This is a genomic window from Flavobacterium sp. CF136, assembly GCF_000282055.1.
In the GTDB taxonomy this organism is placed as follows: domain Bacteria; phylum Bacteroidota; class Bacteroidia; order Flavobacteriales; family Flavobacteriaceae; genus Flavobacterium.
The window spans coordinates 1-44,548 of the sequence record NZ_AKJZ01000111.1; the positions used below are offsets into that span (position 1 = coordinate 1).

The 44,548-nt window shown below is 32.8% G+C and carries 36 protein-coding genes; 8 read left to right on the forward strand and 28 right to left on the reverse strand.

Annotated features, from left to right (window positions below; translation table 11 throughout):
- Window positions 1–40: 40 nt before the first annotated feature.
- The 7 genes from PMI10_RS21300 to PMI10_RS21330 form a co-directional block, all read right to left on the reverse strand.
- Window positions 41–2,761: a DNA gyrase/topoisomerase IV subunit A gene (locus PMI10_RS21300; RefSeq protein ID WP_007811753.1), complete on the reverse strand. Its 2,721-nt coding sequence runs from the start codon at window positions 2,759–2,761 to the stop codon at window positions 41–43.
- A gap of 224 nt (window positions 2,762–2,985) precedes the next feature.
- A complete protein-coding gene (locus PMI10_RS21305; protein WP_162129573.1) occupies window positions 2,986–4,194 on the reverse strand; it encodes an IPT/TIG domain-containing protein in 1,209 nt (402 codons plus the stop codon).
- Window positions 4,195–4,274: 80 nt separating this feature from the next.
- Window positions 4,275–6,143 carry a DNA topoisomerase IV subunit B gene (locus tag PMI10_RS21310; protein ID WP_007811758.1) on the reverse strand — a complete coding sequence of 623 codons (1,869 nt, stop codon included), beginning with the start codon at window positions 6,141–6,143 and terminating at the stop codon, window positions 4,275–4,277.
- A gap of 164 nt (window positions 6,144–6,307) precedes the next feature.
- On the reverse strand, window positions 6,308–7,483 hold the full coding sequence (gene pncB, locus PMI10_RS21315) for a nicotinate phosphoribosyltransferase (protein ID WP_007811762.1): 1,176 nt from the start codon (window positions 7,481–7,483) through the stop codon (window positions 6,308–6,310).
- A gap of 96 nt (window positions 7,484–7,579) precedes the next feature.
- Window positions 7,580–8,476: a transglutaminase domain-containing protein gene (locus tag PMI10_RS21320; RefSeq protein ID WP_238539494.1), complete on the reverse strand. Its 897-nt coding sequence runs from the start codon at window positions 8,474–8,476 to the stop codon at window positions 7,580–7,582.
- A gap of 88 nt (window positions 8,477–8,564) precedes the next feature.
- Complete coding sequence (locus PMI10_RS21325) at window positions 8,565–9,089, reverse strand: NADPH-dependent FMN reductase (RefSeq protein WP_007811768.1); 525 nt, start codon at window positions 9,087–9,089, stop codon at window positions 8,565–8,567.
- A 144-nt stretch (window positions 9,090–9,233) separates the two neighbouring features.
- A complete protein-coding gene (locus tag PMI10_RS21330) occupies window positions 9,234–10,691 on the reverse strand; it encodes a TonB-dependent receptor (protein WP_007811770.1) in 1,458 nt (485 codons plus the stop codon).
- Window positions 10,692–10,782: 91 nt separating this feature from the next.
- Between PMI10_RS21330 and PMI10_RS21335 the strand changes: the two genes are divergently transcribed.
- Together PMI10_RS21335 and PMI10_RS21340 are read left to right on the forward strand one after the other, a co-directional pair.
- On the forward strand, window positions 10,783–11,547 hold the full coding sequence (locus tag PMI10_RS21335; protein WP_007811772.1) for an MBL fold metallo-hydrolase: 765 nt from the start codon (window positions 10,783–10,785) through the stop codon (window positions 11,545–11,547).
- Window positions 11,548–11,559: 12 nt separating this feature from the next.
- Window positions 11,560–12,063, forward strand: a complete 504-nt coding sequence (locus PMI10_RS21340; protein WP_007811773.1) for a hypothetical protein — start codon at window positions 11,560–11,562, stop codon at window positions 12,061–12,063.
- A 63-nt stretch (window positions 12,064–12,126) separates the two neighbouring features.
- Here the strand turns inward: PMI10_RS21340 and PMI10_RS21345 are convergent, their stop codons facing one another.
- From PMI10_RS21345 to PMI10_RS21360, 4 genes are all read right to left on the reverse strand, one after another.
- Entirely contained in the window at window positions 12,127–12,771 is a 645-nt protein-coding gene (locus tag PMI10_RS21345) for an alpha/beta hydrolase (RefSeq protein ID WP_035632583.1), read from the reverse strand.
- Between the two features lie 72 nt (window positions 12,772–12,843).
- Entirely contained in the window at window positions 12,844–13,170 is a 327-nt protein-coding gene (locus tag PMI10_RS21350; protein WP_007811777.1) for a hypothetical protein, read from the reverse strand.
- Between the two features lie 5 nt (window positions 13,171–13,175).
- The gene (locus tag PMI10_RS21355) at window positions 13,176–14,432 is read right to left on the reverse strand and encodes a dihydroorotase (protein ID WP_007811779.1); all 1,257 of its coding nucleotides are present in this window, start codon (window positions 14,430–14,432) and stop codon (window positions 13,176–13,178) included.
- A 198-nt stretch (window positions 14,433–14,630) separates the two neighbouring features.
- The gene (locus tag PMI10_RS21360; RefSeq protein ID WP_007811781.1) at window positions 14,631–16,559 is read right to left on the reverse strand and encodes a vWA domain-containing protein; all 1,929 of its coding nucleotides are present in this window, start codon (window positions 16,557–16,559) and stop codon (window positions 14,631–14,633) included.
- 258 nt (window positions 16,560–16,817) lie between these two features.
- Between PMI10_RS21360 and PMI10_RS21365 the strand changes: the two genes are divergently transcribed.
- Window positions 16,818–17,930, forward strand: a complete 1,113-nt coding sequence (locus PMI10_RS21365; RefSeq protein WP_007811783.1) for a lactonase family protein — start codon at window positions 16,818–16,820, stop codon at window positions 17,928–17,930.
- 69 nt (window positions 17,931–17,999) lie between these two features.
- Here the strand turns inward: PMI10_RS21365 and PMI10_RS21370 are convergent, their stop codons facing one another.
- The 9 genes from PMI10_RS21370 to PMI10_RS21410 form a co-directional block, all read right to left on the reverse strand.
- Window positions 18,000–19,352 (reverse strand): DEAD/DEAH box helicase, encoded by a 1,353-nt coding sequence (locus PMI10_RS21370; protein WP_007811785.1) that lies wholly within the window; start codon window positions 19,350–19,352, stop codon window positions 18,000–18,002.
- Between the two features lie 89 nt (window positions 19,353–19,441).
- Window positions 19,442–19,816: a response regulator transcription factor gene (locus tag PMI10_RS21375; protein ID WP_007811786.1), complete on the reverse strand. Its 375-nt coding sequence runs from the start codon at window positions 19,814–19,816 to the stop codon at window positions 19,442–19,444.
- A gap of 24 nt (window positions 19,817–19,840) precedes the next feature.
- Window positions 19,841–22,033 (reverse strand): DUF4838 domain-containing protein, encoded by a 2,193-nt coding sequence (locus PMI10_RS21380; protein ID WP_007811788.1) that lies wholly within the window; start codon window positions 22,031–22,033, stop codon window positions 19,841–19,843.
- A gap of 3 nt (window positions 22,034–22,036) precedes the next feature.
- The gene (locus PMI10_RS21385) at window positions 22,037–23,296 is read right to left on the reverse strand and encodes a YaiO family outer membrane beta-barrel protein (protein WP_007811790.1); all 1,260 of its coding nucleotides are present in this window, start codon (window positions 23,294–23,296) and stop codon (window positions 22,037–22,039) included.
- 5 nt (window positions 23,297–23,301) lie between these two features.
- Window positions 23,302–24,738 (reverse strand): glycosyltransferase family 2 protein, encoded by a 1,437-nt coding sequence (locus PMI10_RS21390; RefSeq protein ID WP_007811792.1) that lies wholly within the window; start codon window positions 24,736–24,738, stop codon window positions 23,302–23,304.
- Window positions 24,735–25,700 (reverse strand): HEAT repeat domain-containing protein, encoded by a 966-nt coding sequence (locus PMI10_RS21395; protein ID WP_035632589.1) that lies wholly within the window; start codon window positions 25,698–25,700, stop codon window positions 24,735–24,737. The genes PMI10_RS21390 and PMI10_RS21395 overlap by 4 nt, the downstream gene beginning before the upstream one ends.
- 147 nt (window positions 25,701–25,847) lie before the next feature.
- Window positions 25,848–26,612 carry a TIGR02757 family protein gene (locus PMI10_RS21400; protein ID WP_007811797.1) on the reverse strand — a complete coding sequence of 255 codons (765 nt, stop codon included), beginning with the start codon at window positions 26,610–26,612 and terminating at the stop codon, window positions 25,848–25,850.
- Complete coding sequence (locus PMI10_RS21405; RefSeq protein ID WP_007811799.1) at window positions 26,599–28,299, reverse strand: LIC_10190 family membrane protein; 1,701 nt, start codon at window positions 28,297–28,299, stop codon at window positions 26,599–26,601. Before PMI10_RS21405 ends, PMI10_RS21400 begins: the two co-directional genes overlap by 14 nt.
- Window positions 28,299–28,964, reverse strand: a complete 666-nt coding sequence (locus PMI10_RS21410; protein ID WP_007811801.1) for an ABC transporter ATP-binding protein — start codon at window positions 28,962–28,964, stop codon at window positions 28,299–28,301. The genes PMI10_RS21405 and PMI10_RS21410 overlap by 1 nt, the downstream gene beginning before the upstream one ends.
- A 132-nt stretch (window positions 28,965–29,096) precedes the next feature.
- Here PMI10_RS21410 and PMI10_RS21415 point away from each other — a divergent pair, with 132 nt between their 5' ends.
- Together PMI10_RS21415 and PMI10_RS21420 are read left to right on the forward strand one after the other, a co-directional pair.
- Complete coding sequence (locus PMI10_RS21415; protein WP_007811802.1) at window positions 29,097–29,813, forward strand: phosphodiester glycosidase family protein; 717 nt, start codon at window positions 29,097–29,099, stop codon at window positions 29,811–29,813.
- 13 nt (window positions 29,814–29,826) lie between these two features.
- Window positions 29,827–30,129, forward strand: a complete 303-nt coding sequence (locus tag PMI10_RS21420; RefSeq protein ID WP_007811804.1) for a hypothetical protein — start codon at window positions 29,827–29,829, stop codon at window positions 30,127–30,129.
- A gap of 127 nt (window positions 30,130–30,256) precedes the next feature.
- Here PMI10_RS21420 and PMI10_RS21425 read toward each other — a convergent pair whose 3' ends face one another.
- The 7 genes from PMI10_RS21425 to PMI10_RS21455 form a co-directional block, all read right to left on the reverse strand.
- A complete protein-coding gene (locus PMI10_RS21425) occupies window positions 30,257–33,001 on the reverse strand; it encodes a T9SS type A sorting domain-containing protein (RefSeq protein ID WP_238539495.1) in 2,745 nt (914 codons plus the stop codon).
- Between the two features lie 373 nt (window positions 33,002–33,374).
- Entirely contained in the window at window positions 33,375–33,677 is a 303-nt protein-coding gene (locus PMI10_RS21430; protein WP_007811808.1) for a DUF6787 family protein, read from the reverse strand.
- Between the two features lie 32 nt (window positions 33,678–33,709).
- Window positions 33,710–34,144 carry a DUF6146 family protein gene (locus PMI10_RS21435; RefSeq protein ID WP_007811811.1) on the reverse strand — a complete coding sequence of 145 codons (435 nt, stop codon included), beginning with the start codon at window positions 34,142–34,144 and terminating at the stop codon, window positions 33,710–33,712.
- 156 nt (window positions 34,145–34,300) lie between these two features.
- Entirely contained in the window at window positions 34,301–34,861 is a 561-nt protein-coding gene (locus PMI10_RS21440; protein WP_007811813.1) for a DUF937 domain-containing protein, read from the reverse strand.
- Window positions 34,862–34,963: 102 nt separating this feature from the next.
- Window positions 34,964–35,914 (reverse strand): D-2-hydroxyacid dehydrogenase, encoded by a 951-nt coding sequence (locus PMI10_RS21445; protein WP_007811815.1) that lies wholly within the window; start codon window positions 35,912–35,914, stop codon window positions 34,964–34,966.
- A gap of 220 nt (window positions 35,915–36,134) precedes the next feature.
- On the reverse strand, window positions 36,135–37,205 hold the full coding sequence (serC, locus tag PMI10_RS21450) for a 3-phosphoserine/phosphohydroxythreonine transaminase (RefSeq protein ID WP_007811817.1): 1,071 nt from the start codon (window positions 37,203–37,205) through the stop codon (window positions 36,135–36,137).
- 97 nt (window positions 37,206–37,302) lie between these two features.
- Window positions 37,303–38,373 carry an acyl-CoA reductase gene (locus PMI10_RS21455; RefSeq protein WP_007811819.1) on the reverse strand — a complete coding sequence of 357 codons (1,071 nt, stop codon included), beginning with the start codon at window positions 38,371–38,373 and terminating at the stop codon, window positions 37,303–37,305.
- Window positions 38,374–38,500: 127 nt separating this feature from the next.
- Between PMI10_RS21455 and PMI10_RS21460 the strand changes: the two genes are divergently transcribed.
- Window positions 38,501–38,851, forward strand: coding sequence for a 4Fe-4S dicluster domain-containing protein (locus PMI10_RS21460; RefSeq protein ID WP_007811821.1), 351 nt, complete (start codon window positions 38,501–38,503; stop codon window positions 38,849–38,851).
- A 170-nt stretch (window positions 38,852–39,021) separates the two neighbouring features.
- The gene (locus PMI10_RS21465; RefSeq protein WP_007811822.1) at window positions 39,022–40,188 is read left to right on the forward strand and encodes a hypothetical protein; all 1,167 of its coding nucleotides are present in this window, start codon (window positions 39,022–39,024) and stop codon (window positions 40,186–40,188) included.
- Window positions 40,189–40,335: 147 nt separating this feature from the next.
- Here PMI10_RS21465 and PMI10_RS21470 read toward each other — a convergent pair whose 3' ends face one another.
- Complete coding sequence (locus PMI10_RS21470; RefSeq protein WP_007811824.1) at window positions 40,336–42,972, reverse strand: TonB-dependent receptor; 2,637 nt, start codon at window positions 42,970–42,972, stop codon at window positions 40,336–40,338.
- A gap of 321 nt (window positions 42,973–43,293) precedes the next feature.
- Between PMI10_RS21470 and ychF the strand changes: the two genes are divergently transcribed.
- Complete coding sequence (gene ychF / locus PMI10_RS21475) at window positions 43,294–44,388, forward strand: redox-regulated ATPase YchF (protein ID WP_007811826.1); 1,095 nt, start codon at window positions 43,294–43,296, stop codon at window positions 44,386–44,388.
- Window positions 44,389–44,548 lie beyond the last annotated feature (160 nt).

The following is a 44,548-nucleotide window of genomic DNA, read 5'->3' on the forward strand; positions in this document are numbered from 1 at the left end:
CCGAATGGACTCAGATGACATTGATTTGCAAGAGATCATCTTATTCTAAAACCAAACCTATTTGTCCATCATCGTCCAGTTCCGTTTCAACAGATTCATCATCTGATAATTCTGGTTTTTCCGGTATTTCTTCAACAGGCTCCTCATAAGGTAAAGGATCTAACAAATTAACTTGTTTTAATTTATCCGTTGTGAGCTGGTTTCCGATAGCTTTAAAGCCTTTTACGGCAATAAAATCTTCGACATCAATATGTAAATCTTCTTTCTGAACTCCTTTTACTTTTGCAAAAACCAATTGAGCAACCGGACGATAATCCGTCGATACAATTTCTAATTGCGAATTAGGGTGCTCGGTAATAAAACTTTCCTCTTTATTTTCATTTTCAACAAGGAAACGCTTTAAGAAATAACGTTCCTTTTCTCCATCATAGTAAATAGCCGAAATTGGTTTTTTAGGATTCCATTTTTCCAGAACAATCATGTCTTCATCAAAATGAGTCGATAATTCAGGAATAATAACTTTTAATTTACCGCTTTGATTAATGATTAGGATTTTATCACTTGGCTTAAATTCACCCAGTAATTCTCCTCTGGCATCTACATTTAAACGTTTTACCGTATCATCAAACCAAACTTTTCTTGGCAATAAAGTAGAAATTCCTTTTTCTTTTAATTCAATTTTCTTGATTGGATATTTCGTTACCAGATTTCCTTTTGAAGCACGTCCTTTAATGGCTAAATTGGCAAAATCAATATCGAATTTCAATTTCTTTATAGTTCCAACCTGACGTAATAAAATAGTAATAACTTCCGCTTCTCCGTTTGGATTATGCGAAAAATAAACTACTTGTGAGCCAGCCGTTTCATTGGTCAAATCATAAGGTTTGTCACGCGTTACACCTGTAACATTGAAACGTTTAATGTATGAAGGCCCTGATTTTCCGTCGCGGTAAATCATATTGTAAATCGTTCGTTTATCGCTCTTGTCAAAAATAGCAACGTGAATAATATCTTTACCCACAAATGTTTTGGCATCAACTTTTGTAATTATCATTTTACCATCGCGTAAAAACACAATTACATCGTCAATATCAGAGCAATCCGTAAGATATTCGTCTTTTTTCAGACTGGTTCCAACGAAACCTTCTTCACGATTTACGTATAGTTTTGTATTTCTTAAAACTACTTTTGTAGCCTCAACATTGTCAAAAACACGAAGTTCTGTCTGACGCTCGCGGCCTTTTCCGTATTTCTCCTTTAACTTGGTGAAATATGCAATTGCAAAATCTGTCAGATTCGCTAAGTTAAACTCGACTTCTTTCATTTCATCTTCTAACTTGGCGATAAAATCATCGGCTTTATCAGAGTCAAAACGGGTAATACGAATCATCGGAATTTGAGTCAATCGCTGTAAATCATCATCAGTAATATCTCTGACAAATGATTTTTTGAAAGGCTCAAAACGATCATATAAATATTTGTAAAGAGATTCCCTGTCAGAATACAACTTGAAATCAATATACATTTCTTCACGAATGAAGATTTTCTCTAAAGTAGAAAAATGCCACTTATTTTTTAGTTCCTCTAAATGAATTTCTAATTCCTGACGAAGTAAATCAACTGTTCTGTTAGTCGAAATTTTCAACATTTCAGAAACTCCTATAAACAATGGTTTGTTGTCTTCAATAACACATCCCAAAGGTGCTACAGAAGTCTCACAAGCAGTGAAAGCAAACAAAGCATCAATTGTTTTGTCTGGTGAAACGCCCGGAAAAAGATGAATTAAAATCTCGACTTCAGCGGCAGTATTGTCTTCAATTTTCTTGATTTTGATTTTGCCTTTCTCATTGGCCTTCAAAATACTGTCGATCAAAGTCGTTGTATTTGTCGAAAACGGAATCTGCGTAATCACCAAAGTATTTTTGTCTAATTGGGCAATCTTCGCACGTACACGAACACGTCCGCCACGTAATCCGTCATTATAATTGGATACATCGGCAATACCCTGTGTCATGAAATCAGGATATAAGGTAAATGCTTTTCCTTTTAAAATCTTGATAGAAGCATCAATTAACTCATTGAAGTTGTGAGGAAGAACTTTGGTAGAAAGACCAACTGCAATACCTTCAGCTCCCTGTGCCAAAAGTAACGGAAACTTTACCGGAAGATTATTTGGTTCAGCACGACGGCCATCATACGAAACACCCCAATCGGTAATTTTTGGAGAATATAAAACCTCCAAAGCAAATTTAGACAAACGCGCCTCAATATAACGAGAGGCTGCAGCTCCATCGCCTGTTAAAATATTTCCCCAGTTTCCCTGACAGTCAATCAATAAATCTTTCTGGCCAATTTGCACCATCGCATCCCCAATACTTGCATCTCCGTGAGGGTGATACTGCATCGTGTGACCAACAACATTCGCAACTTTATTATAACGACCGTCATCAAGTTCTTTCAAAGAGTGCATAATACGACGCTGAACGGGTTTAAAACCATCCTCAATAGCCGGAACTGCACGTTCCAGAATTACGTATGAAGCATAATCCAGAAACCAGTCTTTGTACATACCGGTTACTTTCGTAATTACATCTTCGCCTTCTTCTTCCTGATTTTCGTAAAAATGCTGCCCTTCAAAATGCTTGGCATCTACATCGATAATTTCATCATCATTTCCTTCTTGATTATCATCAAATTGGCTTTCGTCAGAATTATTTTCTTCGTCGTTTGGAATTATGTTGTCGTCTTCTTCGTCTTTCATTTATTGATTCCGAAATTATTGATTCTGTATTAATATTTTCAAATGTTTTGTGATTCTTAGAATAAAATCATTTTTTGATGTAAATTCCTTATTGAAATTTTATTCTTAATTATTCTCCTTTCTGAAATTATACTTTTTTGTCTTTCTTATTTTTTACAATTCAGTCAATCACAAGAATGATTAAATCAAATAATTAATTTTAGTTTTAATTATTCTTTAAAAAATTATTCTAAAATCATTTTTCTCAAGTCTCCTTCTATCCAATCACTGACAAAAAGAGTTCTTCCATCTATATTCATAGCGATACTTCCTGGCTTATAAAATTCATTAAAATTTATAGTTATAACATTACCTTTAGATGTGATCATTCTTATTCTATTATTATCCGGTTCTACTATATATAGATTATTATATTTATCAATTGTTATTTCTTGTGGAAAGTTAAAAGTTGCCTCAGAAGTTATTCCATCCTTATTTCCACGTATACCTGACCCTGCAACTGTACTAACAGTACCATCTACAGCTATTTTTCTAATTCTGTTATTATAGCGATCTACTACATATAAATTGTCCATTTTATCAAAAACAATCCCACTTGGTTTACTAAATTTTGCTTCTTTAATATTTCCGTTTTGAAACCCAGTTCCATTAGCACCTGCAAATATAGTTAGTATTCCTGTTGGTGTTAGTTTCATAATTTTACTAGTAGCATCCTCAGAAATATATAAATTATTCTTACTATCAAGACACATTCCTGAAGCAGCACCAACTCTTATCAAAGCTCCTTCATTGTTACGAGGTCTGGTTAATACTCCTGAAGGTGTAAATTTATATATATATCCATTGACATCAATTACATAAATATTATTGTTGCTGTCTGTTGCAATTGCATTTGCAGTGTCAAGAACACCATTTAAAAATTCAGGATAATATTTTCCACCTGAATCAATTTTATCAATTCCACCTGTAAAATATATATTTCCTAATTTATCAATGGTGATCATACCTGGAAATAATTGAGTATTAGCATATATCTTTTCATCTTTACGGACATAACTAAAGGTCACTGTTGGAATATAATCAAAATTAGTTAATTTAAATTCGTTATTATTCTTAACAATTCTTATGGTTGGATCTGTAACTTTATTGGGTACAAGAACTGTGATCTCATTTTCCTTAACCGATTGGACAGAAGCCTTTATTTCTCCAAAAAAAATACTAATATCTGATACATTTGTTCCAAAATTAGTGCCCGTTATAGTAATAAGTGAGTTTCTTTTTGCAATAACTGGACTTACAGAAGCAACGGTTGTTTCCTTATTCTCAATATTAGTTGGATCATCCGTCTTAATATCTTCGTCACTACTATCATTGGAAGAGCAAGATACTAATATTGTGCAAAATAAAAATAAAAGCAGTATTTTTTTTACCATTGTAATTTTTTGAATATTTATATTAATTATTTTTAAATCAGAACACATTTAATTAAAATCATCTATTTTTTTAATTTTTATCAAGCATCCTCAATCGTATCCAATTCCACCTTCAAATTCTTGATAATAAATTCTTGTCGGTCAGGAGTATTTTTTCCCATATAAAAAGACAATAATTGCTCAATCGAAGTATGTTTGTCCATCATAATTGGGTCAAGTCGAATTGTATCTCCAATGAAATTTTTGAACTCATCAGGCGAAATCTCTCCCAAACCTTTAAATCGTGTGATTTCGGGTTTTGGTTTTAATTTTTCTATGGCATCTTTTCTTTCTTCTTCAGAATAACAATAAATAGTTTCTTTTTTGTTTCGAACCCTGAAAAGCGGTGTCTGTAAAATGTACAAATGTCCTTCTTTGATTAATTCAGGAAAAAATTGCAGGAAAAAAGTAATCAAAAGCAAGCGAATGTGCATTCCGTCGACATCGGCATCGGTGGCGATTACGATATTGTTGTAACGCAATTTTTCCAGACCGTCTTCAATATCCAAAGCAGCCTGCAGTAAATTGAATTCTTCATTTTCATACACAATTTTTTTGCTCATTCCGTAGGAGTTCAGAGGCTTACCACGTAAACTGAAAACTGCTTGTGTATTTACATCACGTGATTTGGTAATCGATCCGGAAGCTGAATCTCCCTCAGTAATGAAAAGAGTGCTTTCTAAATTTCTTGGGTTTTTTGTGTCCGGAAGATGTGCACGGCAGTCCCTTAATTTTTTATTGTGAAGATTGGCTTTCTTAGCACGATCTGTGGCCAATTTTCTAATTCCGGATAATTCTTTACGCTCACGTTCCGCTTGCAGAATTTTACGTAATAAAGCTTCTGCTGTCGGAGTATTTTTATGTAAATAATTGTCTAATTTGTTCTTTATAAAATCATTTATAAAAGTACGAACCGATACTGCAGGTGTTCCGTCATCAGAACCCATATCCATTGAACCTAATTTGGTTTTGGTCTGAGATTCAAAAACAGGTTCCATTACCTTGATACTAATAGCACTCACAATCGATTTACGAACATCAGATGCTTCGAAGTTTTTGTTGTAAAACTCACGAATGGTTTTTACAATTGCTTCTCTGTAAGCTGCTAAGTGCGTTCCTCCCTGTGTAGTATTCTGACCATTGACAAAAGAGTGGTATTCTTCGCTGTATTGTGTTTTACTGTGCGTTAAGGCGATTTCGATATCATGATCTTTCAAATGGATGATTGGATATTCTAAATCTTCTTCGCTGATGGTTTCTTCTAATAAATCTCTAAGACCATTCTCAGAAATATATTTTTCTCCATTAAAAATAATCGTCAAACCATTGTTTAGATAACAATAGTTTTTGACCATTTTGATCACATATTCTAAACGGAATTTGTAGTTTTTGAAAATCGTTTCGTCTGGCGTAAAAGTTACTTTTGTTCCTTTTCGTTTTGTAGTATCAATTATATCTTCTTCTTGAACCAGGTTTCCTCCTGAAAATTCCGCTGCTTTTTGTTTATCATCACGAACAGATTCTACACGAAAATAGTCCGACAAAGCATTCACGGCTTTTGTTCCGACACCGTTTAAACCAACTGATTTCTGGAAAGCTTTAGAATCGTACTTTCCACCTGTGTTCATTTTCGAAACAACATCGACAACTTTTCCTAACGGAATTCCGCGTCCGTAATCACGAACTGAAACTGTTTTGTCTTTGATCGTCACCTCAATAGTTTTTCCGGCACCCATAACGAACTCATCGATACAGTTGTCTAAAACCTCTTTTAAAAGAATATAAATACCATCATCCGGTGAAGATCCATCACCTAATTTTCCGATATACATTCCGGGACGCATACGAATATGTTCTTTCCAATCGAGTGAACGAATATTATCTTCGTTATATTGATTTTGCTCTGGCATAAATGAATTAGGATTTTTGGCTAATGTACCATTTCTCTGCAAAAAATGAAAGGGTATTATTTTAAAGTTATCAATAAAAATAGCTTTTCAAATCTATTTAAATTAGTTTTAAAATAATACAAAGGCTAAAAATATAAAAAATCAGTATTCTAACAAAAAAAATACTATTTGATTCCAAGTACTTGTTTTGCCAAAGCAATCATTTCGGGTGTTCCCGTACTTTTGTTTTTTTCATCTGAAAGTTTCACAACGCCTTGCCAATGTATATTATCAGGTTTGGTTTCGACTAATTTTATGACCATATTCATAGATGGAAGACCCACATCATTGGTGAAATTAGTTCCGATTCCGAAAGACATCCTGATTTTATCTTTACAAAAATCAGCAATGGTTTTTACTTTATCAAAATTAAGTGAATCCGAAAAAACAATGCTTTTCGATTTTGGATCGATTCCCATTTTAGTGTAATGCGAAATTACTTTTTGGGCAAATTCTACAGGATCACCGCTATCATGCCGAACACCATCAAAAAGTTTGGAATATTTTTTATCAAACTGATTGAAAAATATATCTGTTGTATAGGTATCTGTGAGTGCAATTCCGAGATCTCCTTCGTAAACTTGTGTCCAATGTTCAAGACTCATTAAATTGGCCATTTTAAAACCATATTGTGCAGCATGAAACATAAACCATTCGTGTGCATGTGTGCCTAACGGGCGTTTATTATTGACCATTGCAAAATGTACATTACTTGTCCCAATGAAACTTTGATTACCAAAACTGTTTAATGTTTCATTTACTAAAACATGTACATCGTAAGAATGTCGGCGCCTTGTTCCAAATTCCAAAACAGAAGCACCCAGTTTATTATAATTATCTATCTTGTTTTTGGTAAGGGTTTTAATAGCTTCATCATTTAATCGGATCAAATGATTTGTTTTATAAAAAAGTTCGGAAATCAAAGCCATCAAAGGAACCTCCCATAAAATGGTACGATACCAAAAACCTTCAATAATTATTTTTATTTCCGATCCTTCCTGTGTGATTTCAACTTCTGCGGGATCAAAACTATATCCTTGTAAAAAATCTAAATAGGTGGGATCGAGATAATGACAGTGATGAGATAAGTAACGTTTTTCTTCTTTTGTTAATCGTAAATCTGCCATAGCATCAACCGATCTTCGAAGCAAATCAGCAAAACCCGGTGGAAAAACATGTTTACCACGATTGATAAAAGCATATCGAACTTTTGCCTTTGGAAAAAGCTTTATTACGGCATGCTGCATCGTAAATTTATAGAAATCGTTATCTAAAATTGATTTTGGAAATGTTGTTTCCATGACTATTTGTGGTATTATTTTTTTTTCGAATTCCTGATATGCTAAGATACGCCAATTCAATAGAATAAGAAAATTACAAGCAGTCTGATACTATATTTATTTCTGAATAACTTTAAAAGAAACGATGCTGTTAGTGTATAAATAAAAAGTGATAAACTGACCGATATTTCTGTTGAAGGTTACCTGGAATTCTAAGCCGCCTTTCTTTTCTTTTGGATTTTCAATTTTTACAGGCTGGTTCCTTTTATTCAAATAATAAACCTGATCTGATTTTGAGATATTTTTAATTCTAAAAGTAACCTTGTCGCCATTTTTAACTTCAATAATACCAGAGTCCGGTGCTGTAATTTCAGAATCGTTTTCGATTAGTTTATTGTAAATTAAAGGTCCGTTCAGAAAATCATCCTTACTTAATTTTTCACCAAGAAAAGTTCCTGAATCAGGGAAATGTTTAGCAAAGAAATAGGCCGGAGGAGTATCGAAATAAATAGATGAAAACTCTTTGATCATTGCTCCTTTGTTTTCATTATAATATCCCTGTCCCCAGGTCACATCTATTAATCTCCATTTTCCATCAATTAAAACGATATTCCAGGCATGATTTGATTCAGTATTTTTTCTCCCAATATCACTCAGTCTGGTTTTAGAATCTCCACGGATGATCTGGGATTTTAAACCAACCAAAGATGCTAAATGACTATAAAGAAGTGTAAAACCTTCACAAACCGCTTTTTGAGATTTGAATGTCTTTTGAAGTATTTCATTATTAAACTCTTGTATTTTTCTTTGCTTTTCAGCCTCACTGCGATAAGAAAAACGCTGTGTTTTTGGCGGATTTAAAAAAGCGTCAAAATCATATTTTATATTAAAAGCAATCCAACAGTAAATGGCCCTTGCTTTGTCATAATCGGTATTGAAATCTGTATCGATTCTCTTTGCTAATTCTTCAGTACTGCTAAAATTTTTCGGGTATTTTAAAACAATATTATCCACAGCACTATTTTTTTGTGCAAGGGTATATTGTAGAAAAATTACATTTAAAAAAAGGAACAGAAGAAAGAGTTTTTTTATTTTCATGAAATTAAAAACTATCTTTAATAATATCTCTGAGTTCTTTATCTAACTCAATATTTGAGATTTTATTTTGTTCTAAATCAAAATTCGCATTGAAAGCAGGCAATGAAAAGGTGGCTTTTATTTGCGCACCATATCTGGGCAAAGCATTACGTCCAATTTCTAAAACTGAAGCACCGCCTCTTGAGCCGGGTGAAGTCGCTAGTAACAACATTGGTTTTTGCTGAAAAACTTCCTTGGTAATTCGGGAACACCAATCGAATACATTTTTAAATGCTGTCGAATAGTTATTGTTATTTTCAGCTAAAGAAACTACTAAAATATCTGCGCTTGCAAGTTTAGCAAGAAATGCTTTTGCAAGTTCGTGCTGTCCAACTTCTTTTTCAAGATCAACACTGAACAAAGGCATTGCAAAATCATTTAAATCTAAAACTTCAACTTCTGCATTTTTGAATAAACTTGCTGCGTAAGTTGCTAAATGTTTATTGATAGATTGTTGGCTGTTGCTTCCTGCAAAGGCTATAATTTTCATGGTATTAATTTTTATTAAAAGTAATGAAATTAAATTATAATTAAAAGCGTCTTCAATTAAATGAGGTAATTAAGTAAAATAAAAGTCCAAAAAAGAATCATTCCTTTTTGGACTTTTTATGATTTTAAACTAATAAAATTTGGGTTAATTCTGTTCTAATTCCTTTTGTGGATGATAACCAAAAAGGTGATGTTCTTTTATAATTTCCGGAATACCTGCCGGTAACATATGTTCCCAGCCAGATTTTCCCTGACCAATCATTTTTAAAACTTCGCGGGAGAAGACTTCTAAATTATGCGGATCATAATCAGCAATATCAACTACTTTTCCATTGAATTTAAAGAATTTATACAACTCTTTCATTCTAGGATGTACTTTTAAGTTGCCAGAATTCATTAAAACTCCATTTTCATCCAACATTGGATATAAGAAAACTTTCATGTCACGGTAGAATAATTTTCCAAACGCTTCAAGAATCCCACCACTTAAATGACGGTAGTATTTCTCATCAAAAATATCAACCAAATTGTTTACACCCATTGCTAATCCCATTCTGGCTTTGGTATAATTAGCAAAATATTCAACTACTTTATAATATTCCTGAAAATTCGAAATCATTACGGTTTGTCCCAAAGAACAAAGCAATTCGGCCCTGTCCATAAAATCACGTTCATCGATTTCACCATCTGAGCGTAAATTTGAAAGTGTAATTTCGAAAACGACCAAGGTATTATCTTTTTCAACTTTGTTTTCTTCGAGAAACATTTTTAATGACTTCTCATACATATCCATGTTTACCTTCGTAACCGGACGAAAACTTCCTCTTAAAGCAAGAAGGTTCTTTTTATATAAAATGGCTGCCGGCAAAATGTTTTTTCCTTCAGGATTAAACATTACGGCATCAGTCATTCCGTTTTTAACCAATTGTAAACTCATTAATCGATTATCAACATCTGCAAAACGTGGGCCTGAAAAGTTGATAGTGTCAATTTCGAGTTGGTCTTTATCTAAGTGATCATATAAGTAACGAAGTAATCGTTTTGGATCATTGTATTTGTAAAAAGCACCGTAAATCAGGTTTACCCCTAAAATTCCCAGCGTTTCCTGCTGTAATCGGGCATCAGTTTCTTTAAAACGAATGTGCAGGATGATTTCGTTATAAGCCTCATCAGGCTCTATCTGGTATCGGATTCCAACCCAGCCATGACCTTTAAATTGTTTTGCAAAATCTATAGTTGCAACAGTATTGGCATAACTGAAAAAAAGTTTATTTGGGTGTTTTTCTCTGCTTAAACGTTCCTCAATAAGTTCCCCTTCAAAGGTTAGCATTTTTTTGAGTCGGTTTTCAGTAACATAACGTCCATCGCCTTCAATTCCGTAAACAGCATCACTAAAATCTTTGTCATAAGCAGACATCGCTTTTGCAATTGTTCCCGATGAACCTCCGGATCTGAAAAAATGTCTGACAGTTTCTTGTCCGGCACCGATTTCGGCAAAAGTTCCGTAAATATTCTCGTTTAAATTAATGCGTAGGGCTTTGTCTTTTATAGAAGGAATCTGAGCGATGACCTTGTCACCTTTGAGTTTTATTTCTGTACCCATTTTATTTTAAATAGATTTGTTACAAAGTTAGCAAATTAGGTTTCTAATGAAAGAGAAATAATCCCTATTTTTGTAAAAAAATCAAGTTCAATTGAAGATCTATTTTTTAGGTACCGGTACTTCTCAAGGCATCCCGATTATAGGGGTTGACCATCCTGTTTGTAAAAGCACTGATGTTAAGGATAAAAGGCTTCGTGTATCCATCTGGATTACGTGGGACGAGCATTCGTATGTCATAGATTGCGGTCCTGATTTCAGGCAGCAAATGCTGTCTTGCGGGTGCAGAAAGCTCGATGCGATTTTGTTTACACATGAACATGCCGATCACACAGCCGGTTTAGATGATATTCGTCCGTTTAATTTCAGACAGGGCGAAATACCTGTTTATGCACATCAGCGTGTGATTGATAATCTCAAAAGCCGCTTTGATTATGTTTTTGAAACGGTTAATAAATATCCGGGTGCACCAAGCGTAAAAACTATTGAAGTAATCAATAACAAACCTTTTGCAATTGGAGACAAAACAGCAATTCCTGTCAATGTAATGCATGGTGATTTGCAGGTTTTTGGTTATCGTATAGATGATTTCGCCTATCTGACCGATGTAAAAACTATTGAAAATACAGAAATTGAAAAACTAAAAAACCTAAAGGTTTTGGTTGTGAATGCTTTACGTGTTGAACCTCATGATACACATTTTAATTTGCAGGAAGCGCTGGATTTTATAAATTTGATTCAGCCGGAAGTAGCCTATTTAACACATATCAGCCACGTTTTAGGATTTCATGAAGAAGTACAAAAACAGCTTCCGAAAAACGTTTTTCTGGCTTACGATAATTTAGAAATTACCATTTAATTATATTACAAAATGAAAAAATCCTTAATGCTTTATCTTTTTATCCTTGCGATATTAATGAATATTTTTACCTATATGTTTTACAGCAGGGAAGTAAAATTCGGAGAGGAGCGATATGATAAAACAACTAAAAAACTGAGAGACAGCATAAGTTTAGTTTCAACAAAATTGGCAGAATCAAATTATTTTTCTTTGGAAAATAATGAAAATGCACAAAACTATTTTGATAACAGTGCTTCCGGAGGAAAATTTATTCAATACGAAAAACTGATTCCGGTTGTGACCGAAAAATTACTTGACTTAAATTCAAATCCCAATGGGAATCCTTATACAGGACAAGATAAAATTGGAGATAAAAAATTTATAATAAATAAAATAAAAATCCTTAACCACAGATGGATTATTGCAGATTATAGCAATGGTGAATTATGGGGAGAAGTATTATTGAAATACTTTGTTAACGATGACGAATCGATTGATTTTGAAGTGAATCAGTCGTTGTTGTATCAGAAGTAATTTAGTTTCAGCCTCGGTTTTTCAGTCGCTAAAAAAAACTGAAAACTGAGACTGAACCGAATACTAATTAAGTAACCAATTCTTAAAATCAAAGAAATTCTGAGGAGCCACACCATGACCAACAGGATATTCTTTATAGACTGCAGGAATATTAAGTTTTTCTAAAATTTCCGGCGTTTTTCTAGCCCAGTCAATCGGAATAACCTGATCTACAGTTCCGTGTGATGCGAATATTTTAAGGTTTTTAAAATCGTTTTTTTCGTAACCTTCTTTGATGATTTCTTTATTAAAATAGCCACTCATCGCAACCACTCTCTGAATTTTTTCAGGATAAGAAAGTGCTGCAGCATAACTCAAAATAGAACCTTGGCTAAAACCTATTAAAGTAACATTGTTTGCATCAATCGGGTAATTTACAACCAATTCATCAATAAATTTAGCAATTAAATCACGTGAAGTTTTAGCTTGTTCGTTATCTGAAAATTTGTTTTGGTCAGCATCAAAATTAATAGCGTACCAGGCATATGCGCCGTATTGCAAATCGTAAGGAGCTCTTGCTGAAATGATATAATAGTTATCAGGAAGTTCAGTTGCAAACGAAAACAAATCGGCTTCGTTACTGCCATAACCGTGTAATAAAAGTAAAACAGGATTCTTGTCTAAGATAATTTTAGGTTCTCTTATGTTATATTCTAATGATAAATTCATTTTTTGTTGTAAGTTATTTAAGTCTTCGTTCAGTATCAATTGAATTTTGACATTGCTATTACTATTGAAATTTTATCCTATAGATTTAAACCATTTTTGAAATAATTCTCCAACTAAAGGAATTGGTCTTGTATGACCTTGTATGGCGCTAAAAATTCCATAAGCCCATAAAACAGAAATACAAATCCACATGGGGAAAGTGATAAAAAAGCTGTCAAAGTTGCTTATAATAGCCCCAAATGAAATGAAAGCCAGCGATAATCCCAAAGCCTGACGAATATGGAAAGAAGCAAAACTATTTTTGTTTTCAGAGTTCATAGACATGGCAATTAATACACCAACGATTAAAATATAGCTCGTAATTGCGGCAGTTTTTCCCTCTTCGATCGAATTATTCATTGTAATTATTTTGTGTTAACAAGTTGATTTTGATTTAAAATTCCATAGACAGAACCTTTAATTTCGGTTCCTAAAAATGCAGAATTTTTAGATTTTGAAAGAATGTTTTCTTTTGTAAAAGTTGATTTTCCTTCTGGTGTAAAAAGAGTAAAATTAGCCTTAGAACCTTCAGCGATTGAGTTATTTTTAATTCCGAAAACTGCTTTTCCAAGTGTTAGCTTTTCAATTATGGTTTCTAAAGGTAAAACAGTCAATAAAGCTCCAAAAGCACTTTCAAGTCCAATTGTGCCGTTTTTAGCGGTATCAAATTCCATTTTTTTGAATTCAATGTCAATCGGATTATGATCAGAAGTAATCATGTCGATTGTTCCGTCAAGAACAGCTTTTACAAGAGCAATTCTGTCGGTTTCAGTTCTTAATGGTGGTGTTACTTTATAGCGGGTATCAAAACCTTCCAGCTTTTCATCATTTAAAACTAAGTGATGAACAGCAACACTGCAAGTCACATTCAGGCCTTTAGCTTTTGCTTCCTTAATCATAGCAGCAGACTTTGCCGTAGAAATTGTCGGAATATGAAGTTTACCTCCTGTATATTCTAGTAAAAACAGATTTCTTGAAATTTGCAATTCTTCGGCTAAGTTTGGAATTCCTTTCAGGCCTAATCTGGTAGAAACAATTCCTTCGTTTACAACACCATTTCCTTTTATATTGGCATCTTGCGAATAAGAAATAACCAAGCCATCAAAATCCTGTACATATTGCAAAGCAATTTTAAGCAGATTGGCATTGTCAAGGCTTTTATTATAATCTCCAAAAGCTACAGCACCGGATTTTTTCATGTCAAATAATTCTGCCATATCCTTTCCTTCGCTTGATTTAGTCAAAGCTCCGATAGGGAAAAGTTCTGTTGCAAAACCATTTGCTTTGTTTTTTACAAAATTGATTTGCGATTGATTGTCAATAACAGGGAAGGAGTTTGGTTGTAAAGCAACACCTGTAAAACCACTTTTTGCAGCGACATTCAATCCGTTTGCGATGGTTTCCCTGTCTTCGTAACCCGGCTCTCCAAAAGAAACACTGCTGTCAAACCAACCTTGTGAAAGATGAAGATTATCAAACTTTACTTCGATTGTATCATCGATATCGAGAATTGAAGTTCCTATTTTTTCTATAATACCATCTGCAATTAAAAGATCAGCAGTCTTGTTATGAAACGGACTTTTTGAATCGATAATTTTGGCGCTTCTGATGATTATTTTCATATGTAGATAAATTTATTTTAAATTGGAATCGTAATTTTTAAACATATAGAAACATAGATTTTTCTTTTTTGTGTTAAGGCAAAAAATAAATGATATATCATTTACACATAGCTATGTGAATTTCAAAAAAGTGAAACGCCTTTTTTAAGCTTTAAATATCTATGTTTCTATGTGTTTAATTTATATAGAACTTTGATTTTACTTCACAAATTTGATGATTGCCATTTCTAAAGCTAAAAATAACAGTGCAAAGATAACAAACCATTTCCAAATTTGACTGTCAGTTCGCTCTGTTTGTAACGTGTTAAAAATAGTTGAAATAGTATCGGCGGTTTTAAAACCTGAAACTACATTTGTATTTATCTGACTTAAATCACTTTCGCTTCGTTTGTAATTGAAGCTCAGGTTTTCTACCCAATTTTTTTTATCGAAAACACTATAATTTCCGGCTGTTTCAGGAAAATCATTAAAGACTAATTTTACTTTATTATTCAGGATTTGCTGAATTGGAATAAAAGAATCGTCATTTCCTTTTACTTCTAAAATTGCATCTTTCGTTAACAAAACATCTGTGAAATAAGGCTGATTATTGCCAATCGTCAATGCATTAACTCCAGTTTTCTGATTGTTCTGACCCATTTTATAAAAAAGAGGAACAATTAACGGCGATTGCTGAAAGTTTGAATTCACAGTGTTAATAGGTGCTGAAAAAACAGAAACCCCAGAAACCGGATTTTGAACCATTGTCAAAAATACACTTTGATCTTCATAGGATAAAACGGCTGGATATGGACTCGTTATATCAAATGATTTGGCTGTTTTTGGATATTGGAAATTACTTATTTTATTTTCAAAAACGCCGGAAAACAAAGGATGATCAAAGTTGATTTTGGTAATTAGTTTGCTTGTATTCTGAAGATTTTTAAACTGAATTTTTCCAAAATTATTTAAAAACGAATTTAGGTTTGTAACTGAAGTTTTTTCAGAAGGAATGATTACTAAATTTCCTCCTTTTGATACAAACATTTTTAAAGTAGTCTGCAAAGCCTGTGGAATTTCCTCTAATTCATTTAAAATAATAGTATTTTGTTTTTCTAAACTATTATAATCTAAACTGCTGATAGAATAATTGTTGAAATTGAATTCTGCCGGAGTGTAAATTCTTGATAAGAAATTACTTTTTTCAGGATCACCAATACTGATTACATTCGTTTTTTTAGTTTTCGAAATGCTGAAATAAAGCTTGTTGTCATAAGTCAAACCGTTGTCTTCAATAGTTACATATCCGTGAAAAATTTCTTTTGGGATCGTAAAATTGATTTTCTTTTTCTTGTTATCAAAATTGATAATCGTTTTGGCAATCAGCTTATTCTGATTATAAAGCGCCATCGAAATTGGTTTAAAATCTTCACCATAAGCAGATAAATTTACACTGATTTCGTAAAAATTCTCTAAAGTCTGATTGATGAAAACGCTGTCAATAGAAACATTGTTTTTTTGCTCAGCTTCAGGAATTATAAAATAAGGTTTCTCTTCAGAATCAATGTTTTTTACATCTTTCTCAGTCAACCCAACGGCATCGGTAATAATTACAATATCTTTTTTATGTGCGGATTTATGTGCTTTTATTTTTGCTATTATTGATGAAAGTTCCAGCGGAGTTGCGCTGTAGCTTAAATTTTGTAAAGCACTTTTAGATGATTTAATATCTGTATTCCAGTAGTTTTCGGTATTGGTAAGTAATGAAAATTGAGCACTTTCGGGTGTGTTTTCCAATAATTCCTGAACGGCACGTTTTAGTAATTCGCCTTTTTTACCTTTTGCCTGCATACTAAATGAATTATCCAGAACGATATACATTTCATTTGCAGCATTTTTACTGTCTTTTGCTTCGAAAAAAGGCTGGGCAAAAGCCAAAATAATACAGGTAAGCAGTAATAAACGTGTTGCTAATAATAATCTCTTTTTAATTTTTGAGCTTTTACGAGTCTGAACAGCAAGTTCTTTTAAGAAGCGGACATTCGTGAAATAAGAGGTTTTAAAACGTCGTAATTGAAATAAATGAACCAAAATTGGAACAATCAATAAAAACAGAAAGTATAGAATTTCGGGTTGTTTAAAATGCATTCTGGCTTTGATTTACTTCACTACGTTTTATTTTTCGTGAAGACGCTGTCAAAAATACAAATTTGTTTTCAATTTTTTTTTGTTTAACCATATAAGTAACATAAGTTCATTTAAATTAGTTTTGCTAAAGCTGTGCTTATAATTACTTACATGACTTATATGGTAAATAATCCTAAAAATGTAAGTTTTCTAATTTTATTTGTAATGATGAAAAAGATATTAATGTGTATTTTAGCTAATTAAATAAAACAAAAAAATATGAAAAGAATATATCTGGTACTATTTTCAGCTTTGGTAATTACAACTTCAAAAGCCCAGAATAAATTTAACTTATTGGTTGGAACATATACCAATACTTGTCAGAGTAACGGAATTTATGTTTACGAATTTGATGCCGCTTCCGGAGATTTTAAATTAAAAAATTCTTCAGAAAATGCTGTGAGTCCAAGTTATTTGTCAGTTTCTGCAGATAATAAGTTTATTTATGCCGTGAACGAAAACGGAACCCAAAGTACAGTAAGCGCTTTTGGTTTCGATTCTAAAACAGGAAAAATAAATTTTATAAATAAAAATGCTGCTTTAGGAGCTGATCCCTGTCATTTGATTAATGATGATAAAAATGTTATCGTTGCTAATTATTCGGGTGGAAATATTGTAGTTTTTAAGAAAAAAACTGACGGAAGTATTTCTGAAGTACAACAGGTAATTCAGCATGAAGGTAAAGGACCAAATGAAGCACGTCAGGAAAAAGCCCATGTGCACATGGTAGCTTTTTCTCCCGATAAAAAGTTTGTTTTAGCTAATGATTTAGGCTTGGATAAAGTTTTTATTTATAAATATAATCCAGGTGCAGCACATGAAGTTTTATCATTAAAAGGAAGTGTTGATGTTAAAAAAGGAAGCGGACCAAGACATTTAACTTTTAGCAAAGATGGAAAATTTGTGTATTTGCTGCAGGAATTAGACGGAACACTGACTACTTTCGCTTACGATAAAACTGGAAGTCTAAAACTTTTGAATGAAATCAATATTATTCCCAAAGGATTTAAAGGAGCAAATAGTTCAGCAGCTATAAAAATTTCGCCTGATGGTAAATTTTTATATGTTTCTGACCGGGGTGATGTAAACTCGATTTCAGTGTATAAAATTCTTAAAAACGGAAGCCTGGAATTGGTGGAACAAGTAAATACTTCAGGAAAAGGACCAAGGGATTTTGCTATAGATCCGTCAGGAAATTACCTTTTAACGGGACATCAATATACGAATGATATCGTTGTTTTTAAAAGAGATAAAACTACAGGAAAGCTTACAGATACTGGAAAAAGAATCAAATTGTGTTCGCCTGTTGGATTGGTTTTTACGAAGATTTAGAAAGTTTTTAGTCTCAGTCACAGTTTTCAGTTTCTAACAGACACTGAAAACTGTGACTGAAAACAGAGACTATTTATTACTGTCTTTTCTTTTCTTATCCCTGGTCTTCAGCATATTTCTATTAACAGAACCATGAGTTTTCTTTTTGGTTTTTGAAGGTCCTCCAAGATTGACTTTTTTATTCTTTTTATCTTTTTCGTGAAAAGCACCATCACCCGAGAGCTTTGGTTTTTTGGTTAAAAATTTAATTGGCTGACGATCTTTTTCAGGTTCAATCAGTTTTAGTGAAATTTCAACTTCTTCAGGGAAATCAGCAATTTTAAGTTCCTGATTCATTAATACTTCCACTTCAATTTTAAATTCTTCTTCACGAGGCGTGATGAAGCTAATTGCAGTTCCGGTTGCATCGGCACGACCTGTACGGCCAATTCTGTGCATATACAATTCCGGGAATTCCGGAAGCTCAAAGTTGATAACATGTGAGATATTAGAAATATCCAAACCTCTCGCCATAATATCTGTCGTAATCAGTCCGCGCAGATTTCCTTCCTGAAATTCTGCCATCGTACTTAAACGGTAATTTTGAGATTTATTAGAGTGAATTACTCCAAACTGACCTTCAAAATCTTCTTCGATACGTGTATGAAGCATATCTGAAATCTTCTTATTATTCACAAAAACCAAGACACGTTCCATGCTTTCGTTTGTTTCTAATAAGTGTTTCAGCAAGTTTACTTTTGTATTAAAGTTCGGAACATTATACGTAATCTGAGTAATATTTTCAAGTGGAGTTCCTGAAGCAGCAAGTGTAACTTCTTCCGGAAAATCAAAAAAGTCATTTAAAACAGCATCAACTTCATCGGTCATTGTTGCCGAGAATAAAATATTCTGACGTTTGGTTTTCATCATTGCCAAAAGTGCTGTCAATTGTGTACGGAAACCTAAATTCAGCATTTCATCAAACTCATCAATAACTAATTTTTGAGTTTCATCAAAACGAATAACGGCATCCAAAGCCAAATCCATAGTTCTTCCGGGTGTTCCAACTAAAATGTCAACACCTTCATAAACAGCTTTTTTTTGTGTATTAATGTTTACTCCACCAAAAATTCCGAGTGTACTAACCGACATATATTTGGTTAGTTTCTCGACTTCTTCCACAACCTGAACCACTAATTCGCGAGTTGGTACAAGAATTACAATTTTAGGTGTATTGGTTGGTGTAAATTTATATAATTTTAAAAGAGGCAATAAATAAGCAAATGTTTTTCCGGTACCGGTTTGCGCAATCCCCATCATATCACGGCCTGACATAATCACAGAAAAGGATTTTTCCTGAATAGGAGTTGGGGTAACAAATCCTAATTCGTCGATTGCTTTTTGTAGGGATTTTGGAAGATTGAATTTTTCGAACGTGCTCATTTGCCTTAATTTTTTTGCAAAGATAGCATTAAATCCCCTTATAACAGATAAATACTGAAGACATCGTTAATCGATTACTGGTTTATTTACTAAGATCTTATTTTTAAATATCTTTTGGCACGTAATAATAATTCGTTCGGAGTAAATGGTTTAGCGATAAAATCATCAACTCCTAATTTAAAAGCATCAGAAACGGTTCTTTCTTCTTCACTTAACGCAGACAAGGCGATAACCGGGATATCAGGATGATTATCTTTAATGAATTTTATGACTTCAAGTCCTGATTTCATTGGAAGCATAATATCTGTTATAACTAAGTCGGGCAGTTCTTTTGGAATTCTTTCAATAGCATCTAATCCGTCTTTTGAAATTAAAAGTTCATAACCCTCTTTAGTAAATATGAATTTTAATATTTCAATAGTCATGTTGTCGTCTTCAATAATGAATATCCTTTTTTTATCCATTGTTTTTTCTTTTTTGAGTATTTTTTATTTTTGCAGCAGTACTATTTCATCTATCATCAGCATGGGCTTTTTATTTTTTCTTTCTCGCCAGGCCGGAATTTTTTGTTCAGGTATAAGAATAATCTTTATTTTATCAAAAATACGAAAACTAATCTTGCTAAAATTATAATTTTCTATATTTAAATTATAATCCTCTGTTAATTCTTTGCTTTTTTGTTCTTTAATGATTTTCCACTTTTGATTTCGTAATCCTTTTAAAATAATTTTAGAAGGCAAAAATATCCAATGCCTCTGATCTTCTAAACATTGAAATTCTAACGTATTAAAATCAGTATTATTACAATCAATAATAAGCTCTGCATTCTTTTCATACCAGCCTGTCCAGTTAATATTAAAATCTTTGTAGCCTTTTATTCCATCTTTCAGCCCGTTTTCTTTTTTAGCATTATAATCAGATGATGGCCGGGTTACAAATTCATATTTCATATTTTCACCTAAATGGTCTATTACATTATTTTTTGCTATGTATTTCCATTGCGTAAGATATTCTTGTGGGCTGAGACCACCCTCGCTAAGTTCATAAATTCCAAATTCGGTACAATTTTTTGTAAAGTCCTGAACACGATTTTCCAAATTGTCCTTCACTGAAAAAGTCCCGTCTTTTTTTTGATACATTCCGTGAGGTTCTTTTCCGTAAAATTTTGCCTGCTCAAAAAATACATATTCCAGGTCCAGACGTAATTTTTTGATTCTTTTTTTAATTAGAATATCTTCATCGGCATTCTCTGCTTTAGAAAGTAAATTATCATAAAGCGCCATGTTTTCAGAAGATAAAAAACTATTTCGCTGCTCGACAGGATTGGAATAAATATCCAGATAGGTGTTTTTTTCTTTTTGATTTTTGGTCAGGTTTTCTAAATATTCCTGAATAAAGGGAGCCGCTTTTCCATAATAACCCCTTAAAAAATCAGATGTTGTTTTTTTTACATCAATAGTCGAATTCCATAGTAATTTTGCTAAAAGATATTCTCTCAATTCGCTAAAACTTCCGGGAACATCAGCATATCCCTGAGTAAAAACACCTTTTATTCCTATAGTATTTAAAAAGGCATAATTGGAAGAAAATGTGTGAAGGTTGGGGAAAGGCGATACATAATTTGAAAACTCAACAGTATAATCCCAGAACATTACATTTTTGGAAAGTTTAACCCATTTTTGAAGAACATTTTTAATACCATTATTTTTGCCTTCATTTAAAGCTTCATCACGATTTGCTTCAATTGGACAAACCATTGGATACAAATTTGGAGCTAATATTAAGTTCTGTGGAGGCTGATAACTATGTAAATAAGCTAATGTTACAATTTTAGTTTTTGGAAATTGTTTGGCTATTTTGTTTAAAAAATAATAATGTGCTCCCTGAGGCGAACCGTATTTTTGATTTAATTTTTGACAATCACTACATTCACAATATACAACATCATCATTGTGGCTAATCGAAAAATAGGAGGCATTTGGTTTTTCCTGAATAGTTTTTGATATATTGTTTTGCATTATTTTAAAAACCGTATCATTTGAATAGCAAATAGATTCGCCACGCCGTTTATGATCGTAAAGTGCAAACATTTTTGGATTTTCCTTAAAATGTTCTTTGATAGGTACAAGTTGTTCAAAAGTATGGCCCCAAAGACCAAAATCATCCAAATACCAATCTATTTTGTGCCATTTTCTAAAAGCCTCATCATAAACCCCGGGATATAATAATCCTCTGAAATCAAATGAAGGCTGTTCTTTTATTTGTTTATTTTTTGGGTATTTTAAGACTTCAAATTTTGGATAATAAGTATACTCAGCTGTGAATTTCCGTATTCCCCAATATTCCAGTAAACTATAAACACCATATTCTAAAAATAATGCAGATGTTGCTCTTAAAGTTATTTTTTTTGTGTCTGAATTAATTTCAAAAAAATCTTTTTCTTTAGATTGAAAAATTTCCAAAACAATTCCGTTTTCTGCTTTATCTGCAGCAATTTCAAAAGAAGCCGGGCTAATTTTACCTAAATTTTCCTTAAGAATTTTTGCAGCTGTCAAACATTGGGCATCCGTATAATTGATATGGGTATTTGATGCGGATTGTTGAAATATAATCTCGTTTTGCGACATCATTTTTGGGTTTAAAATGAAAAGTAATCCAAGTATAAAAATCCACTTTTGCATGGTTTAAAATTTATATTGCAGGGAAAGCGATATTTCATATTCATTTTGTCGTTTGTCCGGTGAATACTCCTGATTATTATACAGAAACTGCAAGCCTGCAATATAATTACTGTAGAGTGTTTTGCTTATTCCGGCCCCCATCCGATAAGAGCTTAGATTTATTCTTTCACTATATAATCCGGCAGTATTATTGTCATCAGGAGAAGTTCCGTAGCCTAAAATTGCAAATAAATAATCGTACCTGGTGTCCAGATAATAACGGGAAGTAAAAGTAAATGCAGGATTTATTTTATCATCAGAACTTTGAAGAAAAGAACTCAGATTAAACCAAAATGATTTATAATATGTCCCAAATCCTAAAACCAATGCAGGAAAATCTTCAGTATTGGTTTTGGTATATCGGAATCCTAAATTGGCTTCCCATTTTTTTAAAAAACTAATAAAGTAGGTAGCTCCTAGTCGATATTTGGGATAAACCCTGTCATTGCTAAAAGCGGCATTTAAAAACAAATAGTTTCTTTTTGTAGTAAAAAGATAGGAGGAAAGCTCATATTGTATTCCGTTTACATCATCTGCCGAATCAGATTTTCTGTTCATGGCATTTATATTTGCTATTAATGATCCCCAATTCCGGGTTCGGATATATTGTGCCATATACTGATTCCATGGTCCATAACCTTCACGATTAAAGGAAGTGTGCGTATATTGTACTCCAATCCTGTCTTCTTTTATTTTGCCGGAAAGTAAAATATACCGGTCTTTAAACGGAATGTTTTTAGGATTTTGCTTAATCAATTGGATCATTAATTCTAATTCAGCTTCTTCATTACCTTGTAATTCATAGATGTTTAATTTTTTTGTATCGTAGTAAAGTTGGTTTTGAGGATAAAGCAATTTTGCTTTTTCGATATTTTCTAATGCCGAATTATACTCATGATTGCTGATTTCTAAATTGATTAAATAATTGTACGCATCCGGATATTTATCGCTTTTTGAAATTACTTTTCGATAATAAAACTTCGCACTGTCAGTCATTTGAATTCTTTCAAAGCTTCGTCCCAGCAATACATAATAATCCAGATAATCGGGAGCTATTTTTAATCCGGTTTTCGCTTTTTGAATTATTTCCTGTGGATTTTTCTCTAATTTAAAATCAGAAATAAGCTGTACCAGTAAACTATCGACATCAATTTTTTGAGCAATAGCAGGATTGTTATTTACCAGGAAAAATAAAACAACGGATAGGATAAAAGAGGTTTTCATTTGATTTATATTTTTTTAGAAGCAGTAAATCCTTTTCGGGTCATCACGCCCCAGCTTTGTTCTTTTTGATTAAAAAAATGCCAATACCCTTTTAGTGAGGCATAAACACAAATAGGATGATAAACAATAGGTTCTATAATTGCCATTAGTACCAAAATCATTAATTCTTTCAAATTATCGTAATTTTTATATAAAATTTCATCTATAAATATGGATACCAGAGTGATCAATAAATAAAATAAATATATTGCCAGGGTAGCCCAAAACAGGAAATTCATATTGATAAAATGAAATATAAAAGCAATTATAATGGTAATCAGACCTATTACCTCAATAATTGGGACCATAAATTCAAACCAAAAAAAATAGGGCAGGATTAAAAATGCAGTTTTGCCATATTTTAATTTAAAAAACATGTTACGATGTAAATATAAAGTTTGTATCAGGCCTCTGGCCCAGCGAACACGCTGTCTTAACAAAATTTCTTTTGTAGACGGAACTTCTGTCCAGCATAATGATTCCGGAATATATTTAATTAAGAATTTTTGATGTGTGTCATACATGTATTTTCGCATACGGGTAATGAGTTCCATGTCCTCACCAAGTGATTTATGCCAATAACCGCCTGCTTTTATGGCGATTTCTTTATCAAACATTCCTAATCCTCCGGAAACTAATAATAAGCCGTTTATTTTACTCCATGCCATTCTCCCAAATAAAAAGGCCCTTACATATTCTAATTCCTGAAATCTGGGATACCATTCTTTTGGGAAATGTATTTTGACCAGAAAGCCTTCTTTTACTTCGCAAGAGTTTGAAATTCTGATTCCGGCACCAGTTGCAATAACTCGTTTGCTATGTTCCATAAATGGTTTTGCCAGTTTTAAAATAGTTTCCTGCTTCAAAATACAATCCACGTCAGTACATAAAAACAAAGGGTAGTTTGATGAATTGATTCCTGCGTTTGAGGCATCGGCTTTACTTTTTCCGTTTTCTTTGTCGACAACCAATAGTTTCGAGTAAATTGGGTTTTTTGATTTATAATGACCCCGGACCTTTTTGGTTGGGATGTGTTCCTGATAATAAAAATTAACCTTTACCAGTTCGAATTCGGTTATGAGTTTTTCGAGTGTGTCATCTGTACTGCCGTCATTTACAATTATAACTTCATATTTTGGATAAGTCAGGGACAATAATGAACGCACATTGTACACAATATTTACACCTTCATTAAAAGCAGGGGCAATAACAGAAACGCCTGTTAAATAATTTGATTTAAATAAAGTCTCTTCTTCTAAATATTTTTGAAATCGCAAGTGTTTTAAAATAGCTGAATACGATAAAATAGCCAGAATAATATAAAACAGAATATAAATTCCGGAAAACACCGAAATAAATATTTCATATGCACTTATACAGTATTTTAGAATTTCTACTATCATACAATATAAATATCGTTTATATGATTTAACATACGGAGTGTATCATTGTCGTTTAAGCTTAATTTTTCGGCAGTTTTTTTGTCAATACTGTTTAATGCATCTACTGCATACATTTTTATGGTTTTATTGGTTTCGTATAAAGTTAATTGCTCTAAAAATAATACTGATTTTTCCCCTCCAATTACTTTTAAACTTCTTAAAATTTCTTTTTTATTGTTATCATTATCATGTAAGTAGATAGAAATTAATCCCGTTTCCGCATTTTCAAAATATAATGCCCGACAGGCTAAGATGGCTTCATATCTTAAAATGTCATCTTCAGAGTTTAATAGTTCTGTAATTTTTTCTTCCTGATTGGCATAATTGTAAAAAACCATTGTTTTAATGCCTAACCGTACCACGGATTTATTTTCTGAAATTAACCATTCATCAATGTTTTTTGGCAATTTTATTTTTTTTATATGCAGGAGATCCATCAATTTAATAATGTTTAACAACGAAATTTTTGTCGGAATATTTGCAAGCTGCTCTACTTTGCCTTCGACCAATGACAAATAGCAGGCATACGCATTAGAGCGAATAATTCTGTCAGGATGTGTTAAATAAGGTTTTATTAATTTTTTGGCTGGTTTGAAATCGATATGCTGAAATTGATAAAACCCTTCACATTTTTGATAATACCTTAAGTCTGCAACCAATCGGGCAGAGTAAAAATGTAATTTCAGTTTTTTGTATAATGCTATAATTATTGGACTTGACTCTCCTTTCAGGTTTTTTTTAAAGCGGATCATTTCATTGATGACAATTTTCTTGCACCAGTTTTTATGTAACGGTATTTTACTTTTTAGTTCGGTAATTTTCTCTTCGATTTTCTCTTTATTATTTTTTTCAAAAATTAAGGAAGCTAAAAACAGATAGGTATTTTGAATTATAAACTGTTTTTTTTTATTGAAGTTATGCATAATTAAGCGTTTACTCCACATTAAAACAACCAGAATAATAAGGCAGATTAGAAGTGAGGGGACAACATAAAATTTTAAAAATTCAAAAATCGTAATCATATACACTGAATTTGTAATTAAAGTACGATTTTTTTTCGGATTTGGTTGTTAAAATCCTTCAAAAACTCCTAAGCCGAATAATGCAAAGTCGTATTTTACAGGATCATCAGCATCCATTTCCCGAAGTTTGAGGTCTAATTCAGCTAATGCTTTTCCATCATTTTGTTTGCGTGTAAGTAATCCTAATTTACGTGCTACATTGCCGGAATGAACATCCAGAGGGCAAGACAGAATGGCTGGCGGAATGTTTTTCCAGATACCCAAATCAACACCTTTTGTATCCTGGCGGATCATCCATCGAAGGTACATGTTGATTCTCTTTGCTGCAGAATTATTTAAAGGATCCGAAATGTGTTTCTGGGTTCTGGGTAAATGATCGATTTCAAAAAATATTTTTTTAAACTCATGAATGCTTTTCTGTAAGCTGTTATTTTCCTGATTTTTCGAAAAGACTGCTTCCAGTCCGTTGTAGTTTTTATAAATATGCTGCAATCCTTTTATAAAACCTGCAAAATCTTTACCATTGAAAGTGCGATGTACAAAATTTTCTAACCGTGCCAGATCTTCATCAGAATGTGACATGACAAAATCATAAGGAGTATTCCCCATCAAATTCATCATCTGATGTGAATTTTTAATAATCATTTTACGATTTCCCCAGGCAATTGTTGCACTTAAAAAACCGGCAATTTCAATATCTTCCTTTTGAGAAAACAAATGCGGGATCTGAACGGGATCGCTCTCAATAAAATCCAGATTATTATATTGAGCGACCTTTTCGTCGAGAAATTCTTTGAGTTCAGTTTGATTCATTTGATATATTTTTGGAGTAGAAGCCGTCTTTTAAATTCGTAGTTCGCATTTGAGGCTTTATTTTGTAATACATCTCAAAATACTTTATTTGTTCTTTATTGACACAAGGCAGTTCTCCATCACCAGTTCCCCAAAAGAAAACGTTGTTAATGGGAGAATTGTATTGTAAGTTACCATTTTTTATGATTTCATAATCATTGTCAAACTTGCTGTTTTTATATGGGAAAATTATTTCGTTTAAAGAAAATGTACTATTTTTTTTTAAATGAATATTACTTGTAAAAAGACTTAAATTAAAAGGAATCATTGTAAGTATTGTCAAAATCAATAATGATAAATAGAGAGAGACTAGGATTTTTCTTTTAGTATTAAGAATAGAGGCAGCGATTAAAAAACTGAATAATAATATAGCATTTATAAAAAAACGATATTGAGGTGAAGACAAAAACAGCAATATCATTTGCGAAAACAGTATTCCGTATAAAATCCAAAATGACTTTTTATTGAAAAATTTAAATATGAAAACCGGAATTACTGCCAGAAGAAATAAAATAGCTTTATTAAACATACCATGCAGGCCAGATCGTGAAATCCATACTTTAAAGATCTCGAATGTATTCAGGCTATTATATTGATTTTCGGTTAATGAAAAAGCCGCTCTTTTGGTTTCATCATAATAAAAATGCGCCATTGGGGCCGGGATTTGAAAATCGAATGAAAATGGGTTAAATACTGATGGGAATAAAGGATAACCGCTGGTAATGGTATTTTTTATTAAAAAAAGAGATAATACTAATAAACTGATAATTAGTGGTTGGGTAATTTTTTGAATTAAAATTTTATAATGTTTTATAAATAATACAAGTATAATCAATACAAGAATGATGGAAGTTGTTTTTATAAATATTGTAAAGAGAATCAGAATAGTAATAAGATTAAATGTTTCCGAATCTAGTTTTTCATAGTGATTTACGAATTTAAAAAAGATAATTAAGGATAAAATATAAACAGGCAAATCAGGGGATGGTGTGCTGATAAAAGTGAATAAAAAGATATTAACCAACGGCAGGAAACCAATAATAAGATGGTTAGTTTCATTATTTTTAAAGTAACTATTGAGATGAAGAAAAGCGTATATATTACCGAGTAAAAGACAAAAACCACTTAAGTCATTAAATTTATTATACAGGAAAGAAAAATTAAATACGCTTTGTGTAATATGCCAGCCGCTTGTTTGCCCTAAAAATAAATGCAGGTTTGCTACACCTTTTACTAAACCATATTCGTTTATCCATTTTATGGTCTGAATATAGTATGATTCATTGTCAATGATATAAGGAATTGAGGCGCATTGAGCCAGAATTAAAATGAAAATAAAGGGTAAAGCTATTTTTAAAGAAAGCGTTAAAGCTTTTAATTCCAGGAAAAAAGATTTATATAGTATCTGAATTTCATTTTTAAACCTAAGATAAATTCCAATATTGAGAATTAAAAAGATGAGATGAAATTCAATATTAATTCTTCCAAAAACAGCCCAAATACTTGCAAAGACAGTAGTTGTAAAAAGCCCAAGAATTGAGAAAATAACAAAATTTGAATTTTTTAGTTCGAGCTTTTTATTGGTATAAAAACCAATATTGATAGTTGAGAAAACGACATAAATCCAACTTAAAAGAATTAAAATCATTATGATATTATTTGTCCGTCTGACATGACTAATTTTCTATCGGCCATATTAGCCAGTTCTTCATTATGAGTCACGATTACGAAGGTCTGTCCGAATTCATCGCGGAGCTGAAAAAATAACTGATGTAAATTTTCGGCAGAATGTGTGTCCAGGTTTCCGGAAGGCTCATCGGCAAAAATCACATCCGGTTTATTGATTAAAGCCCTGGCTACGGCAACACGTTGCTGCTCTCCGCCCGAAAGTTCGTTTGGTTTGTGATTGATCCTGTGTGATAATCCTAAATAATCTAATAGTTTTTTAGCTTCAGCCTCAGTTTCAGATGGTTTTTTTCCTGCAATATAAGCAGGGATGCAAACATTTTCAAGAGCGGTAAATTCAGGTAAAAGCTGGTGAAACTGAAATATAAATCCCAAATTCAGGTTTCTGAATTTTGACAGGGATTTGTCATTTAATCCTAAAACATTTTCTCCGTTTATTGTCAGAGAAGTTTCAGTATTTGATTTTGCAGGTTGGTCCAGAGTGCCTAAAATTTGTAATAAAGTTGTTTTTCCAGCACCGGAAGCGCCTACAATTGAAACAATTTCCCCTTTCTTAATATGTAAATCAACTCCTTTTAACACCTGAAGCTGATCGTAGTATTTATGTATATTTTTTGCTTTTATCATTTGAAACTGTTTTTACAAAGAAACAAAGATTCTGCCGATATTAAAATGGGTTGTAACAGAATTTTAAGAAGAATGTCTGATTAAGAATTATTGAAAATTTTATTTTATATTTATTAAAAATAAGAAGAGAACATGAGATTAAAAATAGGGATTTCAACATTGGCAATTGTGATTTTTGCTCTTTTTATTAATGCAAAAAAATCTTCAGACGATCAATTTTTAGCCTATGTTGTTGATCCGAAAAAACAAGATTTGAAATTATTCTGGAAGAATGAAAAGGATCAGAATTTTGGAAGTATCCAAAATTTAAAACTTTGGATTGAAAAAAAGAATTTAAAACTTGTTTTCGCAATGAATGGCGGAATGTATAAAAAAGATAACTCGCCACAAGGGCTTTATATTGAAAAACAAAAGATATTATCTCCTTTGGATACTTCAAATGCACAAGGCAATTTCTATTTAAAACCTAACGGAGTATTTTATTTAACGACAGAAAATGTCCCTGAAATTTGTACAACCGAAATGTTTCATAACGATGGTAAAATTGCATATGCTACACAATCCGGCCCAATGCTAGTAATTGAAAATCAAATTCACCCTGCTTTTAAAGAAGGTTCTCCAAATTTGAATATAAGGAACGGAGTGGGAATTTTACCGAATGACAAAGTGGTCTTTGTTCTGTCGAAAAAGGAAATTAATTTTTATGATTTTGCAAAATATTTTAAGGAGTTAGGATGTAAAAATGCTTTGTATCTGGATGGATTTGTATCACGGGCCTATTTGCCTTCTGAAAATTGGATTCAGACTGATGGAAATTTTGGTGTATTATTTGCAGTAATAAGAAAATAAAAAATAATGAAAAATGGAAATACAGGAAATACCAGTTGTAAAAGACGAGAAATTAAAAAAACTATTTTTAGGATTGCTCTTTGACGGAATTGGAATGATTTCGTTTAGTATTCCGCTGTTAGGAGAGTTTTCAGATGTGATTTGGGCTCCCGTTGCTGCTTTTATTATGACCAGAATGTATAAAGGCAGAGTAGGTCGTGTAGCAAGTATTTTGACTTTTGTAGAAGAGATAATTCCATTTACAGATGTGATTCCATCCTTTACGATTACATGGATTTATACATATTATTTTCAAAAACAAAATAAGGTAATTTAATTTTTGAAGTATTTTCAGGAGTATTATTTAGTTGGTTTTAGCTTTCCTGTTAAAACAATTAATCATTAAATTTAAATACAAACGGCAACTCAAACAGTTGCCGTTTATATCAAAACTATGAAAAAACTTATTGCACTATAATCTTTTTTGTATGCAATATTTGTTTTGTTGCCGGATTTGAAACTTTTATGATAAAAACCCCTTTTGATTTTATATTAATGTTTTCCTGTGTTTTTCCGCTAATGTTTCTTTTAATTACTTCTTTACCTAAAACATCAAAGATTTTAAGTTCAGCATCACTGCAGTCATTTTCCATTAAAATTGAAAAAGAACCATTATTTGGTACAGGCCAAACTTTAAAAGAAGTATTTTCTTTATTTGGTTTTTCTACTGATAGATTAGAGCTGTATCCACTAACAATATTCACTTTGCGTGTCATAGTTCCGCCTTCATTATCAGTAACACTAAAATCAAAAGAACATAAACCTGCTGCTGTTGGTGTAAATTCGACAACATCTGAGTTAAGTGTCGTATTTCCGTTAACAATATTAGATAGAGAATAGCTAACGCCACTTGTAAAACCTCTCGAAAGTTTCTGGATATTAATGCTGATTTTATTTCCGGCAGGAGAATCATAATGAGGCAGAGACATCCATTGTAAATATTTGTCCAAATTAGTATATCCGTCTAAGTCAGCATCTGCATTGGCATCTGAAAAATCGCCTATACCAGAATTTGTATTTGTTCCAATAATCGTTTCCCACCAGTTAGGCAGACCGTCCTGATCAGTATCCCAATTTACATCTCTGGTTATTTCAGGATAGGATTCGTAACCACCAACATCAGATTCGTTATCCGGAAATCCGGGTTTATTGGTTACGCTTCCTCTATAAGTATAAGTTCCGTTTAACGTTTCTGTAATGATTCTTTGATCGTGATCGTCAAATTCCGGCTGTATACATCCAACATCAGAAAGTACAATTTTATAAGCATTTTTTGCAGATTGTGTAGTTACGTATGAAGGGAAGAATGGTGTACCAACAAAGTTATCGTAAGTATTAGTCGCTCCATTTTTATAGGTAGATCTTCTTCCAATAGTTTGATTATTTTCGTCAAAATAACCCGGCATCACATTTCCATTAAAATAACATTGCTGCATTCCTGTTCCGGTATTTTCGTTATCGGCACTAAATGCAACAAATATTTTGGACCCGGCACCTGGTTTGTAATAGTTGTTTACAAAATTGACTTCCTTGGTTCCGCCATCAGTTGTTCTGCTTCCCCAATTGTAAACTACATTATTGGTAATGTCCATTCTTCCGGCGTAAGCGCCACTTCCATCTAATCCGCCGCCAAGACTCCAGTTTCTTCCATAACAATGTGCTAAAAGATTGTGATGAAAACTTCCAATATCACCGCCTATAGTCGCTGCATAACCATGCTCAGTTCCGGCTGGATAATTTTGATGCCCTGCAGCATTTAATGCTTCTGATATTAATGTTCTTTGCAGTGTAATATTTTTACCTGAACGGGAACTAAAAGCTTCATCAATAGTCCAGCTGATAGAACAATGATCAATTATACTATTATCCGCGCCAGTTAATCCCATTCCGTCAAAAGTTGTTCCTCCTCCTAATCGAACCCTTACATTCTGAACGATAGCATCATTTCCTGTAATCCCAAAAGGCGCTTTACGAATACAAATTCCTTTTCCCGGAGCTGTCTGACCGGCAATGGTTACATAAGGCTGATTTGAAACCAAACGAGAATCTAGTTGGATAATTCCTGATGTGTTGAAAACAATGGTTCTTGGTCCGATATCGTTTGTAACGGCTTCACGCAAGCTTCCCGGGCCACTATCATTTAAATTGGTTACGGCTACTACTTTTCCACCTCTTCCTCCACGGGCAAATCGGCCATAACCTTCTGCATCAGGAAAAGCAAGCTGGGCAGGACGAAAACGCCATGTATTGCCTTTTATAATCTCGTTATTAGCCAAAATTTCATCAATACGCCAATAATAAGTTGCTCCGGTGTATAATCCATTTACAAGGTAAGAAGCATTTGCTTTTATTTGGTTGCCTTTGTATTCCGGTGATGAAGTTCCGGCAGCTTCCAGAGCAGCTAAATCAGTACCAAAATAAATATTGTGCGATACAGCATTAATTGCCGAAGTCCATGTTAATGTTTTGCTGCCTGAACTCAATTCTACGTGTTCATCATTATGTTTAGGCGAAGGATTTGTTGCCTGATTAAAAATATTAGGCGTGTTTAATTCAAATCCGTTCAGCATTACATTTTTATAAGTTTCAGTACCTGATGTTTCGGCAGCAAAAAGGATAATTACATCGGTTCCTGTTGTGGCCTGAAAGGTTAAGTAAGCCGATTTTGCATCTGCTGTTTTCAGTGCTCTCACACTTGGAATTAAATTATCGATTACCAGATTTCCATCTATCGATATATCAATTGGACTAAAAGTGTAAACAGGACTATCTACAGCATTTAAAAAAGCAAGGAGGGTATGAGTACCTGTTTCTAATCCGCTAATTCGTACTTCTATTTGCCCGCCTTCATTTGCAGTACCATTTTTTACAGTAAGTCCATCGCATACTAATCTGGCGTAACTAGGCGCCTGTATTCCGGTTTTATACCAATTGGTACCTAAAATATCTCCTTTATCACCAACTCTGGTTATGGTAAAGGTAACTCCGTTTTCAGTTCTGCTGGCTGTATTTGTGGTAATCACCCAAGGAATGTACCCAGGTTCACTTACTTCGGCTGATTGTCTTCCCGATTGATCAAAATCAATTTTTACTACCGGATTTTGGGCAAAAATATTTGTTGTTGACATTGTAAGGCAGACTATTGCCATTACGAACGAAAATTTCATAGAATTGTTAAACATTATACTGTGGTTTGGTTTAGTTAGTTAAAGATAAATCTTGTACTTGTAAAGATTAATAATCCTTAAAATAAAACTGTCCTGTACTATCCTGTGTGAATGGTGTTTTTGATAATGTATGTCGGTTATTTTTTTGTATAATGTAAATTTATTCTTAAAAAAATACAGATTATTAGTTTATATTGAAAAAAATATGAGTGTTGCTATTTTCTGTGTTTAAGGTATAATCAATTAATCGGAATGTATAAAGACCGATTAGGTAACAGAAAATGTTTTAAAGATTTTTTAGAAGAAATAACTCTCTTTTGAGGCTTATTTAGCTTAAATAGGAAAATGGAAAAAATTAATTTTTAAATAAAAATCCTAGTCCCATACTTTTAAGCATCTTTTTTTCGAAGTTCCAAAAAAAACGAAATTGTCCAAAAACAGCCCCAATAGCAACCAACAGAACCTGGTAAATAGGGAAAATAATTAATAATCGAATAAGGGTAAACCATCCGCCAAAATCATTTTTGGTAATATTCAGCCATTCACAAAAAGGTCTGGACAACCATGCTGATGCCGATCCGGTGATGGCAAAAACAATAAATATGATGACAAATTGAAAATTAGAGGTAATGCCCCAGCGTTGCTTTAATCGATTCATTTTTATTTACAATGATTACAAATATAGTAACATTATCTGGAAGGAACATAGCCGCCTAATTTTTGTTTGTAAGTATTTTGAAAGTAAATCATGTAGTTATAGATAAGATAATTTACTTCGTAGCCATAATTTATTGTTGGATTGTAATTAATTGTCATTTCGTATAAAGCGGGATTGTAACGTTGCGGTTGTAAAACCCGATTATTCCACTCACTTACATACTGCTGATTTTTATTTTCAAGATAAGATTGAGAATGGTAATTTCGAGGGAAAGCCCTTGATGCCAGCCAGGTACTAAAACCATTATCAATTATAATTACTTCATATTCTAAAGAATCATTAGCAATTCTTACTGTATCGTTTACCGCTACATTATTATTTACAGGCTTATTATTTACACCTGTTTTAGTAGTTGTGCAGGCAATAATACTAAATAAAATTATAAGGATGTAAACAGTGTTTTTCATGACTTTTAATTTGAACATAAATTTACGAAAAAATACTGAGATACAAAGGTTTGTAAATTCAAAGGATCTGAGTTTTTTAAATAAAAAAAAGCTATTTACGTTTAAGTAAGCAGCTTTTATATTTTTTAGTTTAAACCTTGAATTTTTAAAGAAAATCTATCTCCCAAATAGTTTACCAATAAAACCTGAAATACCTCCTTTGCTTTTAGTTACTACCAAAACATCTGCTACATCAACTTTTCCGTCAGCATTTTGATCTAAGCCAAATTGCATTCCGTATTTAGAAATCGTATCCATAATTCCCGATGCCTGACCACTGTTTCCCGAAATAGAATTAATTATATCCGAAATCTGAAAACTGCCATCATTTGGGTCTTTTGCTTTATTTACTAAAGAATTTAAAACCTGCGGAATCATACTTGAAGCTACATTTGATGAATCTGTACTACTCAATCCGAATTTCTCACTAAGACTTCCTGTTAGTTGTTGCGATATTTGCTGAACTATCGGATTAGAATTATCTATAGGAGTACTTCCATTAAATAAACCAGCTAATTGTTCTCCGCCACCTTCCGAAGCAATTTTTTGCAATCCTGCAAATATTGAGTTACCGGTTTCGGCAACTACAGCTTCATTTTGCTCATTTGGGATAGCGCTGTTATTTACAACTGCATCGCCTCCGTATTGTTGGACTAATTGTGTTAATTGTTCAAACATGATTTAGATTTTTAGATTGGTAACTTCAAATTTAATGAAAAAAGAAAAGGGATTTATTAAACGTCGTTAATAAATCCCTTTTAAAGTATTAATTATAGTTAATTAGCTCAACAAAGTAATGATTTGTGATGCTAATTCAGTACCAATTCTATCTTGTGCTTCTCCTGTTGCAGCTCCAATGTGAGGAGTCAATGAAATTTTTGGGTGCATTAAGATTGTCATTTCCGGTTTTGGCTCGCTTTCAAAAACATCTAATCCGGCAAAAGCAACTTTTCCTGAATCTAATGCTTTAATTAAAGCAATTTCGTCAATAACACCACCGCGTGCACAGTTTACGATTCCAACGCCATTTTTCATGATTTCAAATTCTTTTTCACCAATGATGTAACCATCCTGAGCAGGAACGTGTAAGGTAATGAAATCCGATTCTTTTAATAAAGATTCGAATGACTGAGTAACGATAGTAGTTGTAACAGACTGACCGTCAAAAAACTCAACTTTAACATCTACTGTCGGAATAAAACTATCTGCAGCGATAACTTTCATACCTAAACCAAGAGCCATTTTTGCAGTAGCCTGACCAATACGGCCAATACCAACAATTCCTAATGTTTTGCCTCTTAATTCAACACCATTTGCATATGCTTTTTTCAAACCGTCAAAGTTTGAATCTCCTTCCAAAGGCATATTTCTGTTTGAATCATGTAAAAAACGAACACCCGAAAGTAAGTGTCCAAATACTAATTCGGCTACAGATTCAGATGAAGAAGCAGGCGTATTAATTACATGGATTCCTTTGCTTTTAGCGTAATCTACATCAATATTATCCATACCAACACCGCCACGACCAATAATTTTTAATCCGGGACAAGCATCAATAATATCTTTACGAACTTTGGTAGCACTACGTACCAAAACTACACTTACATTATTTTCGTTAACAAAATTAGCTACTTGTTCCTGTGCTACTTTTGTAGTTATAACTTCAAATCCACCTTTTTCTAAAGCTAGAATTCCACTTTTAGAAATCCCGTCATTCGCTAATACTTTCATTTTAGTTTATGTCTTTGCGAGGAACGAAGCAATCTCGTCCTCATAATTAATTTTTCTTTTTTTTGTTTAGAAGCTAATTCCCGCTATCCATTTCAATCTTTTATGTTTTAAAGAAAAACATAAAAGGATTTCCATTTCTATCGGGGCTAGGGCTCCGGTATTTAATTGATATTTTTTGCAAACTAAGTTTTCGGTTGATAACTGAAACTGTGACTGAAAACTATACTTTACTTTCCAAAGCTTTCATTACATCTACTAAAACCTGAACACTTTCGATAGGCATAGCATTATAAATAGAAGCTCTGTAACCACCAACAGAACGGTGTCCGGGCAATCCTGAAATCCCAGCCTCTTTCCACAATTTATCAAATGTTTCAGTATGGTCAGGGTTTGTTAGTAAGAAAGTCACATTCATATTCGAACGGTCTTCAACAGCTGCAGCACCTTTAAATAATGGGTTTCTGTCGATTTCAGCATATAATAAAGCAGCTTTTGCATTATTTAATTTTTCAACAGCAGCAACTCCGCCTTTTGCTTTAATCCATTGCATTGTTAATAACGAAACATAAACAGCAAAAACAGGTGGTGTATTGTACATACTTTCTGCTTTGATATGTTTGGCATAGTCCAACATACTAGGAATTGCTCTTCCGTTTTTTCCTAAAATTTCTTCTTTAACAACTACCAGAGTAGTTCCTGCAGGTCCCATATTTTTTTGAGCTCCGGCATAGATTAAATCAAATTTAGAAAAATCTAAATCACGTGAAAAAATATCAGAACTCATATCGCAAACCACTGGAATGTTCGTTGCCGGGAATTCTTTCATTTGTGTTCCAAAAATGGTGTTGTTACTTGTACAGTGAAAATAATCTGCATCAGCCGGTATTTCGTAACCTTTTGGAATATGGTTATAATTTTCTTCTTTTGAAGAAGCTACGATAACAGTCTCTCCAAAGAACTTTGCTTCTTTTATTGCTGCCGTAGCCCATGTTCCTGAATCTAAATAAGCTGCTTTTCCATTTTCTTTCAATAGATTGTACGGAGCCATTAAGAATGCTGTACTTGCTCCGCCTTGTAAAAATAAAGCTTGATATCCTTTGCCTTCAAGGCCTAATAATTCTAAAGCCAATGCACGTGCTTCGTCCATAACGGCAACGAAATCTTTGCTTCGGTGTGAAATTTCTAAAATTGATAATCCGGAATTGTTAAAATCTAAAATTGCTTTTGACGCTTTTTCAAAAACTTCCTGAGGTAAAATACTTGGCCCTGCGCTGTAGTTGTGTTTTTTCATGGTATAGTTAAAATAGTCCAAATTTTTAAAAACGCAAATTTCGGGAATACGAGCCGAAAAATCGTTAAATTATTCGCAATAATTATAAATTTTTAACCTATGTTATTAACAAAAACGATATAGTATCGGTATTGTCTGCATAATCCCATAATTTTGGAGATTGGGTTTGTCCAAATGAAATACTGTTTTTTATTAAATTATTACTTGCAATACACTGAATTTGTTCACTGTCGGCTTCAAGACGGTTTTGTAAATCTTCTATGTTATCATAAAATTCATAAAAAACACTCGAAATCGGAGAAGCATAACTGATATCTTCTTTAATTGTCAAAAAGCCATTATCTAACAATTTGAAATTACTCATCAAAAAGACCGCCTTATTGTAATCATAGTTATTGGCATATTTCTCATAATGAATAACATCCTGATATTTGAAAATAGCCTCAAAAAAAGTATCGAATTTATACCCTTTCGGAACAAAAAGCTTCGAAACATTTCGGCATCCCAAACCGAAATAGCGAAAAATATCCTCGCCTAAGGCTTCTAAATCTTCTTTTGTTTCCTGGCCGTTTAAAACAGCAACAGAATTTCTGTTTTTACGGATAATAGAAGGTTTATCTTTAAAATAATATTCAAAATAACGTGCAGTATTGTTGCTTCCGGTAGCAATCACAGTATCAAAATTTTCTAATTTTCCTTCCACGAAAGTGATCTTATCTTTTAAACTTTCATCAACGAAAATTAAATATTTAGCCAAAAAAGGCAATAAATGCTGATCGTTTGAAGACGTTTTTATTAAAGCTTTATTTCCGGTTATCAATACAGATAAAAAATCATGAAAGCCAACCAACGGAATATTTCCGGCTAAGATTAGTGCAACAGTTTTTTCCTTTTTGTTATCCTGAGTGGAGTCGAAGGAATAGGGTGAAAGCCATTTGTCAATGTTTTCTTCAGTCAGGGCATCTGCCCAGGATTTTATTGCAAAATATACTTGTTCCGGAGTATACCATCCGTTATGTGATTGCGAAAGCTGAATGAGTTTTATAAAATCATCAAAAAACAAGTCATTGCCTAAAACCGACTCATTTCTAGTGTTTTCTTCTTCAGAAAATTGACTTAAAAACAGGCCTAGTGCTATAAAAGATTGTTTTTTTTCGTTTTGTAACATAAGTAATTTGTTTATGAAAGGTTTTGATTGTAATTTTGCACAAAAATAAGCTATATTAAGTTATAAGGCAAAGCAGAATAAAATGTTTGTGAGATCTTATAATTTTTAACTCGTAACCAAGAATAAAATGGCAATAATTATAACCGACGAATGCATAAACTGTGGAGCTTGTGAACCAGAGTGCCCAAATACAGCAATTTATGAAGGAGCAGATGATTGGAGATATAAAGATGGAACAAGTCTTTCAGGAAAAGTAATTTTACCAGACGGAACTGAGGTTGATGCAGATGATGCACAAACACCAATTTCTGACGAAATATATTATATCGTTCCTGGAAAATGTACCGAATGTAAAGGGTTTCATGATGAACCTCAATGTGCTGCCGTATGTCCTGTTGATTGTTGTATACCAGATGATAATCACGTAGAAGATGAAGAAACCTTGTTGAGCAGACAAGCTTTTCTGCATAATGAATAATACATCGAACTTTTAAAAAATCAAAAAAATCCTGAGTATTGAGCTCAGGATTTTTTTTGATGATTAAATTTATTACATATTATGCTGGTATTTAATGATTTGTTGTAGTAAATTTAATTTTTTGATAATATTTTAATACTTTAGTCGGGAATTTCTATAATAATAATCTTATGAAAGGATTGATACTTTTGGTTACTGTATTCTTTAATGCGACCGTTTTTGCTCAAAGTACCGAGTATTCTATTGTTGTAAAAGATATAGATACACAGTTACCTATAGAAAATGTAACAGTGGTTATATTAAAAACCAAACAGATTTTATTAAGTAACGAGGATGGTAAAGTAACTTTTATATTAAACGGAGCTTCAAATGTTCAGGTTTCTGAGACAAATTATGAGGATTTAACGTTACGTTGGGCAGCTTTAAAAGAAAACGGGTTTGTAGTTTATTTAAAAAATAAAAATAATAAATTAGATGAAGTTGTTTTGTCTAAAGGATCCCCGCAAAAAATACTTCAAAAAATTATAGCTAATTCAATACAAAAACTGGCAATTTCCTGTCGTTTAAAAGTTTATGTAAGGGAATTTTTTCTGCTTGACAATAAATATTCCTATTATAATGACGGACTTGTAAATTTTCAATTTACTGTGAATCAAAAGAAAGCTAGTACAACATTATTAGTAGAGCAAAATCGATCTTATGGCTTATTGGAAACAGATGTAAGCGCTGATTTAAAGGGATATAATTTGAATAATATTATGGAAAATTATTTAAATTTAAAATATTTCCAGCCCATTTTAGATGCAAAAGCAAAGAAAGAATACGAGTTTAATGTAAAAGTACATCCTGTTAATAATGATTATTATGTAATGACTGTTACACCATTGCATGCATCCAGAGCTACAGCAGATAATTTTGAAATCGTTTATGACCCTGTAAAAAAATTAATTATAGAATTTACTATTGTGACCGCTCCGGAAAATATTGCTGAAATGGAAGAGAATACTAAAGTTGGTTTTAAGAACATCACAAGATCTACTGTAAAAGTAAATTACAGAGTAGATGGTTTAGATTATTATTTATTGAGTTCGAATGAAGAGATAGGTTATGATATTATTTTAAAAGATAAAACAAAAAAGAATATCCAGGTTCGAAATAATTTTATAACTACCGGTTTCAACAGACAAAAATTTACTTACAAGGAAAGTGATGTTTTTAAAGAGAAAACGCTTTTTAACAAAAAGAACAAGATTCTGACCAATTACTGGGATATTTCGGGATTTACAGCCACCGACGAAGAAAAAGCATTAATAAAAGCATTAGATTTTAATATGTAATTTAAAAAGAAAATAAAAAAATCCTGAGTTTGACGCTCAGGATTTTTATTTTAAATGTCAGGCTGAATTGAGGCCTTACTCTTATCACATACTTTTAATATCAAGCTGTCATTCGACTTTATTCAGGAAGCATAATAAGTAAGCTTCTTAAAAATTAAATCCAAGTCTTGCATAGTAGTAAGCTCCACTGAAACCCATTTGTACAGCGTCCCAGTATCCTCCTGCTTCAGTATTACCCTGTTCATCTTGTTTTGTTGGATAAACATTAAATAAGTTATTGCTTCCAACACTTAGTTTTAGGTTCTTTGTTAGTTTATAACCAATAGTTAAATCGGTAACTAATCTTGGATTGTAAACGTCATCTTCATCAGCATAATCTACCAAAACTACTTTGCTGAAACGAGTGAAAGCTAAACCGGCATCAAATTTATTTTTAGAATAGTTTAAGTTTAAACCAAATTTGCTGTCCGGAGCGGATGCCAATAAAAATGCTTTTTCACGTTTTCCGAAGAAAGTTGCTTCGTCCAGATTTCCATTTTTTACCTTATCAATTTTCATGTCATTGATATTTCCAACGAAAGTTGCGCCAAATTGTGATTCTCCAAATTTTTTCTTCCAGGCAAAAACTAAGTCCAATCCATGCGTATTGGTATCAACACCATTAGCAAAAAACTGCGCTTCAGCAACACCAAGATTTAAAGCACTTGCGTCAAAATACCCTGTAAGAACGATACGGTCTTTTACTTTAATATAATATCCATCAACTGTGGCTGTGAAATCTCCAAATGAAGCTGTAAATCCCAGAGAGGCATTTACAGCTTTCTCTTCGTTTAATTTCTGAATTCCAAATGCTTTTGTAACAGGACTGTTGTTAGGAGCAAGTAAAACTTCAGTTGCACCGCCAGCGTTGAAATTTGTAAAGCGTAAATTATAATAAATTTGAGCTAATGATGGTGCACGGAAACCGGTACTCAAAGATCCTCTAAAGTTAATATGTTCACCAGCCTTAACTCTGGCAGCTAATTTTCCGTTTACAGTACTTCCAAAATCGCTGTAATTTTCGAAACGAACAGCTCCACTCAATAAAAAGGCTTTTGTTATATCTAACTCAGCATCTGTATATAAAGACAAGTTAGTACGGCTTTTATCAACTTCGTTTGCAGGACTATACCCGGGAAAACCTTGTGAACCTCCTGGTCTTGCATTTCCACTAACAGGGTCTATTGGGGCATTTTGACTGGCAGGATCTGTAATGGGTCTTCCATCGGTGTCATAAGTAGCATAAGAACCTTCCTCTCCAGAAAAAATAGTGAATTTTTCAGTTCTGAATTCCGCTCCGAAAGCAATATTAAAACCGTTCATTACAGAATCATAGTTTTTAGAAAGGTCAAAATTCGTTGTGTTTTGAGTTAAACTATGCCCTCCGGCGTCAAATTCTGTTGGAGATTTGTCTTCAAGTGAGGCATTTATAGTTCCTTTTATAAAATAATGAAACATGTTTTTTCCAAATGTATTACTTATATCAACATTCCATCCGCTGACAGTTTTAGTTCTAAATCCTGCTGCAAGAGAATTGTCAGTAATGTTAGAGGTAATTCTTGGCGTATAACCACCGGGATAAACAGATTCTACAACTCTTTCACCATCATTTCTGGTAAAAGCATAGGCATCAGTATCTCTGTAATTTCTTCCTCCAAAAGCATAAAACTGAGTTTTATCAGAAATAGGGATTGCTAAATTTGCAAAGAGATTAAAACCTTCTATTCCGGCATCTCCAAAACCTTTTCTAAAGTCATAACTTGGTCTTAGTGTTTTGTTTTTATTGATATATTCTGTTGTGATATTAGCAAATCCCCCTTTATCACCAATGGTAACTCCATAGTTTGCGGCCACTTTTACAGATCCGCCATCAAAAGACTGGTCTTTTCCATAAGTATTTCCATTTCCATTTTGGTCTAGTCTAAAACCATCAGTATTTGGAGTTCCAGATAAAAAATCACCTTTTGCATTGGTATTAAAAACGCCATAAGTTACAGATCCGGTTAATTCATCAACAGTATCGTTTAAAACAATATTAATAACTCCTGCAATTGCATCAGAACCATATTGCGCTGCAGCACCATCCCTTAAAATCTCAATTCTTTTAATAGATGAAGCCGGAATTGCATTCAAATCGGTTCCAGTATTCCCACGGCCACGTGTTCCAAATAAATTAATAAGCGATGATTGGTGTCTTCTTTTTCCGTTAATTAAAACCAATGTCTGGTCTGGCCCCAAACCTCTCAACGAAGCAGGATCAACGTGATCGGCACCATCAGAGCCTGATTGTTTGTTAGCATTAAATGAAGGCGCGACGTATTGCAGTAATTCATTAATTTCTAGTTTTCCACTTTGTGTTGTTACATCTTTTACACTAATAATATCAATAGGAACTGCAGAATTGACAACAGTTCTTTTAGAATTTCTGGAACCTACAACTACAACATCATTCAAAACCTGACCACCATTTTCGTCTAAAATCAGATCAATTTTATCACTCACAGCTTGTCTTTCTACGGTTGAGTAGCCAACATAACTAAAAACTAATGTTGCTCCTTCTTTTACTTTTATAATATAGCCGCCTTCAAAATCTGTTGAAACTCCATTTGTAGTTCCTTTTTCAACAATATTCACTCCAGGCAGCGGTGCTCCTGCTTTATCTTTTACAACACCAGAAATTTCTTTTTGCGCAAAAAGAATAACAGTGTTTAATAGAAATAATAATAATAACGTAATCTTTTTCATAGTTTGTTTGGGTTTTGGTTTATTGTTTGTTCTGATTTGTAATAAAAGTAATATTTTTTAACAAAACCTTAATGAAAAGTTTAATTTTTTTTAAGAAGATACTTTAAAAAACATTAATCGTCATTTTTACTTCACTGACGAGCTATTAAATCTTATATTTGCAAAATTTTAAAGCTAAAAAATATCATTTCAATAGAAATAAAATATAAATAAATAAATCATATCCATTTATAGAGACTTCTATTCTGTAATAAGTTAGAAAGTTTTAATGGTAATACCTGATATATTTCAGGTTCAAATAAAAATAAATAGAAACAACAGATGAAAGCAGGAATTGTAGGATTACCAAATGTTGGAAAATCAACATTATTTAATTGTTTATCTAATGCAAAAGCGCAAAGTGCAAATTTTCCATTTTGTACAATTGAACCCAATATTGGTGTTGTAAATGTTCCGGATCCGAGAATTAACAAATTAGAAGAATTAGTAAAACCAGAGCGTGTACAAATGGCAACTGTTGATATTGTTGATATCGCAGGTTTAGTTAAAGGAGCAAGCAAAGGTGAAGGCCTTGGAAACCAATTTTTAGGAAACATTAGAGAGTGTAATGCTATTATTCACGTTTTGCGTTGTTTTGATAATGATAATATTGTACACGTTGACGGAAATGTAAATCCAATTCGTGATAAAGAAACGATTGATATCGAACTTCAGTTAAAGGATTTGGAAACCGTTGAAAAACGTTTGGAAAAAGTAAATCGTGCTGCCAAAACGGGAAATAAGGAAGCACAAACTGAAAAAGCACTTTTAGACAGAATCAGAGAGGCATTATTACAGGCTAAGTCGGCTCGTACTATTGTTCCGCAAAGTAATGATGAGGAAGTTTTAATGGAGTCTTTTCAGTTGATTACTGCAAAACCGGTATTATATGTTTGCAATGTTGATGAAAATTCAGCTGTAAACGGAAACAAATATGTAGATCAGGTTCGTGAATTGGTAAAAGACGAAGATGCTGAAGTTATCATACTTTCAGTAGGAGCAGAGGCTGATATTACGGAATTGGAAAGCTATGAAGAACGTCAGGTTTTCCTTGAAGATATGGGCTTGACAGAACCGGGAGCATCGGTTTTAATCCGCGCGGCTTATAAATTATTGAAACAGCAGACTTATTTCACAGCAGGAGTAAAAGAAGTTCGTGCCTGGACAATCAACATCGGTTCTACAGCACCACAAGCAGCCGGAGTTATCCACACCGATTTTGAAAAAGGATTCATTCGTGCCGAAGTAATTTCATATGAAGATTATGTTCACTACGGATCAGAAGCAAAAGCAAAAGAAGCAGGAAAATTTAAAGTTGAAGGAAAAGAATATATTGTAAAAGATGGAGATGTAATGCATTTCCGTTTTAACGTATAGTTTCTTGGAATAAAGAATAAAGAATAAAGAGAATAGACTAAACTGCTGGAGAAATTCAGCAGTTTTTTTATGCTTAAAAACTAAGATTTTTATTCTCAGGCTGATCGGAGTCGAAGCCCTTCAAAGTACAACAAGCCTTGGTAAGTTTATCCTGAGCGAA

What these genes read in the sequence shown, in the direction of transcription:
- PMI10_RS21345 (WP_035632583.1), bottom strand. Translation starts at nt 12,771, where the DNA reads ATGAATTTATCATTAGAATATAACATAAGAGAACCTAAAATTATCTTA.
- PMI10_RS21435 (WP_007811811.1), bottom strand. Translation starts at nt 34,144, where the DNA reads ATGAAAAACACTGTTTACATCCTTATAATTTTATTTAGTATTATTGCC.
- serC (WP_007811817.1), bottom strand. Translation starts at nt 37,205, where the DNA reads ATGAAAAAACACAACTACAGCGCAGGGCCAAGTATTTTACCTCAGGAA.
- PMI10_RS21375 (WP_007811786.1), bottom strand. Translation starts at nt 19,816, where the DNA reads ATGGATAAAAAAAGGATATTCATTATTGAAGACGACAACATGACTATT.
- PMI10_RS21310 (WP_007811758.1), bottom strand. Translation starts at nt 6,143, where the DNA reads ATGCCAGAGCAAAATCAATATAACGAAGATAATATTCGTTCACTCGAT.
- PMI10_RS21340 (WP_007811773.1), top strand. Translation starts at nt 11,560, where the DNA reads ATGAAAAAATCCTTAATGCTTTATCTTTTTATCCTTGCGATATTAATG.
- PMI10_RS21400 (WP_007811797.1), bottom strand. Translation starts at nt 26,612, where the DNA reads ATGAATCAAACTGAACTCAAAGAATTTCTCGACGAAAAGGTCGCTCAA.
- PMI10_RS21300 (WP_007811753.1), bottom strand. Translation starts at nt 2,761, where the DNA reads ATGAAAGACGAAGAAGACGACAACATAATTCCAAACGACGAAGAAAAT.
- PMI10_RS21440 (WP_007811813.1), bottom strand. Translation starts at nt 34,861, where the DNA reads ATGTTTGAACAATTAACACAATTAGTCCAACAATACGGAGGCGATGCA.
- PMI10_RS21465 (WP_007811822.1), top strand. Translation starts at nt 39,022, where the DNA reads ATGAAAGGATTGATACTTTTGGTTACTGTATTCTTTAATGCGACCGTT.
- PMI10_RS21390 (WP_007811792.1), bottom strand. Translation starts at nt 24,738, where the DNA reads ATGATAGTAGAAATTCTAAAATACTGTATAAGTGCATATGAAATATTT.
- PMI10_RS21360 (WP_007811781.1), bottom strand. Translation starts at nt 16,559, where the DNA reads ATGCATTTTAAACAACCCGAAATTCTATACTTTCTGTTTTTATTGATT.
- PMI10_RS21425 (WP_238539495.1), bottom strand. Translation starts at nt 33,001, where the DNA reads ATGGCAATAGTCTGCCTTACAATGTCAACAACAAATATTTTTGCCCAA.
- PMI10_RS21350 (WP_007811777.1), bottom strand. Translation starts at nt 13,170, where the DNA reads ATGAATAATTCGATCGAAGAGGGAAAAACTGCCGCAATTACGAGCTAT.
- PMI10_RS21380 (WP_007811788.1), bottom strand. Translation starts at nt 22,033, where the DNA reads ATGCAAAAGTGGATTTTTATACTTGGATTACTTTTCATTTTAAACCCA.
- PMI10_RS21460 (WP_007811821.1), top strand. Translation starts at nt 38,501, where the DNA reads ATGGCAATAATTATAACCGACGAATGCATAAACTGTGGAGCTTGTGAA.
- PMI10_RS21415 (WP_007811802.1), top strand. Translation starts at nt 29,097, where the DNA reads ATGAGATTAAAAATAGGGATTTCAACATTGGCAATTGTGATTTTTGCT.
- PMI10_RS21330 (WP_007811770.1), bottom strand. Translation starts at nt 10,691, where the DNA reads ATGGGTACAGAAATAAAACTCAAAGGTGACAAGGTCATCGCTCAGATT.
- PMI10_RS21355 (WP_007811779.1), bottom strand. Translation starts at nt 14,432, where the DNA reads ATGAAAATAATCATCAGAAGCGCCAAAATTATCGATTCAAAAAGTCCG.
- PMI10_RS21445 (WP_007811815.1), bottom strand. Translation starts at nt 35,914, where the DNA reads ATGAAAGTATTAGCGAATGACGGGATTTCTAAAAGTGGAATTCTAGCT.
- PMI10_RS21370 (WP_007811785.1), bottom strand. Translation starts at nt 19,352, where the DNA reads ATGAGCACGTTCGAAAAATTCAATCTTCCAAAATCCCTACAAAAAGCA.
- PMI10_RS21325 (WP_007811768.1), bottom strand. Translation starts at nt 9,089, where the DNA reads ATGAAAATTATAGCCTTTGCAGGAAGCAACAGCCAACAATCTATCAAT.
- PMI10_RS21305 (WP_162129573.1), bottom strand. Translation starts at nt 4,194, where the DNA reads ATGGTAAAAAAAATACTGCTTTTATTTTTATTTTGCACAATATTAGTA.
- ychF (WP_007811826.1), top strand. Translation starts at nt 43,294, where the DNA reads ATGAAAGCAGGAATTGTAGGATTACCAAATGTTGGAAAATCAACATTA.
- PMI10_RS21395 (WP_035632589.1), bottom strand. Translation starts at nt 25,700, where the DNA reads ATGCATAACTTCAATAAAAAAAAACAGTTTATAATTCAAAATACCTAT.
- PMI10_RS21455 (WP_007811819.1), bottom strand. Translation starts at nt 38,373, where the DNA reads ATGTTACAAAACGAAAAAAAACAATCTTTTATAGCACTAGGCCTGTTT.
- PMI10_RS21405 (WP_007811799.1), bottom strand. Translation starts at nt 28,299, where the DNA reads ATGATTTTAATTCTTTTAAGTTGGATTTATGTCGTTTTCTCAACTATC.
- PMI10_RS21430 (WP_007811808.1), bottom strand. Translation starts at nt 33,677, where the DNA reads ATGAATCGATTAAAGCAACGCTGGGGCATTACCTCTAATTTTCAATTT.
- PMI10_RS21410 (WP_007811801.1), bottom strand. Translation starts at nt 28,964, where the DNA reads ATGATAAAAGCAAAAAATATACATAAATACTACGATCAGCTTCAGGTG.
- pncB (WP_007811762.1), bottom strand. Translation starts at nt 7,483, where the DNA reads ATGGAAACAACATTTCCAAAATCAATTTTAGATAACGATTTCTATAAA.
- PMI10_RS21420 (WP_007811804.1), top strand. Translation starts at nt 29,827, where the DNA reads ATGGAAATACAGGAAATACCAGTTGTAAAAGACGAGAAATTAAAAAAA.
- PMI10_RS21385 (WP_007811790.1), bottom strand. Translation starts at nt 23,296, where the DNA reads ATGAAAACCTCTTTTATCCTATCCGTTGTTTTATTTTTCCTGGTAAAT.
- PMI10_RS21470 (WP_007811824.1), bottom strand. Translation starts at nt 42,972, where the DNA reads ATGAAAAAGATTACGTTATTATTATTATTTCTATTAAACACTGTTATT.
- PMI10_RS21365 (WP_007811783.1), top strand. Translation starts at nt 16,818, where the DNA reads ATGAAAAGAATATATCTGGTACTATTTTCAGCTTTGGTAATTACAACT.